The 54,482-nt window shown below is 63.4% G+C and carries 61 protein-coding genes and 1 tRNA gene (2 of these 62 cut by a window edge); 51 read left to right on the forward strand and 11 right to left on the reverse strand.

Annotation, left to right across the window (positions count from 1 at the left end; translation table 11 throughout):
- The 3 genes in view from icmH to tssJ are tightly spaced (at most 40 nt apart) and all read right to left on the reverse strand, a layout consistent with a single transcriptional unit that may run on beyond the window.
- A protein-coding gene (gene icmH / locus BXA07_RS07720) for a type IVB secretion system protein IcmH/DotU (RefSeq protein WP_076566997.1) crosses the window boundary here: on the reverse strand, positions 1–230 show its start. Its footprint begins 553 nt before the window's first position; 230 of the gene's 783 nt are visible here — the first part of the coding sequence; the start codon lies at positions 228–230; its stop codon lies beyond the left edge, outside the window.
- A complete protein-coding gene (gene tssK / locus BXA07_RS07725; RefSeq protein WP_076566998.1) occupies positions 227–1,609 on the reverse strand; it encodes a type VI secretion system baseplate subunit TssK in 1,383 nt (460 codons plus the stop codon). Before tssK ends, icmH begins: the two co-directional genes overlap by 4 nt.
- 40 nt (positions 1,610–1,649) lie before the next feature.
- Positions 1,650–2,243, reverse strand: a complete 594-nt coding sequence (gene tssJ / locus BXA07_RS07730; RefSeq protein ID WP_076567000.1) for a type VI secretion system lipoprotein TssJ — start codon at positions 2,241–2,243, stop codon at positions 1,650–1,652.
- Between the two features lie 279 nt (positions 2,244–2,522).
- Here tssJ and BXA07_RS07735 point away from each other — a divergent pair, with 279 nt between their 5' ends.
- The 12 genes from BXA07_RS07735 to BXA07_RS07790 all read left to right on the forward strand — a co-directional run bounded on the left by BXA07_RS07735 (position 2,523) and on the right by BXA07_RS07790 (position 15,294).
- A complete protein-coding gene (locus BXA07_RS07735) occupies positions 2,523–3,113 on the forward strand; it encodes a tetratricopeptide repeat protein (RefSeq protein WP_076567002.1) in 591 nt (196 codons plus the stop codon).
- Between the two features lie 37 nt (positions 3,114–3,150).
- A complete protein-coding gene (gene tssB, locus BXA07_RS07740) occupies positions 3,151–3,660 on the forward strand; it encodes a type VI secretion system contractile sheath small subunit (RefSeq protein ID WP_076567004.1) in 510 nt (169 codons plus the stop codon).
- A gap of 1 nt (position 3,661) precedes the next feature.
- Positions 3,662–5,149 carry a type VI secretion system contractile sheath large subunit gene (gene tssC / locus BXA07_RS07745; RefSeq protein WP_076567005.1) on the forward strand — a complete coding sequence of 496 codons (1,488 nt, stop codon included), beginning with the start codon at positions 3,662–3,664 and terminating at the stop codon, positions 5,147–5,149.
- 31 nt (positions 5,150–5,180) lie between these two features.
- Positions 5,181–5,672 carry an Hcp family type VI secretion system effector gene (locus BXA07_RS07750; protein ID WP_076567007.1) on the forward strand — a complete coding sequence of 164 codons (492 nt, stop codon included), beginning with the start codon at positions 5,181–5,183 and terminating at the stop codon, positions 5,670–5,672.
- Positions 5,673–5,738: 66 nt separating this feature from the next.
- On the forward strand, positions 5,739–6,215 hold the full coding sequence (gene tssE / locus BXA07_RS07755) for a type VI secretion system baseplate subunit TssE (protein WP_076567008.1): 477 nt from the start codon (positions 5,739–5,741) through the stop codon (positions 6,213–6,215).
- Entirely contained in the window at positions 6,212–8,854 is a 2,643-nt protein-coding gene (gene tssH / locus BXA07_RS07760; protein ID WP_076567010.1) for a type VI secretion system ATPase TssH, read from the forward strand. Before tssE ends, tssH begins: the two co-directional genes overlap by 4 nt.
- Positions 8,855–8,874: 20 nt before the next feature.
- Positions 8,875–9,903, forward strand: a complete 1,029-nt coding sequence (tssA, locus tag BXA07_RS07765) for a type VI secretion system protein TssA (protein ID WP_076567011.1) — start codon at positions 8,875–8,877, stop codon at positions 9,901–9,903.
- Positions 9,904–9,945: 42 nt separating this feature from the next.
- The gene (locus BXA07_RS07770) at positions 9,946–10,743 is read left to right on the forward strand and encodes a substrate-binding periplasmic protein (protein WP_244556215.1); all 798 of its coding nucleotides are present in this window, start codon (positions 9,946–9,948) and stop codon (positions 10,741–10,743) included.
- Between the two features lie 21 nt (positions 10,744–10,764).
- Complete coding sequence (locus BXA07_RS07775; RefSeq protein WP_076567013.1) at positions 10,765–11,277, forward strand: lipocalin family protein; 513 nt, start codon at positions 10,765–10,767, stop codon at positions 11,275–11,277.
- Between the two features lie 257 nt (positions 11,278–11,534).
- Positions 11,535–13,274: a methyl-accepting chemotaxis protein gene (locus BXA07_RS07780; RefSeq protein ID WP_076567014.1), complete on the forward strand. Its 1,740-nt coding sequence runs from the start codon at positions 11,535–11,537 to the stop codon at positions 13,272–13,274.
- Positions 13,275–13,345: 71 nt separating this feature from the next.
- On the forward strand, positions 13,346–14,029 hold the full coding sequence (locus BXA07_RS07785) for a tRNA-uridine aminocarboxypropyltransferase (RefSeq protein WP_076567016.1): 684 nt from the start codon (positions 13,346–13,348) through the stop codon (positions 14,027–14,029).
- A 128-nt stretch (positions 14,030–14,157) separates the two neighbouring features.
- Entirely contained in the window at positions 14,158–15,294 is a 1,137-nt protein-coding gene (locus tag BXA07_RS07790; RefSeq protein ID WP_076567174.1) for a PA0069 family radical SAM protein, read from the forward strand.
- A 187-nt stretch (positions 15,295–15,481) separates the two neighbouring features.
- On the opposite strand, the gene BXA07_RS07795 is transcribed toward BXA07_RS07790, so the two are convergent.
- Together BXA07_RS07795 and BXA07_RS07800 are read right to left on the reverse strand one after the other, a co-directional pair.
- Positions 15,482–16,066, reverse strand: a complete 585-nt coding sequence (locus BXA07_RS07795; RefSeq protein ID WP_139335481.1) for a gamma-glutamylcyclotransferase — start codon at positions 16,064–16,066, stop codon at positions 15,482–15,484.
- A 62-nt stretch (positions 16,067–16,128) separates the two neighbouring features.
- The gene (locus tag BXA07_RS07800) at positions 16,129–17,073 is read right to left on the reverse strand and encodes a LysR family transcriptional regulator (protein ID WP_076567020.1); all 945 of its coding nucleotides are present in this window, start codon (positions 17,071–17,073) and stop codon (positions 16,129–16,131) included.
- A gap of 118 nt (positions 17,074–17,191) precedes the next feature.
- Between BXA07_RS07800 and BXA07_RS07805 the strand changes: the two genes are divergently transcribed.
- The 15 genes from BXA07_RS07805 to BXA07_RS07875 all read left to right on the forward strand — a co-directional run bounded on the left by BXA07_RS07805 (position 17,192) and on the right by BXA07_RS07875 (position 28,749).
- A complete protein-coding gene (locus BXA07_RS07805) occupies positions 17,192–17,725 on the forward strand; it encodes a VOC family protein (protein WP_076567022.1) in 534 nt (177 codons plus the stop codon).
- Between the two features lie 48 nt (positions 17,726–17,773).
- On the forward strand, positions 17,774–18,796 hold the full coding sequence (locus tag BXA07_RS07810) for a fumarylacetoacetate hydrolase family protein (RefSeq protein WP_076567023.1): 1,023 nt from the start codon (positions 17,774–17,776) through the stop codon (positions 18,794–18,796).
- Positions 18,797–18,810: 14 nt separating this feature from the next.
- The gene (gene maiA, locus BXA07_RS07815; RefSeq protein WP_076567025.1) at positions 18,811–19,461 is read left to right on the forward strand and encodes a maleylacetoacetate isomerase; all 651 of its coding nucleotides are present in this window, start codon (positions 18,811–18,813) and stop codon (positions 19,459–19,461) included.
- Positions 19,462–19,601: 140 nt separating this feature from the next.
- Positions 19,602–20,381: a uracil-DNA glycosylase family protein gene (locus BXA07_RS07820; protein ID WP_076567026.1), complete on the forward strand. Its 780-nt coding sequence runs from the start codon at positions 19,602–19,604 to the stop codon at positions 20,379–20,381.
- 38 nt (positions 20,382–20,419) lie between these two features.
- Entirely contained in the window at positions 20,420–20,971 is a 552-nt protein-coding gene (locus BXA07_RS07825) for a riboflavin biosynthesis intermediates N-glycosidase (RefSeq protein WP_076567028.1), read from the forward strand.
- A gap of 189 nt (positions 20,972–21,160) precedes the next feature.
- Positions 21,161–21,637: a Fe-S cluster assembly transcriptional regulator IscR gene (iscR, locus tag BXA07_RS07830; protein WP_034779566.1), complete on the forward strand. Its 477-nt coding sequence runs from the start codon at positions 21,161–21,163 to the stop codon at positions 21,635–21,637.
- Positions 21,638–21,707: 70 nt separating this feature from the next.
- Positions 21,708–22,934 (forward strand): IscS subfamily cysteine desulfurase, encoded by a 1,227-nt coding sequence (locus tag BXA07_RS07835; protein WP_280175047.1) that lies wholly within the window; start codon positions 21,708–21,710, stop codon positions 22,932–22,934.
- Between the two features lie 53 nt (positions 22,935–22,987).
- Entirely contained in the window at positions 22,988–23,377 is a 390-nt protein-coding gene (gene iscU, locus BXA07_RS07840; RefSeq protein ID WP_076567031.1) for a Fe-S cluster assembly scaffold IscU, read from the forward strand.
- Between the two features lie 51 nt (positions 23,378–23,428).
- Positions 23,429–23,749, forward strand: coding sequence for an iron-sulfur cluster assembly protein IscA (iscA, locus tag BXA07_RS07845; RefSeq protein ID WP_071322760.1), 321 nt, complete (start codon positions 23,429–23,431; stop codon positions 23,747–23,749).
- Between the two features lie 64 nt (positions 23,750–23,813).
- Complete coding sequence (hscB, locus tag BXA07_RS07850) at positions 23,814–24,329, forward strand: Fe-S protein assembly co-chaperone HscB (protein WP_076567033.1); 516 nt, start codon at positions 23,814–23,816, stop codon at positions 24,327–24,329.
- A gap of 88 nt (positions 24,330–24,417) precedes the next feature.
- Entirely contained in the window at positions 24,418–26,298 is a 1,881-nt protein-coding gene (gene hscA / locus BXA07_RS07855) for a Fe-S protein assembly chaperone HscA (RefSeq protein ID WP_076567035.1), read from the forward strand.
- Between the two features lie 71 nt (positions 26,299–26,369).
- The gene (gene fdx / locus BXA07_RS07860) at positions 26,370–26,711 is read left to right on the forward strand and encodes an ISC system 2Fe-2S type ferredoxin (RefSeq protein ID WP_070311300.1); all 342 of its coding nucleotides are present in this window, start codon (positions 26,370–26,372) and stop codon (positions 26,709–26,711) included.
- A 1-nt stretch (position 26,712) separates the two neighbouring features.
- Positions 26,713–26,907, forward strand: a complete 195-nt coding sequence (iscX, locus tag BXA07_RS07865; protein WP_070288776.1) for a Fe-S cluster assembly protein IscX — start codon at positions 26,713–26,715, stop codon at positions 26,905–26,907.
- Positions 26,894–27,811: a class I SAM-dependent methyltransferase gene (locus tag BXA07_RS07870; RefSeq protein WP_076567037.1), complete on the forward strand. Its 918-nt coding sequence runs from the start codon at positions 26,894–26,896 to the stop codon at positions 27,809–27,811. The genes iscX and BXA07_RS07870 overlap by 14 nt, the downstream gene beginning before the upstream one ends.
- A gap of 179 nt (positions 27,812–27,990) precedes the next feature.
- Complete coding sequence (locus tag BXA07_RS07875; RefSeq protein WP_076567039.1) at positions 27,991–28,749, forward strand: rRNA pseudouridine synthase; 759 nt, start codon at positions 27,991–27,993, stop codon at positions 28,747–28,749.
- Here the strand turns inward: BXA07_RS07875 and BXA07_RS07880 are convergent.
- The 5 genes from BXA07_RS07880 to BXA07_RS07900 form a co-directional block, all read right to left on the reverse strand.
- The gene (locus BXA07_RS07880) at positions 28,746–29,174 is read right to left on the reverse strand and encodes a group III truncated hemoglobin (RefSeq protein WP_076567040.1); all 429 of its coding nucleotides are present in this window, start codon (positions 29,172–29,174) and stop codon (positions 28,746–28,748) included. The genes BXA07_RS07875 and BXA07_RS07880 overlap by 4 nt on opposite strands.
- Positions 29,175–29,240: 66 nt before the next feature.
- A complete protein-coding gene (locus BXA07_RS07885) occupies positions 29,241–29,777 on the reverse strand; it encodes an RDD family protein (RefSeq protein ID WP_076567042.1) in 537 nt (178 codons plus the stop codon).
- Positions 29,767–30,549, reverse strand: coding sequence for a DUF3106 domain-containing protein (locus BXA07_RS07890; protein WP_076567043.1), 783 nt, complete (start codon positions 30,547–30,549; stop codon positions 29,767–29,769). The genes BXA07_RS07885 and BXA07_RS07890 overlap by 11 nt, the downstream gene beginning before the upstream one ends.
- 2 nt (positions 30,550–30,551) lie before the next feature.
- Positions 30,552–30,956 carry a DUF3619 family protein gene (locus BXA07_RS07895; protein WP_076567045.1) on the reverse strand — a complete coding sequence of 135 codons (405 nt, stop codon included), beginning with the start codon at positions 30,954–30,956 and terminating at the stop codon, positions 30,552–30,554.
- Entirely contained in the window at positions 30,953–31,522 is a 570-nt protein-coding gene (locus BXA07_RS07900) for an RNA polymerase sigma factor (RefSeq protein WP_076567046.1), read from the reverse strand. The genes BXA07_RS07895 and BXA07_RS07900 overlap by 4 nt, the downstream gene beginning before the upstream one ends.
- A gap of 497 nt (positions 31,523–32,019) precedes the next feature.
- Between BXA07_RS07900 and BXA07_RS07905 the strand changes: the two genes are divergently transcribed.
- From BXA07_RS07905 to BXA07_RS07945, 9 genes are all read left to right on the forward strand, one after another.
- A complete protein-coding gene (locus BXA07_RS07905; protein WP_076567048.1) occupies positions 32,020–33,771 on the forward strand; it encodes an acetolactate synthase 3 catalytic subunit in 1,752 nt (583 codons plus the stop codon).
- 2 nt (positions 33,772–33,773) lie between these two features.
- Positions 33,774–34,265: an acetolactate synthase small subunit gene (ilvN, locus tag BXA07_RS07910; protein WP_010399754.1), complete on the forward strand. Its 492-nt coding sequence runs from the start codon at positions 33,774–33,776 to the stop codon at positions 34,263–34,265.
- 72 nt (positions 34,266–34,337) lie between these two features.
- Complete coding sequence (gene ilvC, locus BXA07_RS07915) at positions 34,338–35,354, forward strand: ketol-acid reductoisomerase (RefSeq protein WP_076567050.1); 1,017 nt, start codon at positions 34,338–34,340, stop codon at positions 35,352–35,354.
- A gap of 149 nt (positions 35,355–35,503) precedes the next feature.
- Positions 35,504–35,914: a hypothetical protein gene (locus BXA07_RS07920; RefSeq protein ID WP_076567051.1), complete on the forward strand. Its 411-nt coding sequence runs from the start codon at positions 35,504–35,506 to the stop codon at positions 35,912–35,914.
- A gap of 199 nt (positions 35,915–36,113) precedes the next feature.
- Positions 36,114–37,352: an MFS transporter gene (locus BXA07_RS07925; protein ID WP_083708087.1), complete on the forward strand. Its 1,239-nt coding sequence runs from the start codon at positions 36,114–36,116 to the stop codon at positions 37,350–37,352.
- A 207-nt stretch (positions 37,353–37,559) separates the two neighbouring features.
- Positions 37,560–38,315 carry an SIMPL domain-containing protein gene (locus BXA07_RS07930; RefSeq protein WP_076567053.1) on the forward strand — a complete coding sequence of 252 codons (756 nt, stop codon included), beginning with the start codon at positions 37,560–37,562 and terminating at the stop codon, positions 38,313–38,315.
- Between the two features lie 103 nt (positions 38,316–38,418).
- Positions 38,419–39,174, forward strand: a complete 756-nt coding sequence (locus tag BXA07_RS07935) for an SIMPL domain-containing protein (protein WP_076567054.1) — start codon at positions 38,419–38,421, stop codon at positions 39,172–39,174.
- 158 nt (positions 39,175–39,332) lie between these two features.
- Positions 39,333–40,184 (forward strand): CDP-diacylglycerol--serine O-phosphatidyltransferase, encoded by an 852-nt coding sequence (gene pssA / locus BXA07_RS07940; RefSeq protein WP_076567178.1) that lies wholly within the window; start codon positions 39,333–39,335, stop codon positions 40,182–40,184.
- A gap of 48 nt (positions 40,185–40,232) precedes the next feature.
- On the forward strand, positions 40,233–41,777 hold the full coding sequence (locus BXA07_RS07945) for a 2-isopropylmalate synthase (RefSeq protein ID WP_076567056.1): 1,545 nt from the start codon (positions 40,233–40,235) through the stop codon (positions 41,775–41,777).
- Between the two features lie 142 nt (positions 41,778–41,919).
- Here BXA07_RS07945 and bamE read toward each other — a convergent pair whose 3' ends face one another.
- The gene (gene bamE / locus BXA07_RS07950) at positions 41,920–42,417 is read right to left on the reverse strand and encodes an outer membrane protein assembly factor BamE domain-containing protein (RefSeq protein WP_076567057.1); all 498 of its coding nucleotides are present in this window, start codon (positions 42,415–42,417) and stop codon (positions 41,920–41,922) included.
- Positions 42,418–42,603: 186 nt separating this feature from the next.
- Here bamE and rpsO point away from each other — a divergent pair, with 186 nt between their 5' ends.
- From rpsO to BXA07_RS08025, 15 genes are all read left to right on the forward strand, one after another.
- Positions 42,604–42,873, forward strand: a complete 270-nt coding sequence (gene rpsO / locus BXA07_RS07955) for a 30S ribosomal protein S15 (protein ID WP_010399743.1) — start codon at positions 42,604–42,606, stop codon at positions 42,871–42,873.
- 233 nt (positions 42,874–43,106) lie between these two features.
- Positions 43,107–45,224, forward strand: coding sequence for a polyribonucleotide nucleotidyltransferase (gene pnp, locus BXA07_RS07960; RefSeq protein WP_076567059.1), 2,118 nt, complete (start codon positions 43,107–43,109; stop codon positions 45,222–45,224).
- Positions 45,225–45,440: 216 nt separating this feature from the next.
- Complete coding sequence (locus tag BXA07_RS07965; RefSeq protein WP_076567061.1) at positions 45,441–46,136, forward strand: hypothetical protein; 696 nt, start codon at positions 45,441–45,443, stop codon at positions 46,134–46,136.
- A gap of 9 nt (positions 46,137–46,145) precedes the next feature.
- The gene (locus BXA07_RS07970) at positions 46,146–46,442 is read left to right on the forward strand and encodes a hypothetical protein (RefSeq protein ID WP_076567063.1); all 297 of its coding nucleotides are present in this window, start codon (positions 46,146–46,148) and stop codon (positions 46,440–46,442) included.
- A gap of 143 nt (positions 46,443–46,585) precedes the next feature.
- Entirely contained in the window at positions 46,586–48,532 is a 1,947-nt protein-coding gene (locus BXA07_RS07975; RefSeq protein ID WP_076567064.1) for a methyl-accepting chemotaxis protein, read from the forward strand.
- Between the two features lie 151 nt (positions 48,533–48,683).
- A complete protein-coding gene (locus tag BXA07_RS07980) occupies positions 48,684–48,893 on the forward strand; it encodes a hypothetical protein (protein WP_076567066.1) in 210 nt (69 codons plus the stop codon).
- Positions 48,894–49,003: 110 nt separating this feature from the next.
- On the forward strand, positions 49,004–49,765 hold the full coding sequence (locus tag BXA07_RS07985; protein WP_076567067.1) for a GIN domain-containing protein: 762 nt from the start codon (positions 49,004–49,006) through the stop codon (positions 49,763–49,765).
- 69 nt (positions 49,766–49,834) lie between these two features.
- The gene (locus tag BXA07_RS07990; RefSeq protein ID WP_076567069.1) at positions 49,835–50,443 is read left to right on the forward strand and encodes a tetratricopeptide repeat protein; all 609 of its coding nucleotides are present in this window, start codon (positions 49,835–49,837) and stop codon (positions 50,441–50,443) included.
- A gap of 79 nt (positions 50,444–50,522) precedes the next feature.
- Positions 50,523–51,503 carry an NAD(P)H-quinone oxidoreductase gene (locus BXA07_RS07995; RefSeq protein WP_076567071.1) on the forward strand — a complete coding sequence of 327 codons (981 nt, stop codon included), beginning with the start codon at positions 50,523–50,525 and terminating at the stop codon, positions 51,501–51,503.
- 73 nt (positions 51,504–51,576) lie between these two features.
- Positions 51,577–52,326, forward strand: coding sequence for a triose-phosphate isomerase (gene tpiA / locus BXA07_RS08000; protein ID WP_076567073.1), 750 nt, complete (start codon positions 51,577–51,579; stop codon positions 52,324–52,326).
- A 28-nt stretch (positions 52,327–52,354) separates the two neighbouring features.
- Positions 52,355–52,762, forward strand: coding sequence for a preprotein translocase subunit SecG (gene secG / locus BXA07_RS08005; RefSeq protein ID WP_076567075.1), 408 nt, complete (start codon positions 52,355–52,357; stop codon positions 52,760–52,762).
- A 202-nt stretch (positions 52,763–52,964) separates the two neighbouring features.
- Positions 52,965–53,049: transfer RNA gene (locus BXA07_RS08010), tRNA-Leu, on the forward strand.
- Between the two features lie 177 nt (positions 53,050–53,226).
- Positions 53,227–53,586, forward strand: coding sequence for an NADH-quinone oxidoreductase subunit A (locus BXA07_RS08015; protein WP_010399734.1), 360 nt, complete (start codon positions 53,227–53,229; stop codon positions 53,584–53,586).
- Between the two features lie 3 nt (positions 53,587–53,589).
- Complete coding sequence (locus BXA07_RS08020) at positions 53,590–54,066, forward strand: NuoB/complex I 20 kDa subunit family protein (protein ID WP_010399733.1); 477 nt, start codon at positions 53,590–53,592, stop codon at positions 54,064–54,066.
- A 17-nt stretch (positions 54,067–54,083) separates the two neighbouring features.
- On the forward strand, positions 54,084–54,482 hold the 5' portion of the coding sequence (locus BXA07_RS08025; RefSeq protein ID WP_076567076.1) for an NADH-quinone oxidoreductase subunit C. 195 nt of this gene lie beyond the right edge of the window; only the first 399 of its 594 coding nucleotides appear in the window; the start codon lies at positions 54,084–54,086; its stop codon lies off the right edge, out of view.

The following is a 54,482-nucleotide window of genomic DNA, read 5'->3' on the forward strand; positions in this document are numbered from 1 at the left end:
GCGCGGATCTTTTTCGCTTCGCGTTCGAAGTCGCCGAGGAAGGCCGTGATGTGCTCCATGAAACTCTGCTCGTCGGCGGGCGCCGAGCCGTGCTTCAGCATGAACAGCATGTAAAAACCTTCGTGCATCAGGTCGAGCAGGGCGCCGTCGGCCTGGCGCGTGCCGGTTGGGGCGTGGCCGCGCGGCCCCTGCTGTGATGGCGCCGCGCGCCGTTCGATGAGCTGGCTCATGCCGTCACCGCGATCAGTTCGAGCTGCAGGTCGCGTATGCCGGCCGGCACGTAGACGGCAATCGATTGCGCCTTGAGCATCTGCTCATACAGCGCGCCGCGGTTGTCGATCGCAAAATAATAGGTGTCGGGCCGCACGGGGATGGCGGCGGGCACCTGCGGCGCATGCGACAGTTTTACGCCCGGCATGGCCGACAGCACGCATTTTTCCACGTCGTCGGGCGCGCCCACCTTGACGCGCACGGGCACCACGTCCACCAGTTCGAGGGCGGGCATGGCGGCGCGGATGGCCAGGTACAGGGTGGTGTGCCGGTCGATCTTGCCCGAGTCGAGCTTGCCCAGGTGGTAGGACGGCTTGTCTTCCAGCAGGGCGATGGAAAAATACTTCGACGAGATGACCGTGTCGAGCAGTTCGCGGATGATGGCGTCGATGGCGTCGAAGCAGGCGCCCGGCTGCGCGTGGTCGTAGACGGGCAGGCTGGCCAGCGTGTAGTGCCTGGAGTAGCTGAGCAGGCCGCCCGCGAGGCCCAGCAGCGCTTCGTACAGGCGTTCGGGATGCAGGGCCGGATGGCGCGCGTAGTGCATCAGCGCGGCGGCGGCCGTGCTCACCGTGTGCAGCAGCCAGAACGAGGATACGTCGCCGGAGCGGAATTCGATCACGTTGCGGCTCGGTTCGCGGTGGTGGCCGTGCAGCGCGCCCACCTTGGCCTGCAGCGCGTCGAGCAGGCGCTCCAGCAGGTCTTGCAGGCGCGGCGCGCCGGCGATCGCCAGGCTGGGCGCCATGAACGACGGCACCGGTTCAAAGCCGCCCGACACCGTGCGCCGCAGCGAGATCAGCGGCAGGCAGTCGTAGGAGCCGCGCGTCTCGCTGTCGGGAACCAGGCGCAGGGCTTTGCGCAAGTAGGCCACGTCGGCCACGGCAGACTCCGTAAACAGGTCGGGCGTGGCGCGCATGGCGTGCACGAAGCGGGTGTTCGGCGGTGCGCCGCCTGACGCGTTTTCCGGCTTGCCGGGGGCCGTGTAGTTCATGCCTTCGCCGTTGAGCACCGGCAGGGCCGCGTAATAGGTCACTTGCTGCAGGGCCGGCGGCAGTGCCTCCAGGTCGACGGGCGGGGGCAGGGCGTCGCTGCCCGGCGTGCCGTCGCCGGGAGCGTCGTAGACTTCGCCGTCGCGGAAGATGGCCGACAGCGCCTGCAGGCGCAAGGTGCCCGTCTTCAGCGCGGCGAGGTCCCATTCCATGTGCGCCACGCCCCACAGATATGGATGCAGCGCGCTGGCCGTGCGGTGCAGCCGCATTTCGTGATACTGATCCTGGCGCTGGAAATGCTGCGGCCGCAGGAACAGGCCTTCGCCCCACAAGATTTTCGCTGCCATGCCCATGTCGCTTCTCCTTTTCGGTATGCGGTAGTGGTCGATTGCCTTACTGGCAGCGCAGCGCCGACAGTGACGCCATGGCGCCGTCCGCGCCGCCCACGCTCAGGGCGCAGGCATGCATGCCGACGGTGATGCCGCTGCGCTCCACGTCGGCGGCGGCAAAGGTGGCGCGCCAGCGCTGCGCGGCCGGCGCGCGGAACAGCGCCACGACGCCGATGAAAGACGCTTCCTTGCTGACTTTTTCCTGCACTTCGTAGCGCTGGCCCGGCACCAGCAGCACTTCCTTCACTTCCATCAGGTCGGCGCCCAGTGCGGCCTGTTCCCGGCGCGCGTCGAGGAAGCTGTCGTAGGGCGCCTGCTCGAACGCGGCCCTCTGGCGCAGCTTGTAGATGCGCGCCACCAGCGCCAGCGGCCTGCCTTCGGCATCCGTGTTGAGCCGCTGCGCGGCATGCAGGCGGATGCTGACATTGCGCGGCGGCTTTTGCGCGTCCGGCAGTTCGGGCGGCGGCTTGGCCACGCCGGCCATCTGCAGCGCCGCGTTGGCGAGGGTGCCGATGGCGCCGCCCGCGCAGCCGGCCAGCGGCAACAGCAGCAGTAGCGCGGTGGCGCGGGCCAGGCGGCACGGGGCATCAGATGGCATGGGCGATCCTTGCAAAAATGGCGGCTGGAAATAAAAGTGTTGCAGCCATTTAAACGCATGCGCTGGCGGCCTGCTTGCGTTGGCGCAAAGTCCGTCCGTGATCGACGCAATTGCTGCGCCAGATCAGGATGAATGCGGTTGCATCGCGATGTTGCGCGGAACTTCTTCTTTGCTGATTAATCTCAATTTGGTAAAAATTCTGGCGGTCAATAATGGCCCTCACCAAGGCGCCGCCCATCGTTCCCAGCGGCAGCGTCCACCACGTGGAGGAATGCCCAGATGAAGCCTGCCATCACCTTGTCCCGTTTTACCTGTCTCGCCGGCGCCTTGCTGCTGGCCGCCTGCGCCACGACGGAAGCGCCGGCGCCGAGGAAGCCCGCTGCGCCGACCCTGGCGCAGGTCATGAGCGAGGCCGATGCGGCCGCGCGGGCTGGCCAGTACGAACGCGCCATGACCTTGCTCAAGGGGGGCGGCACCAGCTACCCGGCCGACAAGGCGCCGTGGCTGCAGATGGCGCAGATGAAGTTCGACCGCGGCCAGTACGGCGACGCCATCGGCGATGCGCTCGAAGCGCTGGAACGCGACCCCGACGACAAGGTCGCCAACAGCATCGTCGCCGTCAGCGGCCTGCGCCTGTCCGGCAAGGCGCTGGCCGACCTGTCGCGGCAAAACAATCTGAATGGTTCGCTGCGCTCGGAAGCGCAGGAGCTGGCCAAGCTGCTGCGCGCGAGCATCGGCGAAGACGTGCTGGTGCCGCCGGCCAAGCGCCCGCCGGCGGCCGGCAAGCGCGCCGCCGGTTCCGGCACGCCGGCGGCGAAGGGCGCGGCGGCGCAAGCCGGCGCGGCCGACCCGTTCAGCGGCTTGAAATAAGCCGCCATCCCCATTCCCCCTTTGCAAAGGAAGCGACATGGCCAAGTCCGACAGCGTGCAGAAACGCCTGAAGCAGGTACGCGCGCCGCGCGTGCAGATGACCTACGACGTCGAAATCGGCGACGCGATTGAAAACAAGGAGCTGCCCTTCGTGGTGGGCGTGCTGGGCGACTTTGGCGGCAATCCGGACAGCGACAAGAAGCGCCTGAAGGACCGCAAGTTCGTCGCCGTCGACAGCGCCAATTTCGACGAGGTGCTGGCCGGCGTGGAGCCGGTGGCCCGCTTCGCCGTGCCGAACCGTATCGGCGAGGAGGGCGGCAGCTTCGCCGTCGACCTGCATTTCCGCTCGATGGACGACTTCCGTCCGGAATCGGTGGTGCGCCAGGTCGAACCGCTGCGCAAGCTGCTCGAGGCGCGCACCAAGCTGGCCGACCTGCGCAACAAGCTGGCCGGCAATGACAAGCTGGAAGACCTTCTGACGGAAGTGCTGAACAACACCGACAGCCTGGCCACCCTGAAACCGCAGTTCCCGGCGCAGGAGGATTGAGATGAATGCCCAGGCAGAAGCCCTTGCAGTAGCCGCCCCCGGTGCACCGGCGGCCGATTTGCTGGACCAGATCGTCGAACGGAGCCGGGTGGCCAAGTCCGGCGCCGAGCACGCGCGCGCGCGCGACCTGATCTCGGAACTGGTGGCGCAGGTGCTCGACGGCACGGTGCTCATGTCCAGCAGCCTGTCGGCCACCCTGGACGCGCGCGTGGCGGAAATCGACCGCCTGATCTCCGCCCAGCTCAGCGAGATCATGCACACGGCGCCGTTCCAGCAGCTCGAGCAAAGCTGGACGGGGCTGCGCTACCTGGTCGGCAATTCCGATACGGGCACGCGCCTGCAGATCCGCATGTTCAACGCCACCAAGCGCGAGCTGGTGAAGGACTTCCAGGCCGCGCTGGAATTCGACCAGAGCAGCATGTTCAAGAAGGTCTATGAAGAGGAATTCGGCACCTTCGGCGGCGCGCCGTTCGCCGCGCTGCTGGGCGACTTCGCCATCTCGCGCCAGCCGGAAGACATGTATTTCGTCGAGCAGATGTCGCACATTGCCGCCGCCGCGCACGCGCCGTTCATCGCCTCGGCCGCACCGGAACTGTTTGGCCTGGAAAGCTACGGCGACCTGGGCAAGCCGCGTGACCTGGCCAAGGTCTTCGACACCATCGAGTATGCGAAATGGAAAGCCTTCCGCGAATCCGAGGATGCGCGCTACGTGGGGCTGACCTTGCCCCGCTTCCTGGGGCGGCTGCCCTTCAATCCCGCCGATGGCACCAGCGTCGAGGGTTTCAATTTTGTCGAGGAAGTCGACGGCAGCGACCATCACAAATACCTGTGGTGCAACGCCGCGTATGCGTTCGGCAGCAAGCTCACGCAGGCCTTTGCCGACTACGGCTGGTGCGCCGCCATCCGCGGCGTGGAAGGAGGCGGTCTGGTGGACGACCTGCCGACCCACACCTTCAAGACGGACGAGGGCGACGTGGCCCTGAAATGCCCGGCCGAAGTGGCGATCACGGACCGTCGCGAAAAGGAATTGTCGGACCTGGGCTTCATCTCGCTGGTGCACTGCAAGAACACGGCGTATGCGGCCTTCTTCGGCGCGCAGTCGGCGCAGAAGAGCCGCAAGTACAACAGCGACGCGGCCAACGCCAACGCGGTGCTGTCGTCGCAGCTGCAGTACATCTTTGCCGTCTCGCGCATCGCCCACTACATGAAGGCCATGATGCGCGACAAGATCGGCAGCTTTGCCGCCGCCTCCAACGTCGAAGATTTTCTGAACCGCTGGCTGATGCAGTACGTGCTGCTCGACGATAACGCCAGCCAGGAACAGAAGGCGCAGTTCCCCCTGCGCGAGGCGTCCGTGCAGGTGCATGAAGTGCCGGGCCGGCCCGGCGTATACCGCGCCGTGTCCTTCCTGCGGCCGCACTTCCAGCTCGACGAGCTGTCCGTTTCGCTCCGACTGGTCGCGGAGTTGCCGAAGTCGACCAATTCATGATCCACCCTTTTTTCAACCAGAGGAGCACACCATGGCAATCGATGTATATCTGCAGATAGACGGCATCAAGGGCGAGTCCACCGATGACAAGCACAAGGACTGGATCGAGTGCAAATCGGTCAGCTGGAGCGTCGAACAGCCGAAGTCCGCCACCGCCTCGACGGGCGGCGGGCACACGGCCGAACGCTGCGAGCACAAGGACATCGTCATCTCCAAGCTGGCCGACCTGGCCTCGCCGGTGCTGCTGCAGACCTGCTCGGCCGGCAAGACCGTTCCCAAGGCGCGCTTCGAGTTCATGCGCGCCGACGGCCAGGGCGAGCGCGTCAAGTACTTTGAAATCGAAATCGAAAATGTGCTGATCGGCGCCGTCACGCCGAACGTGGAAGAGGGCGACATCCTCGGCGAACACGTCGGCTTCAAGTTCTCGAAAGTGAAATGGAAATACACGCAGCAAAAAGTGACGGGCGGCGCCGGCGGCAACACCTCGGGCGGCTGGGACCTGGCCGCCAACCGCGTGGCTTGATCCATCGCGCGCGGCGCCTGGCGATGACCTTCGCCTGCGCGCCGCGCCGACTTTCCAGGAGAGCGTATGGACAGTTATGTACCCGGCCTGTTCGACCGCCTGATGGGCGATGGCGGCGCGGAGGGCGGTGGCGTGGCGGCGCGCCTGTCGCTGGAACAGCTGAAGGACGCGGTGGCGCGCGACCTGGAAGAACTGCTCAACACGCGCGTGGCCCTGCCGCCCGGCGCGCTGGACGCCTATCCGGAATGCGCCGCGTCCATCGTCAACTATGGCCTGATCGATTTTGCCGGCATGTGCTTGTCCAGCAGCGATGACCGCGCCCGCATCTGCGCCGCCCTGAAGGCCGCCATCGAACGCCACGAACCGCGCCTGCGCAATGTGCGCGCGCGCCTGGAGCGCGAGGCGGGCGCCATCAACCGCGTCGGTTTCGTCATCAGCGGCACCCTGGCCGTGCAGTCCGGCGGCGAGACGGTCAATTTCGACGCCGTGCTGCAGCCGTCGTCGCTGCGCTATTCGATCAACCGCAAGGGAGCCGCCGCATGAGCAATAACCTGAAAACCCTGATCGCCAAACTCAATGACACGGCGCGCACGGCCGCCAGCCGCGCCGCGACTATCTGCGTGGGGCTGGGACAGTACGAAGTCGACATCGAACACCTGTTCCTGGCCCTGCTGGAACAGGAGCGCAGCGATTTCGTCACCATCGCGCGGCGCAGCGAAATCAGCCTGACGGCGCTGGAGGCCGACCTGCGGCGCGAGATCGGCGGCTTCCGCACAGGCAGCGCGCGCACGCCCGTGTTTTCGCCGCACCTGCCGCTGCTGTTCGAACACGCCTGGCTGATCGCTTCGCTGGACACGGCGCAGCCGGGACCCATCCGCAGCCGCCATCTGTTGCTGGCGCTGCTGACGGAGCCGGAACTGTCGCAGCTGGCCTACCGCGGCTCGAAGCTGTTCGCCCGCTTCAGCGTCGAGCAGTTGAAGCATCATCCGGATAAACTCACGGCCGGCTCCGGCGAGGAGGAAAGCGCGGCAGCGCCGCAGCTTGCCGACACGCCAGCCGATCCGGTGGCAACACTGGCGACGAAGACGCCGGCGCTGGACCAGTTCACCACCGACCTGACGCAGCTGGCGCGCGATGGCAGGCTCGATCCCGTGATCGGCCGCGAAGCGGAAATCCGCCAGGCCGTCGACATCCTGCTGCGCCGCCGGCAGAATAATCCGATACTCACGGGCGAGGCGGGCGTGGGCAAGACGGCCGTGGTGGAAGGCCTGGCCTTGCGCATCGCCAGCGGCGACGTGCCGGCAGTCCTGCAGGGCGCGCACATCCACGCGCTCGACATGGGCTTGCTGCAGGCCGGCGCCAGCGTGAAGGGCGAATTCGAAAGCCGGCTGAAGAACGTCATCGACGAAGTGGCGAAAAGCCCGCATGCCGTCATCCTCTTCATCGACGAGGCGCACACCATGATAGGAGCGGGCGGCCAGGCGGGGCAGAACGACGCGGCCAACCTGCTCAAACCGGCGCTGGCGCGCGGCGCCCTGCGCACCATCGCCGCCACCACCTGGAGCGAGTACAAAAAATATTTTGAAAAGGATGCGGCGCTGGCGCGGCGCTTCCAGGTGGTCAAGGTGGAAGAACCCAGCGAAGACATCGCCTGCGCCATGCTGCGCGCCATGGCGCCGCTGATGGAGCGCCATTTCGGCATCCGCGTGCGCGACGCCGCCATCGTCGAGGCGGTGCGCCTGTCGCACCGCTACATCAGCGGGCGCCAGCTGCCCGACAAGGCCGTCAGCGTGCTCGATACGGCGTGCGCCAAGGTGGCGCTGGGGCAGAGCGCCACGCCGGCGCAGCTGGAAAACGCGCACCGGCGGCAGGAACGCCTCGGCGCGGAAATTGCCGCATTGGAGCGCGAGGCGGGCGATGGCGAGGCGTCCGGCAAGGCTGGCGCCGCGCGCCTGGCGCAGTTGCGGCGCGAGCATGACGAAGGACAGGCGGCAATAGCGGCGCTGGCGCAGCGCTGGGAGCGCGAAAGAGCGCTGGTGGCGCGGATCGGCGAGCTGCGCGCGCAGCTGCGCGGCGAGCGCCCGGGCGAGAGCGGCGCGGCGACACTGCTGGCGCTGAAGGACGAACTGGCGGCGCTGCAGGGAGAAGCGCCCTTGGCGCCGCTGGAAGTCGATGCGCAGGTGGTGGCCGGCATCGTCGCCGGCTGGACCGGCATCCCGCTGGGGAAAATGCTCAAGGACGAGATCCGCACGGTGCTGGCCCTGGACGGCGCGCTGCGCGAGCGGGTGCTGGGACAGGACCACGTCATCGAGGCCGTGGCGCAGCGCGTGCGCACGGCGCGCGCGGGCCTCGACGACCCGAACAAGCCGCAAGCCGTGTTCCTGTTCACGGGGCCGTCCGGCACGGGCAAGACGGAAACGGCGCTGGCGCTGGCCGATCTGCTGTATGGCGGCGAGCGCAAGCTCATTGCCATCAACATGAGCGAGTACCAGGAAGCGCACAGCGTGGCCGGCCTGAAAGGCTCGCCGCCCGGCTATGTCGGCTACGGCGAGGGCGGCGTGCTGACGGAAGCCGTGCGGCGCCAGCCCTACAGCGTGGTGCTGCTCGACGAGGCGGAAAAAGCCCATCCCGACGTGCTCGAATTGTTCTTCCAGGTCTTCGACAAGGGCGTGCTCGACGACGCGGAAGGGCGCGAAGTCGATTTTCGCAACACCATCATCATCGCCACCTCGAACCTGGGTTCGGGCGCCATGATGGCCGCCTGCCTGAACCGGCCGGCGCAGGACTTGCCTGCGCCGGCCGCGCTGGAAGAACTGGTGCGCCCGCAGCTGGCGGCGCATTTCAAGCCGGCCCTGCTGGGGCGCCTGAAGGTGCTGCCCTTCTATCCGCTGAACGACGCGGTGCTGGCCGAGATCATCGAATTGAAACTGGCGCGCATCGGCGCGCGCATCGCGCGCAACCACCAGGCGCAGTTCAGCCACGACGCCGCGCTGGTCGAGGCGGTGCTGGCGCGCTGCACCGAGGTCGATTCGGGCGCGCGCAACGTCGACCAGATCCTCAACGGCAGCGTGCTGCCGGCGATCGCCGAAGCGGTGCTGGCGCGCATGGCCGAGGGCGAGCCGGTGACGTCGATCCGCGTAGGCGCGGGCAAGCAGGGACAGTTCAAGTACACGATCCGATAATCCACCTTCCGGAGAGCGCCATGTTCAATCTGGAGCAGTTGCTGCATCCCGTCAGCGCCGTCAGCCCCTGCGGCGCCGACATCACTTTCAGCCAGGAGCTCGACGCCGTTGCGCGCGCGCGCCAGCACGACGACCCCAGCCTGGACCAGGGCGAATGGGTGACGGCGCTGAAGGAAGCCGACTGGCCCTTCGTGGCGACGCGCTGCGAACAGCTGATCGCCACGCACAGCAAGGACCTGCGCGTGGCCGTGTGGCTGGCCGAGGCGCACGCCAGGACGCGGCATTTCCGCGGCCTGGGCGACGGCTATGCGCTGCTGGCCGGCCTGTGCGAGCGCTATTGGGATGGCCTGTACCCGCCGGCCGAAGAGGGCGACCACGAACAGCGCATCGGCAACCTGTACTGGCTGCTGTCGCGTACCCCGCAGCTGGTGCGCGAAATACCGCTGACGGAAGGCAGCGGCGGCCAGTTTGCCCTGCAGGATTTTGACGCGGCGCGCCAGCGCGCGGCCGCCTGCCAGGCGCAGGGCGCGGCGGAACAGGGCTGGGGCGAAGCGCGCCAGGACGCGGCGCCGACCCTGGCGCAGATGGAGGCGGCGCGGCAGAAGAATCCGCGCGAGTTTGCCGATGGCTTGCTGGCCGACGCGCAGTACTGCATGCAGTCGCTGCTGGCGCTCGAACGCAGCGTCGACGCGCGCCTCGGTACGGATGGTCCCAGCTTTCGCGCCGCCCGCGACGCGCTGGAGGGCGCCATCCATTTCATCGCGCCGCTGGCGCCCGGCGCCGATCTTGCCGCCGCCCCGCCCGCCGCCGGCCAGGGCGGCGGCAGCGGCGGCGCCATCGTGCAGCGCCAGCAGGCGCTGGCCCAGCTGCGCCAGGTGGCCGATTTTTTCCGCCGCACGGAACCTCACAGCCCCGTCGCCTACCTGGCCGACAAGGCCGCCACCTGGGGCGAATTGCCGCTGCACCTGTGGCTGCGCGCCGTCGTCAAGGACCAGGGCACCCTGGCGCAGCTCGACGAGATGCTGGGCATGGACAGCGCGAACGGATGATCGTCCTTGCCGCTTCCATGCTACTCTGCCAGCATGTTCAAGATGGCCTGTTTATCCGCCGCGTTCTGCCTGTCCGCCGCCGCCAGCGCCGCGGCGCCGGCTGGCGCGCCGCAGCCGGTGGTGCTGTATGGCGACGACGACTATCCGCCGTACTCGTACGTCGAGCATGGACAGCTGAAAGGCATCTACACGGAGATCGTGCGGACAGCCGTGCAGGCCATGCCGCAGTACCAGGTGGAGCTGCGTCCCGTGCCGTGGAAGCGGGGCTTGCTGATGCTGCAGACGGGCCAGGCGTTTGGCCTGTATCCGCCGTATTCCTGGCGCAGCGAACGGCCGTACGTGCGCTATTCCGTGCCCCTGCTGATGGAGCAGCTGGTGGTGTTCTGCAACGCCGAGGTGATGGCGAAACGCGCGCTGCAGCAGTGGCCCGCCGACTACGGCGGCCTGCACATCGGCGTGAACGCGGGCTTCTTGCTGGGTGACGCCGGGCAGATGGCGGCCCTGCGCGCCGGGAAGGTCGTGCTCGACCCGGCCAAGGGCACGCGCACGAATCTGCTCAAGCTGATGCGCGGGCGCATCGATTGCTATGTCAGCGACCGCCTGTCGGCGCAGTGGGAGCTGCAGCGCATCCGGCGCGACGGCCAGGCGGGCGCGCCGATGCCGGCCATCCACGAAACCGCGCAGCTCGACAGCCAGCAGGGCCACCTGGGTTTTACGGCGCGCCAGCCGGATGCCTACCCGTACCGCGATGACTTTATCGAACAATTCAACGCCGCCATCGCACGCATGCAAAGTTCCGGCGAGATCCGCCGCATCGTCGACCAGGCATTGCTGCCCTGACTTTACCATTTGGAGAAAACCATGAAAAAACTGTTGTTCCTGTGTGTGCTCGTGCTGGCCGGCTGTGTCGGCCGGCCCGATAATATTGTGCCCGTCAGCAACTTCGATACGACGCGCTATCTTGGCAAGTGGTATGAAATCGCGCGCCTTGACCACTCGTTCGAAAGGGGCCTGAGCCATGTGACGGCCGATTACAGCGTGCGCCAGGACGGCGGACTGAAAGTGCTCAACCGGGGCTACAAGGATGCGGACGCTGCCTGGAAGGAAGCGGAAGGCAAGGCATATTTTGTCGACAAGAAAGACGTGGGCTATCTGAAAGTGTCGTTTTTCGGCCCTTTCTATGGCTCCTACATCGTTTTTGATCTGGACCAGCAAAACTACAGCTATTCCATGATCAGCGGCCCCGATAAATCGTACTTGTGGTTGCTGTCGCGCACGCCGACCATGGACCCCGCGCTGCAGCAGCGCCTGGTCGAGAAGGCCCGTGGGCTGGGTTTCGATACGTCAAAATTGATTTATGTGAAGCAAAACTGAGTCTTGTTGCATGCCGCCCGTTCGAGGCGGCATCACTCCTTCTGGTTGTTGCTTTTCTGCATGTTATTTCTTGCAATGCCACCCTGATTCACTCACAATCAGCACCAAAGTAGTGCGTGCGTGGCGCCCATGCGCCGGGCACAGCTGCGTCACAGGCCCACTCGCGTTTGTCTGGTGGCAAATGCTTGCTATAGTGAGTTGTAGCGGCGGCAAACTGGCGGCATGCGTGCATAGTTCTTTCAAATAGGAATCTCGCAATGAAAAACCTCAAGATCGGCGTGCGTCTCGGTGGCGGTTTTGCCGCGGTATTGCTCTTGCTGACTTCCCTGACCGTGGTGGGCATCGTGCAGATGCAAAGCGCCAGCCTGGAAACTGATCAGCTCGTCAACGTGAAGGTGCGCAATGAGCGCCTGATCGGCGAATGGACCAAGGTCATCGAGGTCAATGCGGCCCGCACGGCGGCCGCCTGGAAGGTCAGCGACCCGGAACACCAGAAACAATTCGAGAAAGAGATGGCGGTCTCGTCCGCGCGCGCCACGGAAATCCAGAACGATATCGGCAAGAGCGAACTGAGCGCGGAAGAGCAGGCGCTGTACCAGGAAGTGTTGAGCACGCGCAAGGCTTACACGGACGTGCGCAAGGACGTGTTCAAGGCCAAGAATGCGGGCGACCTGGAACTGGGCAAGCGCCTGTATGAGGGCGACATGGCCGTCAAGCGCGACATTTACCTGGCGGCGCTGAAAAAGCTGGCCGTGCGGGAAGCCAGGTTGCTCGATGAAACGGCCGCGCAAATCCGTGCGCGCTATGAAAACGGCCGCTTGCTGCTGATTTCGCTGGGCATGGCCGCCATGCTGCTGGGCATAGCCTGCGCCTACTGGATCACGCGCTCGATCACGCGCCCCATCACGCGGGCCGTGCAGGTGGCCGAAGCCGTCTCGGCCGGCGACCTGACCAGCCATATCGTCGTGGAGAGCCGCGACGAGACGGGGCAGCTGATGCATGCGCTGAAAAACATGAACGACAAGCTGGTGAGCATCGTCGGCCAGGTGCGTTCCGGCACCGAATCCATCAGCACGGCGTCGAGTGAAATTGCGGCCGGCAACCTGGACCTGTCGTCGCGCACGGAAGAGCAGGCCAGTTCGCTGGAAGAAACGGCGTCCTCCATGGAAGAGCTGACGTCCACCGTGAAACTGAACGCGGACAACGCGCGCAGCGCCAACCAGCTGGCTATCGACGCCTCGCAGATCGCCAGCAAGGGCGGCGCGGTGGTGTCGGAAGTGGTCAGCACCATGGGCTCGATCAATGATTCCTCGCGCAAGATCGTCGACATCATCAGCGTCATCGACGCCATCGCCTTCCAGACGAATATCCTGGCCCTGAATGCCGCCGTCGAGGCGGCGCGTGCGGGCGAGCAGGGCCGTGGCTTTGCCGTGGTGGCGTCCGAAGTACGCAACCTGGCGCAGCGTTCCAGCGCGGCGGCCAAGGAAATCAAGGGCTTGATCGACGATTCCGTGCAAAAAGTCGAGGCCGGGTCGCAACTGGTGGACAAGGCCGGCCGTACGATGGATGAAATCGTGGAAAGCATCGGCCATGTGACGCAGATCATGAACCAGATCACGGATGCCAGCGATCAGCAGCGCAGCGGCATCGAACAGGTCAACCAGGCCATCGGCCAGATGGACCAGGTGACGCAGCAAAATGCGGCCCTGGTGGAGCAGGCCGCCGCGGCGGCCGAATCCATGCAGGAGCAGGCAGCCAGGCTGGCCGGCGTGGTGGGCGTGTTCAAGCTCGACGCTACGCAGCAGTATGTTGCCAGCAGTGCCAGCCCCGTTGTGGCCCCGTCCGTGCCGGCGCCAGTCAAACCTGCCATCCGGCGAGCAGCGGCTTCAGCCGTGGCCGCGCCCGCGACGGGCAAGGCGGCGCCAGCGGAAGCCGTGCGCACCCGTACGCCGAAGGCGCCAGTGGCGTCCAGCGCCGACGAATGGGAAGAATTTTAAGCGCGGTTCCCCCCTGGGATGGCGTGGGCGCTACAATCGCGGCTTGCAGATAGCCGCGAACACGCTCCGCCATGACCACCCGCCGTCCTTCCAGCCTTGCCTTTAGTCCCCCCTCTGCATCGTCCTCCCTGGCTGAGCCGGCCAAACGCGTGCGCTGCCCGGCCTGCCTGCGCGCCGCAGCCAGCTGCATTTGCCGCTGGATCGCTCCCGTTGACCACGCCGTGCAAGTGCTGATCCTGCAGCATCCGCTGGAAGTGCACAATGCCAAGGGCAGCGCCCGCTTGCTGCACCTGAGCCTGCCCAACAGCCGCCTGCTGACAGGCGAACAATTTGCCCCCGCCGCGCTTGCCGAGTTGCTGGCCGGCAAGCACAACGTATTGCTGTATCCCGACACGCCCGGCGACCGCTCGCTGGGCATCGCGCCGCCGCCCGCGCTCGACCCGGCCACCTTGCAGGACCCGGCACAATTGCAGCTGGTGGTGCTCGACGGCACCTGGCGCAAGAGCCGCAAGATGCTCTACGTAAATCCCCTGCTGCAGCAGCTGCCGCGCTTGCCGTTGCGCGACATGCCAGCCTCGCACTACCTGATCCGCAAGGCACATGCGCCCGACCAGTTATCGACCCTGGAAGCGACGTGCTACGCCCTGATGCAGTTGGAGCAGGATGCATTGCGTTGCGTTCCCCTGATCACTGCCTTTGACGGCTTTGTCGCACAGCAGTTGAGTTATGTCATGCCGCACGGCGAAAAAGCTTGAAATAGCACCACGGCAGCCCTTGATCTTGCCTTGGGAGCGGCATAGTATACTGTATGTATATACAGTTGATGGGGCCGTTCATGAAAGCAATCATTCCAGAGCACGATGACAGCTTTGCCGGGCAGGCGATGCTGCCGCCGCAGTCCTTGAAAGCCCGCAAGGGGCGCGGGGCCGTGTCCAACCTGCAAGGCCGCCACGAGCTGCTGGCGCGGGCCGGCTTCGACGATGGCTGGGGCGTGGACAGCCTGGAGGCGGCCGGCGAGGCGGCGCCGGCCTGGAAGACGCAGGTCAGCGACGAGCAGGCGCGCAGCATCCTCACGCGCAACGCTTCGCCTGATTTGCCCTTCAATGTGTCGCTCAATCCGTATCGCGGCTGCGAACATGGCTGCATCTATTGCTTTGCCCGTCCCACGCACAGTTATCTGGGCCTGTCGCCGGGCCTGGACTTCGAAAGCCGCATCTACGCCAAGGTGAACGCCCCGGAACTGTTGCGGCGCGAACTGGCCAGGCCGTCGTATGTGGCCGAGCCCATCGCACTCGGTGTCAACACGGACGCGTATCAGCCCTGCGAACGGGAACGGCAGCTGACGCGGCGCGTGCTGGAAGTGCTGCACGAGTGCGATCACCCCGTGGCGCTGATCACGAAATCGTCGCTGATCGAGCGCGATATCGACTTGCTGGCGCCGATGGCGGCAAAACGCCTGGCTGCCGTGGCCGTCACTGTCACCACGCTCGACCCGGCCATCGCGCGCACGCTGGAGCCGCGCGCGGCCGCACCGGCGCGGCGATTGCGCACCATCCGCACCCTGACGGAGGCGGGCATACCCGTGGGCGTGAGCATCGCGCCCATCATCCCGTTCGTGACGGAACCGGAAATCGAGCAGCTGCTCGAAGCCGTGCGCGACGCGGGCGCCATCCACGCCCATTACGTCGTGCTGCGCCTGCCGTGGGAAGTGAGCCCATTGTTCCAGCAATGGCTGGAAGCGCATTTCCCTGAACGGGCCCAGCGCGTGATGAACCGGGTGCGGGAAATGCGCGGCGGCAAGGATTACGACAGCGCGTTCGGCGCGCGCATGCGGGGCGAAGGCGTGTGGGCTGACCTCATCCGCCAGCGCTTTGAAAAGGCCGTCCACCGGCTGGGGCTGCACGGCAAGGGCGGGCGCTTCAAGCAGCTCGACAGCACGCAATTTCGCCGGCCGCTGGTGGTGCCGCCGCTGGGAAGCAGGGCAAAAGGGGGAAATGCGGGGCAGCTGGATTTGTTTTGAATTAAACCGTCGTCACGGCTGGTGCTGCAGGGTTGCGCTCATGGGCAGCAATGCGGGCGAGGCTGGCCTGCGGCTGGGGGGCCGTCGCTCGCCGGAAGGGGCGGCGCGCTGGCGTCCGGGAGTCCTGAGACTGGGGCAGGGTTCAGGCTGTATCAGGCTATCTCAGGCGTCGCAAGGCGCTGCGGCGCTATCGTGCGGGATTATCCTGTTCCTGCATCTGCGCCAGATGTTGCTCGATGGCAAAGACGTGCGGGTCGCTCTTGCCCAGTTCGCGCAGGGCGCTGGCCAGGTGCAGCAGGTATTCGCTGTTCGGCCCGCTGGGGCCGTTTGAGCGGGCGATCTGGCGCGCGATGTCCAGTTCCGATGCGGCGCCGAGGAAGGCGGCATTTTCTTCGTTGGCGATGTACACCAGGCCTTCGGTCTTGCTGCCGTCCTCGAAGGTGATCTCGGTGGCCAGGCGCAGGTAGCCGTTCTTTTCGCGGTGGTCGAGGTGGGCGAACACTTCGGGCGTGATCAGGTAGGCCATGCCGTCGCACACGGCGCCCGCCTGCGGCACGAGGGTGGCGACCCGGCCCGGCGCCATCGGCGTGCCCCGGTGGTCGTGCGATCCCTGCCAGAAGCGCCGCGTCCAGCCTGCGATGCTGGCGGGGCGGCGTTCGAGGTAGGGAAAATCGGCCTTGTAGATCAGCGAACCGTAGCCGAACAGCCAGACCTGCGCATGGCCGTCGAATGTGTTCATGCGCTGGTTGATGGCGATGGTGGCGGCGTCGATGGGCGACAGGGCGTGCTGGTCAGGCTGGGTCATGGTACAGGCGGAAAGCGGTGGATGCGCCATTATAAGGGCCTGACCGCCGGCAGGGGGTCGCGGACGGCTCCCACGTTCCACTCGTGCGTCTCGACATACTTGAACAAGAAGGCGATAAAGCTTTCGGCCGCCGGCGACAGCGAACGGCCTGTCTTCGTGTAGACGAAAAAGCGCCGCGTCAGTTCCGGCTCGTGCAGGGCGCGCATCTGCAGTTGATACAGTTTGACCATCGGTTCCGCGTACGGCAGGCACACCGTGATGCCCAGGTTGGCGCTGACCATGGCCAGCGCCGTCGTCATGAAGGTCACTTCGTTGTAGGGGTTGAGCGACAGCTCGCGAAACGCGCCGTGCATGTCGCGCAGCAGGCGTTCCGTGAACTGGCCCTGCAGCGAGATGAACGGGTAGTCGCCCACGTCGGCCCAGGTGACCCGCTCTTTCTGTTGCAGCGGATGCTGCTCCGGGAAGACCAGCACGAAGGGCATTTCGAACAGCACTTGCGCGGCGATTTCCGCCGTCGGGTCGCGCTCGGGGCCGATGCCGAAATCGACTTCGCCGCTGAAGACGCGCGCCGACACGTTTTCCACCGGACAGTCGACCAGGCGCAGCTGCACGTCCGGGTGCGCCTGGCGGTAGGCGGCGATCACTTCCGGCAGCAGGGTGCACGCCATCATCTGCGGCGCGGCGATGCGCACCATGCCGGTCTTGAGCGCCTTGCGCTGGGCGATGCCGGCCATGGCGCCGTCGAGGTCTTCGATCATCTTCTCGAACAGCGGATACAGTTCGCGGCCGATTTCCGACAGCTGCGTCTTGCGCGTGCTGCGCTCGACCACGCGCACGCCCAGCACGCTTTCCAGTTCCTTGATCAAGCCGCTCAAGGCCGATTGCGTCACGTGCAGGTATTCGGCCGCCAGGGTAAAGCTGCCGGTCTTGGCAAGCGCGACGAAGGCGCGCATCTGGCGCAGGCTGGGACTCATGAGGTAATCCGATAAATCAATGGTTAAATATTGTTTGTATGATAGCTGGAAGTCGATTCTAATGGTGAAAAGCTGAAAAACATCGCGCCCAGGGCGCCATCCATCGGAGACAGACCGCATGAAAATCAAGCAGATCCACCACGTCGCCTACCGCTGCATCGACGCGAAGCAGACCGTCGAGTGGTACGTCAAGCATTTGAACATGAATTTCGTCCTCGCCATCGCCGAAGACCTGGTGCCGTCGACCAAGGCGCCGGACCCGTACATGCACGTCTTCCTCGACGCGGGCCAGGGTAATGTGCTGGCCTTCTTTGAACTGCCGACGCAGCCGCCGATGGACCGCGACCGCAATACCCCGGCCTGGGTGCAGCACCTGGCGCTGGAAGTGGGCAGCATGGAGGAACTGCTGGCCGCCAAGGAGCGCCTGGTGGCGGCCGGCATCGACGTGCTGGGCCCCGTGAACCACGCCATCTTCCAGTCGATCTATTTCTTCGATCCGAACGGCCACCGCCTGGAGCTGGCGGCCAACGTGGGCACGCCCGAGATGATGGCCAAACTGGACGCCGTCAAATGGGAAATGCTGGAAGAATGGTCGCAGACGCGCCGCGCACCGAAGCACGCCGCCTGGATGCACGCGCCGGCCGACGCCTGAGCGCCGTGGACTGACGCCACCTGAATACTACGCCACACAAGGAAAACCATGAAACTCGCAACCCTGAAAAACGGCAGCCGCGACGGCGCCCTGATCCTCGTCAGCCGCGACCTGCGCCAGTACCAGCGCGTGGCCGCCATCGCCCCCACCCTGCAGGCGGCGCTCGACAACTGGGACGCCGTGGCGCCGAAGCTGGAGCAGGCCTACGCGGCCCTGAACGCGGGCCAGGCGCCCGACGCGCAGCCGTTTGACGCCAAACTGTGCCACTCGCCGCTGCCGCGCGCCTACCAGTGGGCCGACGGTTCGGCCTACATCAACCACGTGGAACTGGTGCGCAAGGCGCGCAACGCGGAAGTGCCGGCTTCGTTCTACACGGACCCGCTGATGTACCAGGGCGGCTCGGACAGCTTTATCGGCCCGCGCGACCCTATCTTCGCCCTGTCGGAAGAGTGGGGCATCGACCTGGAGGCGGAAGTGGCCGTCGTCACGGGCGACGTGGCCATGGGTGCCAGCGTGGCCGATGCAGCCAAGGCGATTCGCCTGGTGATGCTGGTCAACGACGTCTCGCTGCGCAACCTGATCCCGGGCGAACTGGCCAAGGGCTTCGGCTTCTTCCAGTCGAAGGCGGCCAGCGCATTTTCGCCCGTCGCCGTCACGCCCGATGAACTGGGGGCCGACTGGGCCGACAGCAAGCTGCACCTGCCGCTGCTGGTGGACCTGAACGGCCAGCCCTTCGGCAAACCCAATGCGGGCGAAGACATGACCTTCAATTTTGCGCAGCTCGTCGCCCATGCGGCGAAGACGCGCGAACTGGGCGCCGGCAGCATCGTCGGCTCGGGCACCGTGTCGAACAAGCAGGGCAACCTGTTCGGTTCCAGCATCGAGCATGGCGGCGTGGGCTACTGCTGCCTGGCCGAAGTGCGCATGTATGAAACCATCGAGCACGGCGCGCCGAAGACGGCCTACCTGAAGTTTGGCGACACGGTGCGCATCGAGATGCGCGACGCGGCCGGCGCCAGCATTTTCGGCAGCATCGAGCAGGCGGTCGCGCTGTATGCTGGCCGCGCCTGAGGGGAGGGCGCCCCATGAAGCTGTACACCTATTTCCGCAGTTCGGCCGCCTACCGCGTGCGCATCGCCCTCAATTTGAAGGGCATCGATTACGACAGCATCGCCGTGCACCTGCTGCAGGACGGCGGCCAGCAGCTGCTGCCGGCCTACCGCGCCGTCAACCCGTCGGCGCTGGTGCCGGCCCTCGATGACGACGGCGCCATCCTGACGCAGTCGCTGGCCATCCTCGAATACCTCGACGAGACGCACGCGGCCGCGCCCCTGCTGCCGGCCGACGCGCTGGGACGCGCCCGCGTGCGCGCGCTGGCGCTGGCGATCGCCTGCGACGCCCATCCGCTGACGAATCTGCGTGTCCTGAAGTACCTGAAAGGGACGCTGGGCCTGTCCGAGGAAACCAAGCAGGAATGGTACCGCCACTGGATGGCCGAAGGACTGGCGGCCGTCGAGGCGCTGCTGGCCCAGGGCGATCCTGCCGGCACGGCCCTGTTCTGCCATGGCGACAGCCCCACGATGGCCGACTGCTGCCTCGTGCCGCAGGTGTTCAATGCGCAGCGCTTCGCCATCGACCTGGCGCCTTACCCGCGCGTGGCGCGCATCCATGCGCATTGCGCCGGCTTGCCCGCGTTTGCCGCCGCCCATCCGTCGCGCCAGCCTGACGCCGAGTAAGGTTGCGCCGCATCAAACGCAAGCCGCCCCGGCCAGCATGCAGGCCGGGGCTTTTTTATGCGGAATTGATTTTGGGCAGTCAATGCCTGCTTGCCGGTAGGCTACAATTTGCGTTTGCCCAAATATTTTACTGACGCGCCATGACCGCAACAATCGTTCCTGCCAGCATCACCGATGCCCTGTCCCTGGCGCATGCTTCCTGGCGGCCCATCCTGCTGCGCGGCCTGCACGCCGTGATGGCGGCCGATCCCGCCTACCTGCCGGCGCTGGCCGCCGACGATTACCTGCCCACGCAGGGCAGGCTGTTCGCCGCCTTTGCCTTGCCGCTGGCGCAGGTGCGCTACGTGCTGGTGGGCGAGGGGCCGTATCCGCGCGCCGACAGCGCCACGGGCGTGTGCTTCATGGATGGCGCCGTCGGGGGGCTGTGGTCGGCGACGGGCCTGTCGAAGCCCGTCAACCGCGCCACGTCCCTGCGCAACTTCATGAAGATGCTGCTGGTGGCCGATGGCCAGCTGCAGGCTGGCGATACTTCCGGCGCCGCCATGGCGCCCGTGGCGGCGGCCGCGCAGCTACCGGACAGCGGCGTGATCCAGACCCTGCCCGACTTGCAGCGCAAGATGACGGAACAGGGCTTTTTGCTGCTCAACGCGGCGCTGGTGTTCCGTTCCCACGTGCCGCCCGTGCAGGATGCGCGCGGCTGGCTGCCCTTCCTGCAGGTGGTGCTGGAAGCGCTGGCACGGCCGGGCGGCGCGGCCCTGCCGCAACTGGTGCTGTGGGGCAAGATTGCAGAGCTGATCAAGCGCTTGCCGGCGGCGGCATTGTTGCCGCAGGTCACGGCGGAACATCCGTATAATCTGTCCTTTATCGGCAACAGCGACATGCAGGCCTTGTTCGGCCCGATGCAGCTGTTGCGTGCCTGAGATTGAATTGGCGCCTGTCTGGCGGAAGTGCGGGGAATATGCAAATCAGTAACGTGGAAGAATTGAAGGCGTGGATCGCGGCCGGCGGCGTGCCCGACTATCTGTATTTCTGGGGCCACACGCCGGCGCAGCCGCAGGTGCCCGACAAAAGCTGCTTCAGCCAGTGGTTTCCGTCGCCGTTCAGCCTGGCGGGAGTGACGTATGCGACGGCCGAGCATTACATGATGGCGCAAAAGGCGGCCCTGTTTGGCGACACGGCCGTGCAGGCGCGCATCGTGGCGGCCGAACGGCCGTCGGAAGTGAAGAAGCTGGGGCGCGAAGTGGCCAATTTCGACGCCAAGGTCTGGGAAGCGGCGCGCGCGGGCATCGTCTTCGATGGCAACTTTGCCAAGTTCTCGCAAAAAGCCGCGCTGCGCAAGTTCCTGCTGGGCACGGGCGAGCGCGTCATCGTCGAAGCCAGTCCCGTCGACCGCATCTGGGGCGTGGGCCTGGCGTCGGACAATCCGCGCATCGGCGATCCATCGCGCTGGGACGGCTTGAACCTGCTGGGGTTTGAGTTAATGAAAGTACGCAGCGCTCTGCGTGCCTGAGCAGTACTGTTGTTTTCCTGATGCCGCCGCGCCTGGCGCGGCCGGCCATGCCCCTGCCAGCCCTGTGGTCATCGCGGGGCGCTCTGACAAACCCCGCCGAATTTGTTATACTTGACTAAATCATTCAACTACTCGGGGTTTGAGGAGTTGAAAAACCGCAATATTTTAAACCAGTTGACCAGAGGATGTATGCGTCTGACTACAAAAGGCCGTTTTGCCGTGACTGCGATGATCGATCTTGCCCTGCGCCAAGGCAAGGGACCGGTCACCTTGTCCGGCATCAGCCAGCGCCAGTCGATTTCCCTGTCCTACCTGGAACAGCTGTTCGGCAAGCTGCGCCGGCATGAGATCGTCGAGTCGATCCGCGGTCCGGGCGGCGGCTACAGCCTGGCGCGCCGTGCCGACAAGGTGACGGTGGCCGACATCATCATCGCCGTCGACGAGCCGCTCGATGCCACGCAGTGCGGCGGCAAGGAACATTGCCACGGCGCCGACGCGGCCACGGGGGCGCGCTGCATGACGCATGAATTGTGGTCCACGCTCAACGAAAAAATGGTCGATTATCTGGATTCTGTGTCCCTGCAGGACCTGGTCGACCAGCAGAGACAAAAGATTGCCGAACAAAGCGTGATGGTGATGCACCGTAACCACGCCGCCCTCGGTTGAACATAACAAAATACCAAGTTGCTGATTGCAGGAGTTATTGATGAACGCCCCAGAAAAAAACGTAGGCCAAGTGCACTTTGAAACCGCACCGCATTTCCCGATCTACATGGATTACTCGGCCACCACGCCGATCGATCCCCGCGTCGCCGACAAGATGATTCCCTACCTGCGCGAGCAGTTCGGCAATCCGGCATCGCGCAGCCACATGTATGGCTGGACGGCGGAAAAAGCCGTGGAAGAGGCGCGCGGCCACGTGGCGGCCCTGGTGAACGCCGATCCGCGCGAAATCATCTGGACTTCCGGTGCGACGGAAAGCAACAACCTGGCCATCAAGGGCGCGGCGCAGTTCTACAAGACCAAGGGCAAGCACATCATCACCGTCAAGACCGAGCATAAATCGGTGCTCGACACGGTGCGCGAACTGGAACGCATCGGCTTCGAAGCGACCTACCTGGAACCGCAGGACAACGGCCTGATCACCGTCGAGCAGCTGGCCGCGGCCGTGCGCCCGGACACCATCCTCGTGTCGGTGATGCTGGTGAACAACGAAATCGGCGTGATCCAGCCGATCGACGAGATCGGCGCGTTCTGCCGCTCGAAAGGCATCATCTTCCATTGCGACGCCGCACAGGCGACGGGCAAGGTCGTCATCGACCTGCAAAAGACCAAGGTCGACCTGATGACCTTCACCGCACATAAAACCTACGGCCCGAAAGGCGTGGGCGCCCTGTACGTCTGCCGCAAGCCGCGCGTGCGCCTGGAAGCGCAGATGCACGGCGGCGGCCATGAGCGCGGCCTGCGCTCGGGCACCCTGCCGACGCACCAGATCGTGGGCATGGGCGAGAGCTTCCGCATCGCCAAGGAAGAGATGGACAGCGAAATCGGCCGCATCCAGGCCTTGCGCGACCGCCTGGCCAAGGGCCTGCAAGAGATCGAAGAAGTCTACATCAACGGCGACATGGACCACCGCGTGCCGCACAACCTGAACGTCAGCTTCAACTACGTCGAAGGCGAGTCGCTGATCATGGCGATCAAGGATATCGCCGTGTCGTCCGGTTCGGCCTGCACCTCGGCCAGCCTGGAGCCATCGTACGTGCTGCGCGCCCTGGGCCGCAGCGACGAACTGGCGCACAGCTCGATCCGCTTCACCATCGGCCGCTTCTCGACCGAGGAAGACATCGACTTCGCCGTGAACCTGCTGAAATCGAAAGTACACAAATTGCGTGAGCTGTCGCCGCTGTGGGACATGTTCAAAGAGGGAATCGATATCAATTCGATTCAATGGGCCGCGCATTAACCAACACGTGGCCTCTGTGATGGGGCCGGCAAGAATATTAAAGGAGCATCAAAATGGCTTACTCGGACAAAGTACTCGATCACTACGAAAACCCGCGCAACGTGGGCGCTTTCGACAAGGGTGATGAAACCATCGGCACCGGCATGGTGGGCGCGCCCGCCTGCGGCGACGTGATGAAACTGCAGATCAAGGTCGGCGCCGATGGCCTGATCGAAGACGCGAAATTCAAGACCTATGGCTGCGGTTCGGCCATCGCGTCGAGCTCGCTGGTGACGGAATGGGTCAAGGGCAAGACCCTGGACCAGGCGCTGGCCATCAAGAACACGCAGATCGCCGAAGAACTGGCCCTGCCTCCAGTGAAGATCCACTGCTCGATCCTGGCGGAAGACGCCATCAAGGCAGCCGTTCTGGATTACCAGACCCGCCATCCAGTAGCAGCTTAAACGTTGGCAGCCCGCCCCGGCCGCAAGGCCGGGGCAGTAGCGGAGAAATACATGATCACACTGACCGAAAAAGCGGCGAAGCACATCAACCGTTATATCGAACGGCGCGGCAAGGGCGTGGGCCTGCGCTTCGGCGTGCGCACCACGGGCTGCTCGGGCCTGGCCTACAAGCTCGAATACGTCGATGAAGCGGCGGCCGAAGACAGCGTTTTTGAGTCGCACGGCGTGAAAGTCTTCGTCGATCCGAAAAGCCTGCCCTACATCGACGGCACGGAACTCGATTTCGCGCGCGAAGGCTTGAACGAAGGCTTCAAGTTCCACAATCCGAACGAAAAAGACGCCTGCGGCTGCGGCGAGAGCTTTAGAATTTAAAAGCTGGCAAGACCCCGGTCGGTGCGCTGTACTCATCGATTGAGGCGCAGCGACCACCGACACTATGCAAAACCACTTCGAACTCTTCCAGTTGCCGGCCCAGTTCACGCTCGACATGAGCGCGCTTGACGCGGCTTACCGCGACGTGCAGGGCAAGGTCCATCCCGACCGCTTCATCAACGCCAGCAGCGCCGAAAAGCGTGTCGCCATGCAATGGGCCACGCGCGCCAATGAAGCCTATCAAACCCTGAAAAGCCCGCAAAAGCGCGCGCAATACTTGTGCGAGATCAATGGCGTCGATTTGCAGACGGAGTCGAACACGGCCATGCCCGTCAGCTTCCTGATGCAGCAGATGGAATGGCGCGAGGAGCTGGGCGATGCGCGCGCGGGCAAGGACGCCGACGCGCTCGACGCCCTGGACCGCCAGCTGCGCGGCGAACGCAAGGCCTTGCTGGCCCAGGTAGCGGCCCAGCTCGACGCGGGCGACTATGCAAATGCCGCGCAAAGCGTGCGCGCCCTGATGTTCCTCGATAAATTCGGCGAGGAAGTGCGTTTTGCATACGAGGCGCTGGAAGCCTGACTGACCAAGCGCCAGTCCGGCGCGCGTCTTATAATGCGCGACAGGCATCAGCTGCATCACGCAAAAAATTAATCGAGGCACGAATACAATGGCACTTCTGCAAATTTCCGAACCAGGCATGTCGACCGCGCCGCACCAGCACCGCCTGGCCGTCGGCATCGACCTTGGCACCACCAATTCCCTGGTCGCGACCGTGCGCAACAGCATTCCCGAGGTGCTCAACGACGAGGAAGGGCACTCCCTGCTGCCGTCCGTCGTGCGCTACCTGCCGAACGGCCATGCGAACATCGGCTACAAGGCCCTGGCCGCACAGACCACCGACCCGAAGAACACCATCGTGTCCGTGAAACGCTTCATGGGCCGCGGCCTGGCCGACATCGCCTACGCCGAAAACCTGCCCTATGACTTCCAGGACACGCCTGGCATGGTGCAGCTGAAAACCGTGGCCGGCGTGAAAAGCCCCGTGGAAGTGTCGGCGCAAATCCTCGCCACCCTGCGCCAGCGCGCGGAAGATTCGCTGGGCGACGACCTGGTGGGCGCCGTGATTACCGTGCCGGCGTATTTCGACGATGCCCAGCGCCAGGCGACGAAAGATGCGGCGCAATTGGCCGGCATCAATGTCTTGCGCCTGCTGAGCGAGCCGACGGCCGCCGCCATCGCCTACGGCCTCGATAACGCTTCCGAAGGCGTGTACGCCGTGTACGACCTTGGCGGCGGCACTTTCGATATCTCCATCCTGAAGCTGAGCAAGGGTGTGTTTGAAGTGCTGTCCACGGGCGGCGATTCGGCCCTGGGCGGCGACGATTTCGACCGCCGCCTGTTCTGCTGGATCAGCGAGCAGGCCAAGCTGGCGCCGCTGTCGGACGAAGACACGGCCATCCTGATGGTGAAAGCGCGCGAAATCAAGGAATTGCTGTCGACCAAGCCGGAAACGACGATAGACGCCAAGCTGAACTCGGGCGAAGAAATCCACCTGCGCATCACGGCGGCCGACTTTGCCGCCATGACGCAGCACCTGGTGGGCAAGACCATGAACGCCATCAAGAAAGCCTTGCGCGACGCGAACGTGGATGCGGACGATGTCGACGGCGTGGTGATGGTGGGCGGCGCCACGCGCATGCCGCACGTGCAGCGCGCCGTGAGCGAATTCTTCCACACGACGCCGCACGCGAATATCGACCCCGATAAAGTCGTGGCGCTGGGCGCGGCCATCCAGGCGAACTTGCTCGCTGGCAACCGCGCCGCCGGCGACGACTGGCTGCTGCTGGACGTCATTCCGCTGTCCCTCGGTATCGAAACCATGGGCGGCCTGGTGGAAAAGATCATTCCCCGCAATTCGACGATACCGTGCGCGCGCGCCCAGGAATTCACGACCTTCAAGGATGGCCAGACGGCCCTGGCCGTGCATGTGCTGCAGGGCGAGCGCGAACTGGTCAGCGATTGCCGCTCGCTGGCGCGCTTTGAGCTGCGCGGCATTCCGCCGATGGTGGCGGGCGCCGCGCGCATCCGCATCACCTACCAGGTCGATGCGGACGGCTTGCTGTCCGTCTCGGCGCGCGAACTGCGCTCGGGCGTGGAAGCGTCGATCAGCGTCAAGCCCGCCTACGGCCTGGGCGACGACGACATCGCCCGCATGCTGCAGGATTCCTACACCTCGGCCGACACCGACATGGTGGCGCGCGCGCTGCGCGAAGAGCAGGTGGAAGCGGAACGCATCCTGCTGGCCACGCAGTCGGCGCTCGATGAAGACGGCGGCTTGCTGGACGCGGACGAGCGCGCGGCCGTGGACGGCTTGATGCAGAAGGTGCGCGACGCTATTGCCCAATCGCAAAGCGGCGCCATCGACCACCAGGCATTGAAGCTGGCGATCGAGCTGCTGGCCGACGGCACCGAGGAGTTCGCCTCGCGCCGCATGGACCGCAGCGTGCGCACGGCATTGACGGGCAAATCGCTCGACCAGGTCGTTTAAAGATAATTGACATGCGCGCCGCAGGCACTCGCCGCGGCCGCGACCCGAATGACAGACTGAAAGAAGAAACCATGCCACAAATCGTTATCCTGCCGCACGCCAAGCTTTGCCCGGACGGCGCCGTCATCGAAGCACCAAGCGGCAAGTCCATCTGCGACATCCTGCTGGAAAACGACATCGACATCGAGCATGCCTGCGAAAAATCGTGCGCCTGCACCACCTGCCACGTGCTGGTGCGCGAAGGCATCGAATCCTTGAACGAAGCGACGGAACTGGAAGAAGACATGCTGGACAAGGCCTGGGGCCTGGAAGCCGTGTCGCGCCTGTCGTGCCAGTCCATCGTGGCCGAGGCCGACCTCGTCGTCGAAATCCCGAAATACACGATCAACCAGGTCAGCGAAGGCAGTCACTAACATGAAATGGTCCGACATACACGCGATCGCCGAGGCTTTGTTCGACGCGCATCCGGACATCGATCCCCTGACCGTGCGGTTCACCGACCTGCATAACTGGGTGGTGGAACTGGACGGCTTCGACGATGACCACACGCGCGGCGGCGAAAAAGTGCTCGAAGCGATACAGATGGCGTGGATCGATGAAGCGCGCTAAGGGCGCGGCAGCCGCCGCCACCGCAGCCGTTGCGCCGAAAGACATCATCACGGCCGCCAGCAACATGCCCGAGATCAAGGATGGCCAGTCGGTCGCCTTGCTGCAGGAATTGCACATCCTGACGCGCGACGGCAAGATGAACCAGGACAGCCGCCGCAAGCTCAAGCAGGTGTATCACCTGACGCAGTTCATCGAGCCGCTGCTGCGCGAAGTGCAGCTGGACCACCCCGGCGTGTCGCTGGTCGACCACGGCGCCGGCAAGTCCTACCTCGGTTTCATCCTGTACGACCTGTTCTTCAAGAACGGCAACGACGGTTCGCACATCTACGGCATCGAAACACGCGAAGAGCTGGTGCAGCGCTCGCAAGAGCTGGCGAAGAAATTCAACTTCCCCGGCATGTCGTTTTTACCCCTGTCCGTGGCCGAGTCGACGGAATCGAACTTGCTGCCGCAGCAGATCGACATCGTCACGGCCTTGCATGCGTGCAACACGGCCACCGATGACGCCATCCACTTCGCGCTGAAGAAGAAAGCGAAATTCATGGTGCTGGTGCCATGTTGCCAGGCCGAAGTCGCTTCCGTATTGAAGAAGAACAAGGGCAAGAGCCTGGGCAAGAATGTCTTGACGGAATTGTGGCGCCACCCGCTGCACACGCGCGAGTTCGGCAGTCAGATCACCAACGTGCTGCGCTGTCTGCAACTGGAAGCGCACGGCTACCAGGTCAGCGTGACGGAACTGGTGGGCTGGGAGCATTCGATGAAGAATGAGCTGATCATCGCCAGCTACAAGAACTTGCCGCGCCAGCGTCCGACGGAGCGCCTGCAGGAAGTGCTGCAGACCCTGGGCCTGGAAGAGATGGGGCACCGTTTCTTTGCCGAGGAATTGGCCAAGGCACAAGCCTGATTGTTGGCTTACGCGGCTAGCCGCTAAGCCAACCTACAGAACCGCATATGGTCGGGTAGGTCGGGTAGGTCGGATTAGCGCAGCGTAATCCGACAGTCAGCAGCGCGCACCGCAAAAGAGGAGGAGCAGGTCGGTTACAATACCGGCTTTCTCCTCCTCTTGCTTTTTGCGCCTCCCCCATGACCACACCTATTGAAATGCCCACCGTCCGCCTGGCCAAGCGCCTGTCCGAAGACGTGCCCTGTTCACGCCGCGAGGCCGAGCTGTATATCGAGGGCGGCTGGGTCACGGTCGACGGCGTGCTGGTGGAGGAATCGGGCGCGCGCGTGGCCGACAACCAGGAAGTGGTGCTGCTGCCGAACGCCACCCTCGACGAGATGCCGCCCGTGACGATCTTGCTGCACAAGCCGGCCGGCATCCATGGCGGTATCGGCAGCGAAGGCAAGCCGGCCTTGAGCTGCTTGCGTCCCGAAGAGATTTTCACGCCGGAAAACGTGGCGCCCAGCTCCGTCACGCGCTTCCTCAAGCGCCACCTGATCGGCCTGACCGTCACCAATCCGCTGGAAACCATGGCCTCGGGCTTGCTCGTGTTCACGCAGGATTTCCGCGTGGCCCGCAAGCTTGTCGACGAAGCGAAAACGGTGGAGCAGGAATTCATCGTGGAAGTGTCGGGCGACATCATGGAAAACGGCCTGGCGCTGCTCAATCACGGCTTGCCCTTCAATGGCAAGCCTTTGCCGCCGATCAAGGTCAGCTGGCAGAATGAAACGCGCCTGCGTTTCGCGCTGAAAAACGTGCTGCCGGGCCAGATCGCCCATATGTGCAAGATGGTGGGACTGGACGTCGTCGCCATGAAGCGCCTGCGCATCGGCCGCATCCCGATGGGCGCCATGCCCGTGGGGCAATGGCGCTATCTGCAGGGTTACGAAAGATTCTAAAGCTGCGGCGCCACGATGGCGTGGCTTTCCGCGAAGCTTTTCCATAGCCGTTCGGCAATATTCAAGGCGATGGCATCGGCCTTTTCCTGCAAGGCCGGGTTGCCCATGCTTTCCGTGGTGGCAAAGAACAGGGTCAGCCAGCGGCGGAACATGCACGGCGTCAGGTGTTCCATGTTCGCGTGCTGCGCCAGCGGCTTGCCGTGGTAGCGCATGGTGCCGCGCAGCAAGCCGGACCAGAAATCGATCAATGTTGTCAGGTGGGCATCCCAATCCTTGACCTCGGCGGCAAAGATGGGGCCCAGCATGGCGTCGTCGCGCGCGGCCGCATAAAAGGTGTGGACAAGATGCTTGACTTCGTCTTCGCTGCAGACTTCCGCGCGGTATTTGGCGAAGCGTGTGTGGGGGAGGGGGGCGGTATTGTTCATGGCATGCCATGATCGCAGAGCCCCCGTGGCGCTTCAATGACGCAGGTCAAGACCTGCCGAGACAACTCAGGCGGCGACTTTCTTCGACTTCTTCGCCGGGGCTGGCAATTGCACGATCTGCGTGCCCAGCAGCTTGTCGTGCAGGAACTGGCCATTGCCCGTGAACAGGGCCGTGGCCGACCAGGCGAGGATGCCGATACCGATGGCGCCCAATGCCGTCCAGTGCTGCAAATCGAATACATACGCCACCAGCAGGGCCGGCAGCAGCCACATCCAGGCCAGGATGTAGCGGCAGGCGGCCACGCGCAGCGGCACGTGCGCGTGGCCCGGCAGCACCACTTTCAGGCGCCACGTCTTCATGGCCAGGGTCTGGCCTTCGCGGCTCCACTGATGGATGAAATACGCGCCCATGACGAGAAAGGCCAGGCACTGGCGCATGTGTTCCGTCAAGGGCGTGTGGGCGCCCTGCACGGCCAGTTCAAACAGCAGGAAGGGCAAGAACAGCACGGCCAGGGCCAGCAGCGACTCGTACACCATGGAAATCAGGCGGCGCTTGATTGTCGGGAGGGAAGTGTTGCTGGCAGCGTGCGTGCTATTTGGCATTGGTCGGCAGTGGGGCGGGCGTGGTGGGTGGCGTGACGGGCACGACGGCAGGCGGCGTGGCCGCGGCGGGATCGGATGCCGGCACTGTGGCCGCTGCGGGAGCGGGCGGCAGGACGGGCGCGGCAGCCGCAGGTGCCGGCGGCGTGGCGGGCAGCAGGATGGGGGCCGGCTTGCTCGTGTTCGAATTGATCGCCGGCACCTTGCCCAGCGGTTTTTTCGGCACGAGTTCCGTGGCCAGTTTTTTCTTTTGATCTTCCGGCAACTGCTGGTACTGCTCCCATTGGGCGGACTTTTGACCCGGATCAATCTTTTTCGTGCGCGCATAATTTTCGCGCACGAGGCGGCGCTGTTCCGGCGTCAGCTTGATCCATTCGCGCATGCGTTCATGCACGCGGGTTTGCTCGTCGGGCGTCATCGAGGCAAAGCGGTTGGCGATATCGAGCCATTTCTGCTTGCGCAAGGGTTCAAGCTTGTTCCATTCGGCGGCCAGCGGCTGCAGCGCTTCCTGCTGCGCGCGCGACAGCTTGTTCCAGGATGGGTTGTCGCTGGCCTTGGGCGGCGTGCCGCCCTTGCCGGCCGTGCGCGGCGAACCGGGCTTGACGGCCGGGGCCGGGGCGACGGGGGCAGGCGCAGGCGCTGCCGCCGCCGGCACGGGCGCGGCGGCGGGCGCGGGATGTTGCTGCGCGCCTACCCAGGCGGCGCCAGCCAGGGCGCAGGCGCCCAGGCCGATGCCGGCGGCGAGCCAGCCTTTGCGTACGCTCAAGCGTGCCATGCTTATTGCTCGCGTTTCGTCAGGTAGGCGTTGAAGCCATGGTCCATGTACGCAGACAGCGGCAATTCGTCCGACAGGACGGCGGCGTCGATTTCTGCCAGTTCGGCAATATGTTGTTCCTGCTCAAACTGATAGATGCCCACCATGCCGCCAACGAGCAGCAGCAGCGGGATGATCACGCTCATGCGGCCCAGCCACGACAGCGGCTCGGCGAAGAACTGGCTGGCCACGCCGGCGAACACGTTTTCACGCGCGGCCACGGCGACGGGGGCGTCGGCCTTCTTGCGCGACAGGGCCAGCTTGCGTGCCGCTGCCAGGCGGTCGGTGGCCGATGCGGGCAGGTCGTCGAGTTTTTCGTTCAGTGCATGGCGCACTTTGTAAGCGAAATTGAGATCGTCGGTGTTCATAATTTTATTCCCTTGGCTTTCAGCGATTCGGCGAGCGTGTGGGTAGCTCTAGAGCAATGTGTTTTCACGCTGCCTTCGGAGCAACCCATCGCTTCCGCTGTTTCAGCCACATCCATGTCCTGCCAATAACGCATGAGGAAGGCTTCGCGTTGACGTGACGGCAGTTTTTGTACTTCTTCATCAATCAAATCAAGGATTTGCGCGCGTTCGACCTGGTCGGCCGAGGATTCGGCGGCGCTGGAGCCCTGTTCCGATTCATAAGTGTCAAGTATATCAAAATCCTCATGCTCGTCGCCCGAGGGCTTCATGCCGGAAAACAGGCTGACCCAGGTGTTGCGCACTTTTTCGCGGCGGAAATAATCAAGTATGGTGTTCTGCAAGATGCGCTGGAAGAGCATCGGCAATTCGGCGGCCGGTTTGTCGCCGTATTTCTCTGCCAGTTTGATCATCGCGTCCTGCACGATGTCGAGTGCCGATTCATCCTTGCGGACCGCGTAGGCGGCCTGCTTGAAAGCGCGCCGCTCGACATTTTCTAGAAAGTCGGATAATTCTTTGTCTGTTGCCATGCGGTATGGGGGCGAGCTAACGGCTGCGTGTGCTGTGGGCGAAAGGGAGGCGGGTATGCTTTTTGCAACCATGAGCATGCTAGCAAAAAATGTGCGTTTCCGCAGGATTTTTGCATGTTGTGCGAGCAAAAATGCAGCGAAGCCGACATTTTCCTTGACCATAATGGTGCAACGCGATAACGTAGGGGACGCTTTGAACACCCCAAAGCCCTATGGTCAGGTCGCGACCGGCACACAAGGCCAGCAGCGGCAAGACGCGCTTTCATTTGTAGGCAGTTTGTTCTAACCCGCGCCACAAGCGCGAGCGGTTCGTACAGGCGCCACAGAAACTCCGGCCAAACGAGTTGCGTTAAGCGTTGTTTTGTAAGGTATCTATGGGTGCCCAAAGAAATTGCGTGACCGCATGAAAAGGGAAGCAGGAGCACTGTTGCGTTAGGCGTACCTCGTCAGGAAAGAACATCCGATCAATCTCCAATGGACCTTGAAAGGAATGTTTCATGAATACCGAAGCAAAGGGACCTGCAACAGGTTCCGCAACAGGACCGATCACGGGCGCAGAAATTGTCGTGCGCTGTCTGGCTGAAGAGGGCGTCGAGCACGTCTTTGGATATCCGGGCGGAGCCGTACTCTATATCTACGACGCCATCTTCCAGCAAAACAAATTCCAGCATATCCTGGTACGCCACGAGCAGGCCGCGATCCACGCCGCCGATGCCTATTCGCGCAGCTCGAACAAGGTCGGTGTCGCCATCGTCACGTCCGGTCCGGGCGTCACGAATGCCGTCACGGGCCTGTCGACCGCGTACATGGACTCGATTCCCATGGTGGTGATCTCCGGCCAGGTGCCGAGCCACGCCATCGGGCAGGATGCGTTCCAGGAATGCGACACGGTCGGCATCACGCGCCCCGTCGTCAAGCACAACTTCCTCGTCAAGGACGTCAAGGACCTGGCAGCGACGATCAAGAAAGCCTTCTTCATCGCCCGTACCGGCCGTCCGGGACCCGTGCTGGTCGATATCCCCAAGGATATCAGCATGCACAAATGCCATTTCGACTATCCGAAGGAAGTCGAGATGCGTTCCTACCGTCCCGTCGACAAAGGCCACTCGGGCCAGATCCGCAAGGCCGTGCAGCTGCTGCTGCAAGCCGAACGCCCGATGATCTACACGGGCGGCGGCGTCATCCTGGCGCATGCGGCTCCCGAGCTGAACAAGCTGGTCGACCGCCTGGGTTTCCCGTGCACCAACACCTTGATGGGCCTGGGCGGCTACCGCGCCTCGAGCGAGCAGTATGTCGGCATGCCCGGCATGCACGGCACCTATGAAGCGAACATGGCGATGCAGAATTGCGACGTGCTGATCGCCATCGGCGCCCGTTTCGATGACCGCGTGATCGGCAACCCCAAGCATTTCGCCTCGCATCCGCGCAAGATCATTCACGTGGACATCGATCCATCGTCGATTTCCAAGCGCGTCAAGGTCGATATCCCCATCGTCGGCAACGTCAAGGACGTGCTGATCGAGTTCCTCGCGCAACTGGACGCGGCCGAAGCCAAGCCGAACGTCAATGCCTTGAGCAACTGGTGGAAGCAGATCGCCGAATGGCGTGGCCGCGAATGCCTGAAATACCCGACGTCCGACCTGGTCATCAAGCCGCAAGCGGTGGTGGAAAAAGTGTTCCAGATCACCAAGGGCGATGCCTTCATCACGTCCGACGTGGGCCAGCATCAGATGTGGGCCGCACAATATTATGGTTTCGACAAGCCGCGCCGCTGGATCAATTCCGGCGGCCTGGGCACCATGGGTGTCGGCTTGCCGTACGCCATGGGCGTGCAGATGGCCAATCCGGACGCCACCGTTGCCTGCATCACGGGCGAAGGCTCGATCCAGATGTGCATCCAGGAGCTCGCCACGTGCAAGCAGTATCACCTGACGCCGAAGATCATCATGCTCAACAACCGTTTCCTCGGCATGGTGCGCCAGTGGCAGGAGATCGACTACGGTTCGCGCTATTCCGAGTCGTACATGGATTCGCTGCCCGACTTCGAGAAGCTGGCCGAAGCATACGGCCACGTGGGCATGAAAATTGAAAAACCGGGCGACGTCGACGGCGCCCTGAAAGAGGCGTTTGGCATGAAAGACAGGCTGGTATTCATGAACTTCATTACCGACCAGTCCGAAAACGTGTGGCCAATGGTGAAAGCCGGCAAGGGCCTGTCCGAAATGATGCTCGGTTCGGAGGATCTCTAATCATGCGCCATATTATTTCTGTCTTGCTGGAAAACGAAGCGGGCGCCCTGTCGCGCGTGGTGGGCCTGTTCTCGGCACGCGGCTACAACATTGAAACACTGACCGTGGCGCCGACGGAAGACTCGACCCTGTCGCGCATGACTATCGTCACCAGCGGCTCGGACGACATCATCGAGCAGATCACCAAGCACCTGAACCGCCTCATCGAGGTGGTGAAGGTGGTGGACCTGACCGAAGGCCAGCATATCGAACGCGAGTTGATGCTGATCAAGGTTCGTGCCGTGGGCAAGGAGCGCGAGGAAATGAAGCGCACCGCCGATATCTTCCGTGGCCGCATCATCGATGTCACCGAAAAGACGTACACGATCGAACTGACCGGCAACAAGGTCAAGCTCGACGCGTTCATCGATTCGATCGACCGCGCCGCCATCCTGGAAACCGTCCGCACGGGCGGTTCCGGCATCGGCCGCGGCGAACGCATCCTCAAAGTATAAAAGTATAAGAACAGCAGTACGCGGCCACGGCCGCACCCCCATACAACGCATCATCAAATGATAGGAAATACCATGAAAGTTTTTTACGACAAAGACGCTGACCTCTCCTTGATCAAGGGCAAAAACGTTGCCATCATCGGCTACGGCTCGCAAGGCCATGCGCACGCGCAAAACCTGAACGATTCGGGCGTCAACGTCACCGTCGGCCTGCGCAAGGGCGGCGCTTCGTGGACCAAGGTCGAGCAAGCCGGCCTGAAAGTAGCGGAAGTCAACGACGCCGTGAAAGCGGCCGACGTCATCATGATCTTGCTGCCGGATGAAAACATCGCCCAGGTCTACAACGAAAACATCGCGCCGTTCGCCAAGCAGGGCGCCGTGCTGGCCTTCGCCCACGGCTTCAACGTGCATTACGGCCAAGTCGTGCCACGCGCCGACCTGGACGTGATCATGGTTGCGCCGAAAGCGCCGGGCCACACCGTGCGCGCCACCTACACCCAGGGCGGCGGCGTGCCCCACCTGATCGCCGTGTACCAGGACAAATCGGGCATCGCCCGCGACGTCGCCCTGTCGTACGCGTCGGCCAACGGCGGCGGCCGTGCCGGCATCATCGAAACGAATTTCCGTGAAGAAACCGAAACGGACTTGTTCGGCGAACAAGCCGTGCTGTGCGGCGGCGCTGTAGAACTGATCAAGGCCGGCTTCGAAACCCTGACGGAAGCGGGCTATGCGCCTGAAATGGCGTATTTCGAGTGCTTGCACGAACTGAAGCTGATCGTCGACCTGATCTATGAAGGCGGCATCGCCAACATGAACTACTCGATCTCGAACAACGCCGAATACGGCGAATACGTGACCGGTCCTAAAGTCGTGACCTCGGCCACCAAGGATGCGATGCGTCAATGTCTGAAAGACATTCAGACGGGCGAATACGCGAAGAGCTTCATCCTGGAAAACAAGGCAGGCGCACCGACCCTGATCTCGCGCCGCCGCCTGACGTCCGAGCACCAGATCGAAGAAGTGGGCGCGAAACTGCGCGCCATGATGCCTTGGATCGCCAAGAACAAGATGGTGGACCAGTCGAAGAACTAAGCTGTTATCGTTCTTCACAGGAAGCCGGCGCAAGCCGGCTTTTTTTTGCGCGGGCGTTTGGCCGCCAACATCCGTTACAATCAGGCCCATTCAACCATACCGTCAGCCTCATGCTTGTTTTTTCTAAAGTTTTTGTCGGCAATCTTCATGTGCTCAAGCGTCCCGTCTCGGTTGCCATCAGCTGCTGGTTTCTGGTCATCGGCTCGCTGTCGGCGCTGGTGTCCGCCTACCTCGGCCGCAACGATCCCGCGATGCAGGCGTGGATGGCGGACGGCGTGATTCCCGCCGGGGTGCAATACGCGATCTTGATCTTCAGTCAGGGCATTACCGTGGTGGCAGCGCTGGCCATGCTGCAAAGGCAGCGTGGCGCGCGCACCGTGTATCTGGTGTGGGGCGTGATCGACATTGCATTCTGCCTGGCGACCGTGCCGCTGAAGATGCACGTCTTGCCTGGCGCGCTCCTGTTCGCCGCCATCTGCGCCTTGCTGTACAGTCCGAAATCGAATGCCTGGTTTTCGCCACGCAAGGCGGCCAACGATGCCTGCATGACGCCGGCTTGAGCGCGGCTGTTTGAGCATGGCTATTTTCGCGTGCACGCTTTTGCTGCGTTTGCTTTACAATTCCGCCCTTCCTTTGCAGTTTCCTCTGGACTGCATCTGTTTCGGTATCTGCCGACCGCAACGCGCATCACCGCTTTTGTAGCACGCCAGGCGCTGCTTATGTAGCCATTTCTCCGCCTGCGCAATCTGAAGGACCCCTATGACCGACCGTATTACCGCCACAGTGCCCATGCCGGGCACTGCCGACTCCTCCATTCCCGAACGGCTTCCCGTGCTGGCCTTGCTGGCCCTGGCCATGACGGCGTTCCTCGCCCTCCTGTCGGAAACCTTGCCGGCCGGCTTGCTGCCGCAGATTGCCCGCGACCTGGGCATATCCGAAGTCATGACGGGCCAGCTGGTGACCGTCTACGCCATCGGCTCGATCCTGACGGCGATTCCCCTGACGGCGCTCACCAGCAGCTGGCGCCGGCGCAATGTCCTGTTGCTGGCCATCATCGGCTTCCTGATCTTCAATACGGCGACGGCGCTGGCGCCCAACTACCTCGTCGCCCTGGTGGCGCGCTTCGTGACGGGCATGGCCGCCGGGCTGGCCTGGGGCCTGATGGCCGGCTACGCGCGCCGCATGGTGTCCGTGGAACAGCAGGGCAGGGCGATGGCCATCGCCATGATCGGCACGCCGCTGGCCCTGTCGCTGGGCGTGCCGCTGGGCACTTTGATGGGCGGCGTGCTGGGCTGGCGCAGCATCTTCGGCATCCTGTCCGGCCTGGCCGTGGTGCTGGTCGCGTGGGTGCTGCTGGCCGTGCCCGACTATCCGGGGCAAAAGCAGGGCGAGCGCCTGTCGATCCGCCAGGTGTTCATGACGCCGGGCGTGCGGCCGATTCTGGCGGTAATCGTCGCCTGGATGCTGGCGCATAATATTTTATATACGTATATCGCGCCTTTCCTGGCGCCGTCCGGCCTGCGTCCCCGCGTCGACCTCGTGCTGCTCGTGTATGGCGTGGGCTCGCTGGCCGGCATCTGGCTGGTCAGCCAGCTGATCGACCGCTGGCTGCGCCCGCTCGTGCTGGGCTGCATCGTCGCCTTTGCCCTCGTGATGGTGGCGCTGGGGCTGGCGATGGATTCCGCTATCGTCATCTATGTCAGCATGGCCATCTGGGGCATCACCTTTGGCGGCGCCGGCACCCTGCTGCAGACGGCGTCGGCGGACGCGGCCGGCGAGGGCATGGACGTGGCGCAGGCGATGGTGGCGACCATCTGGAACGTGGCCATCGCGGGCGGCGGCCTGGCCGGCGGCATGCTGCTCGACGGCTATGGCGTGGCGTCGTTCCCGTGGGCCATGCTGGCCTTGCTGCTGGTGGCCTTGAGCATCGCCTGGCGCGCGCACCGCCACAGTTTCAAGCCGGGCCGGCGCAGCGGCGGCGCGGTAATCGGTCATTAACAACACTGTTATTTATAGTGACGCTGTATTGAAATGTGAGCAGATGTGACTGGCAAGCGCATTTTGTGACGATTTGTTAATTTGCGCCACAGGAATGAGCGAGGCGTTAGAATCTACACAGTTTGACAAGTTTCTCAAGCGAAAGGGATGGCAAAAGCGTCCCTTGCGCGGGCTGTCAGCCACATTAACCACCTAGGAGTACCCCCCATGACCGTGATGAAATCCGTCCTTGTTGCCGCCGCAGCCACCGTTGCCCTGAGCGCCCAAGCGCAATCCCTGCCGACTTCCGGCACCCTGGTGGTCGTCCCCGCATTTGGCGAAGTCAAGCATGTCAACGACCAGGTGGTCGCCACCCTGGCCATCGAAGAGCAGGACAAGGACAAGGCCGCCGCCGCGTCGCGCGTGAACCAGAAGATGAACAAGGGCATCGCCATCGTCAAGCAGGCCGATCCATCGGCCGCGCTGAAATCGTATGGCTACTACACCTATCCCGTGTATCCGGAAGAGCGCCCATTGCCGGCCGGCGCCGTGGCCAAGCCGCGTTTGCCAACGGCCTGGCGCGTGGGCCAGTACTTGGAAGTGACGACGGCCAATCTGGCGTCCCTGCCGAAAACCGTGTCGGCGGCGCAAGGCGTGCTGACCCTGAACGGCTTGAATTTCGGCCTGAAGCCGGAAACCATCCGCCTGCTGGATGACCAGCGCATCGCCGCCACCTATAAAAACCTCAACGAGCGCGTGGCCGCCATCGCCAAGGCCATGGGCCGCAACGTGTCCGACGCCGTGCTCGATACGGTGGACTTCGAAGGTTCGGGTAATTACGCCACGGAAAGCCGTCCCGCCGCCGCGCCGATGATGATGCGCAGCGCCAAGATGGCCGAAGACAGCGTCGTCGCCGAACCGAGCTTCGAGCCGGGCGAAACGACGCTCGACATGCGCGTCGTCGGCAAGGTCAAGTTCAAGTAAGCGCATACGCGTGGAAATGTTTCCGCGTTAGCATGTTTTAAGATGATCATGGGGCTGCTGGCCCCATGGTCGTTTTTGCCCCATTATTTTTCAGGAGAACACCATGACCGTCATGAAATCGCTGCTGGCCGCTGCCGCCGCTACCATAGCCCTGGGCGCACACGCCCAGACCTTGCCCACCGCCGGCACCCTCGTGGTCGTGCCCGCGAATGGCGAAGTGGTGCATGCGAATGACCAGGTGACCGTCACCCTGGCCATCGAAGAGCAGGACAAGGACAAGGCCGCCGCCGCCTCGCGCGTGAACCAGAAGATGAACCAGGGCGTGGCCATCGTCAAGAAGGCCGACCCGCAAGCCGTGCTGAAGACCCAGGGCTACTACACGTATGCCGTGTACCCGGAAGCGGCGCCCTTGCCGCCAGGCAGCGTGGCCAAGGCCCGCGTGCCGACGGGCTGGCGCGTAGGCCAGTACCTGCAGGTGACGACGAGCAACCTGGCCGCCCTGCCGAAAACCGTTTCCGCGGCGCAAGGCGTGCTGACCCTGAACCGCCTGAACTTCGGCCTGGCGCCCGCCACCGTGCGCAAGCTCGACGACCAGCGCATCGCTGCCGCCTACAAGAACCTCAACGAACGCGTGGCCGCCATCGCCGGCGCCATGGGCCGCAACGTCAATGATGCCGTGATCGACACCATCGATTTCGAAGGTTCGGGCAATTATGCGCAGCGCGTCAACGTGACGGGCGCGCGCGCCATGAGCGCCGATGCAATGGCATATGGCGGCAGCCAGGTGGCCGAGCCGAGCTTCGAGCCGGGCGAGACCACCCTGAACATGGGTCTGGTTGCCAAAATCAAGTTCAAGTGATCATGTGAATGGCCATCAATCTTGCCAAGCTTGCTCCATCGCACTTTTCTTTGGCGGCGGCTCCTCTATAATGGCAAGATCGGCGCGCGCGTGGTGTAATGGCCGTGCGCGCGCCACCTGGCACCGAATCCCCCGCAGTACACAAGATATGGAACAACATGGCAAACTTCCCCCGTCGTAGAGGCAAGAACGGCACTCCCGCAGCATCCAAAGCTTCCCGCTTCAGCAAATTCGTGCGCCAGCCGGTGGCCGATGGCACGGGCAAGAAAACCTTGCGCCGCCGCGGTATTTATCTGTTGCCGAATGCTTTCACGACGGCGGCCCTGTTCTGCGGCTTCTATGCCATCGTCATGGCCATGAACCAGAAATTCGAGCACGCGGCCTGGGCCATCTTCATCGCCATGATCCTCGACGGCCTCGATGGCCGCATCGCGCGCCTGACGAATACGCAGAGCGAATTCGGCGCCCAGTACGACAGCCTGTCGGACATGGTGTCGTTCGGCGCCGCGCCGGCGCTGGTCATCTACGAATGGTCGCTGCGCGGCATGGGCAAACTCGGCTGGCTGGCCGCCTTCGTGTATTGCGCCGGCGCCGCCCTGCGCCTGGCCCGTTTCAACACGAATATCGCCGTGGTCGACAAGCGCTTCTTCCAGGGCTTGCCCAGCCCGGCGGCCGCCGCCATGGTGGCCGGCTTCATCCTGCTGATGAATGACCTGGAATTTGCCGGCAACCAGCTGGCCTGGGTCTCGTGGACGATCGCCCTGTTCGCCGGCCTGACGATGGTCACCAACGTGCCGTTCTACAGCTTCAAGGATGTCAATTTCCGCAAATCCGTGCCCTTCATCGTCGTGTTCCTACTGGCACTGTTCTTTGCGCTCATTTCCATCGATCCGCCGAAAGTGTTGTTCCCCATCTTCGTTGCCTATGGCTTGTCCGGCTACGCCGTGTTTTTCTGGCGCGTGGCCAAGGGAAAGCCTGTTAGCATAGTCCAGACGGACCCGGAGCACTGACAGCGGCCTGGGTCGGTAGCCACTTCTTTCCATCAGCGAGGAGCAGCCATGAGCACCAGCAACCGACTCATCATCTTTGACACCACCTTGCGCGACGGCGAGCAATCGCCGGGCGCTTCCATGACGCGCGAGGAAAAGCTGCGCATCGCCAGGCAGCTCGAGCGCATGAAGGTCGATGTCATCGAGGCGGGCTTCGCCGCCGCCTCGCAGGGCGATTTCGAGTCGATACGGGCGATTGCCGGCGCTGTGCGCGAGTCGACGATCTGCTCGCTGTCGCGCGCCAACGACCGCGACATCGCCCGCGCCGCCGAAGCGCTGGCGCCCGCCGAGCGCAAGCGCATCCACACCTTCATCGCCACATCGCCGCTGCACATGCAGATGAAGCTGCGCATGACGCCCGAGCAAGTGCTATTGCAGGCGCAAAACGCCGTGCGCTTTGCGCGCCAGTTTACGGACGATATCGAATTCAGTCCCGAAGACGGCAGCCGTTCCGACGAAGACTTTCTTTGCCGCGTGCTCGAAGCCGTGATCGCCGAGGGCGCCACCACGATCAACTTCCCCGACACGGTAGGCTACGCCGTGCCTGAAATCTTTGGCAATACCATCCGCCGCTTGCGCGAACGCATACCGAACGCCGATAAAGCCATCTGGTCTGTCCATTGTCATAACGACCTGGGCCTGGCCGTGGCCAATTCGCTGGCCGGCGTCATGATCGGCGGCGCGCGGCAGATCGAATGCACGGTCAACGGCCTGGGCGAGCGGGCCGGCAACACGGCGCTGGAAGAGGTGGTGATGGCGCTGCGCACGCGGGCCGCCTATTACAATCTGACGGTGGGCATCGATACGACGCAAATCGTTGCCGCCTCGAAAATGGTGTCGCAGATCACGGGCTTTGCCGTGCAGCCGAACAAGGCCGTCGTGGGCGCCAACGCCTTTGCGCACGCGTCCGGCATCCACCAGGACGGCATTTTGAAGGCGCGCGAGACGTATGAAATCATGCGCGCCGAAGACGTGGGCTGGACGGCAAACAAGATCGTGTTGGGCAAACTGTCGGGGCGCAACGCCTTCAAGCAGCGCCTGCAGGAGCTGGGCATCGCCCTGGACTCGGAGGCGGAAGTCAACGCGGCCTTCATCCGCTTCAAGGAGCTGGCGGACAGGAAATCCGAGATTTTCGACGAGGACATCATGGCCCTTGTCAGCGAGGAGCAGCAGGCGCAGGAGAGTGAGCACTACCGTTTCATTTCCCTGGCACAGCAGTCGACGACGGGCGCCGTGCCCCATGCGCGCGTGGAATTTCTCGTTGGCGGCGAAAAGCGCAGCTGCGAGGGCAAGGGCGACGGCCCTGTCGACGCGACCGTCAACGCCATCGAAAGCGCGGCCGCCAGTGGCGCCGAACTGGTCTTGTTCTCCGTCAATGCCATCAGCACGGGCACGCAGTCGCAGGGCGAAGTGACGATGCGCCTGTCGCGCGACGGGCGCATCGTCAACGGCGTGGGCGCCGACCCCGACATCATCGTCGCCTCGGCCAAGGCGTATCTGTCGGCGCTCAATAAATTGCACGCGAAAGACGAGCGCATCGACCCGCAGCCTTAGTGAAGGACGCCTGATTAAACCTACTGCGCGTCGATATAGGTGGCCTGCGATGCTCACCGTACTAGAGTACGGTTGCGCTTCTTAGCCACCTCTCTCTTCCGCTCGCTACGGTTTTATCAGGCGTCGTTACGCCGGTAATGTTTTACCAGAAAAAGCGCCGCTCTTCCTTGGCCGGATCGGGGCCGTTCATCATCATGCGCACGATGCCGTCGTGGTCGAAGTGCACGTGCATCATGGAATCCCACACGCCCGATTCCTTGTAGCGGTAGGACCAGACGGTCAGTTTCGGGATGGCCAGGTAGGAAGTTTCCGTCGGGCGGCCCAGCGTCTGCAGCACGTCCTGCTGCGTCGAGACGCCCACCTTGATGCGGGCAAAGCCCGGCGTGTCGAGCACTTGCTCAAACGAAATCAACTTGTCGTCGGGGCCGAAGCGGGCCATGTAGGTATATTGGCCATACGGCCCCTTGGCGTATTCGAGTTCCGGCCCCGTGGGCAGCTGGTAGACGGCCGTGGGGCGGCCCAGGCGCGCTTCCACGGCGGCGCGCGGCTCGCCCGGTTGCGGCGGCGGGGCGTTCCAGTTGGCGCAGCCGGCCAGCAGGGCCAGCCATAGCGGTGTTGCTAATTTGAGCATGTTTTTCATGTTTGTCCTCCTGAAAAGCGGGAAAATCCTATCATGCGCCGAGAAAAGCCCGCGCGACAGGATACAGGCGGGCATTTTTCCGATATACTTGCGCGTCTGGTTTGTAGCTATGGGCCAGTATTTTAATAATCGTAGTTCACGGTGGATAGGGTTCAGACTCTGTGCACCGCATGTGAAAGGTTTATCATGACAGTAGAAAACATCAACAAAGCCGCTATCATCGCGGACAACGCACGTGGTCAAAACGACACCGGCTCCCCTGAAGTGCAAGTTGCACTGCTGACAGCTCGCATCAACGAACTGAACGGCCACTTCAAAGCCCACTCGAAAGACCACCACTCCCGCCGCGGCCTGATCATGATGGTCAACCGTCGTAAGAGCCTGTTGTCCTACCTGAAGGCTAAAGACGCTACCCGTTATCGCGACCTGATCGCTAAACTTGGTCTGCGCAAGTAATTTTTGCCGTACAAGGTTTATACAGAAATGCCTGCGCCAGTTCGCTGACGCGGGCATTTTGTCATTTGAATTCCGGATTTATGTCCGCAAGTGAAGTATTCTCTTACAGATATCATGTTTTAGAAGCAATGTAGCAAAGGTGGAAACAAGTAAAGGCAGCATTTTTACGCCGCCTGTGGTGAGGTGAACGACAGCCCCTGAAAATCTGTCGGCAATTAGAAAAGGGATACCCCATGTTTAACAAAGTTACGAAAACCTTCCAGTACGGTCAACATCAAGTGACCCTGGAAACCGGCGAAATCGCACGTCAGGCATCCGGCGCAGTGCTGGTGTCGATCGAGGATACCGTCGTTCTGGCAACGGTGGTGGCACGCAAAGATGCCAAGCCAGGCCAGGATTTCTTCCCTTTGACGGTTGATTATGTCGAGAAAACCTATGCTGCCGGTAAAATCCCGGGCGGTTTTTTCAAGCGCGAAGGCCGTCCTTCCGAAAAAGAAACACTGACATCGCGTCTGATCGACCGTCCTATCCGTCCGCTGTTCCCGGAAGGCTACCTGAATGAAGTGCAAGTCATCATTCACGTGCTGTCGGTCAACCCTGAAATCGATCCGGACATCGCCGCCATGATCGGCGCTTCGGCCGCCCTGTGCGTCTCGGGCGTGCCTTTCAACGGCCCGATCGGCGCCGCGCGCGTCGGTTACGCCAATGGCCAGTACATCCTGAACCCGACCGTCCAGCAACTGAAAACGTCGCAAATGGACCTGGTGGTCGCCGGTACCGAAACGGCCGTGCTGATGGTCGAATCGGAAGCGCAGCAGCTGTCCGAAGAAATCATGCTGGGCGCCGTGGTCTTCGGCCACGACCAGATGAAAGTCGTCATCGACGCGATTCACGACCTGGTGCGTGACGGCGGCAAGCCGGAAGTGGAATGGGCGCCTGCGCCGAAGAACGAAGCACTGATCGCCCGCGTCGCGCATTTCGCCAACGCCAAGATCAATGATGCATATCAAACCAAGGACAAGCAAGAGCGTACGGCCAAGCTGAAGGCGGCAACGTCGGAAGTGATCGCCGACCTGACGGCGGAAGCGGCAGCTGCCGGCGGCGCGTCCATCGACAGCGCGGAAGTGAACAACATCCTGTTCGACATCGAAGCGAAGATCGTGCGCACGCAGATCCTGGACGGCGAGCCACGCATCGACGGCCGCGACACGCGCACCGTGCGTCCGATCTCGATCCGCACCAGCGTGCTGCCACGCACCCACGGTTCGGCCCTGTTCACGCGCGGCGAAACGCAGGCGCTGGTCGTCGCCACCCTGGGCACCGCCCGCGACAGCCAGAAGATCGATGCGCTGATGGGCGAGTTCACCGATTCGTTCATGCTGCATTACAACATGCCTCCGTTCGCCACGGGCGAAACGGGCCGCGTCGGTACGCCGAAGCGCCGCGAAATCGGCCACGGCCGCCTGGCCAAGCGCGCGCTGATCGCCGCCCTGCCAGCAGCCGAAGAGTTCAGCTACTCGGTGCGCCTGGTATCGGAAATCACGGAATCGAACGGTTCCTCGTCGATGGCCTCCGTGTGCGGCGGCTGCCTGGCACTGATGGACGCCGGCGTGCCGATGAAAGAGCACGTGGCCGGTATCGCCATGGGTCTGATCAAGGAAGGCGGCAAGTTTGCCGTGCTGTCCGACATCCTGGGCGACGAAGATCACCTGGGCGACATGGACTTCAAGGTAGCCGGTACCCGCAACGGTATCACGGCGCTGCAGATGGACATCAAGATCATGGGCATCACCAAGGAAATCATGCAAGTGGCACTGGCGCAAGCCAAGGAAGGCCGCGAGCACATCCTGGGCGAAATGCAAAAAGCCATGCCGCACGTCAAAACCGAACTGTCCGATTTCGCACCGCGTCTGATCACCATCAAGATCAACCCGGAAAAAATCCGTGACGTGATCGGCAAGGGCGGCGCCGTGATCCGCGCGCTGACCGAAGAGACGGGCACCCAGATCGACATCAGCGACGAAGGCGTGGTCACCATCGCTTCCGTCGACGCCGCTGCCGGCCAGGAAGCCAAGCGCCGCATCGAGGAACTGACGGCTTCCGTCGAAGTGGGCAAGACCTACGAAGGCACCGTGCTGAAACTGCTGGACTTCGGCGCCATCGTGCAAGTCATGCCAGGCAAGGACGGCTTGCTGCACATCAGCCAGATCGCCAACGAGCGCGTCAACGCCGTGGCCGACTACCTGAAAGAAGGCCAGCTGGTCCGCGTCAAGGTTCTGGAAACGGACGACCGCGGCCGCCTGAAGCTGTCGATGAAAGCTGCCGAAGGCAACGAAGCGCCAGCCGCTTAATTTCCTTCGGGTTCGCCTGAATGCGGCCTCGGCCGCATTCTCAACAACCGCCGGCGCGCAAGCCCTGGCGGTTTTTTTATGCGCGTCGTTTGCGCTGTATCGAAGGTGGGTGCCGACGCGTGTACCGGCCTTGATCCAGCGCGTATCGGCCGCTGCCACCTCTTGTAGATTCGGAGTGAGATTTTCCCCCGAACGGGTCTTCCAAGGAGATGCAGCATGCGCACATTCTGCGGGCTGGCCGCCGCCTTCCTGTTTGCCGTCGCGCCCGGTGTCCGGGCACAGCTGGACAACGCACCCACGCCGGTGCCATTGCCCATACCCATCGCCGCCGCGTCTGGGGCCATGCCGCCGCAAGACCTCGACGCCTTGCGCGCCGTGCATGCGCGCGAAATCAATGACCTCAGCACGTTCAGGACGGCGGGCTTGCCGCGTGATGCTATCGACTCCTATCTCGATAGTGCGGCAGGGCGGCAATTCCTGCGCGAACTGCGCGGGGCCGATCCGGCCGCGCCGGCCGACACCATCTATGCGCGGGCCGTCGAACAGCTGGCGTCCGGCAGCACCGTGCCGTACCTGCAGCCCATGGCTGCCGCGCTGGTAAAAATCGTGCCGCATGGCCAGAACGTGTCGCCATATTCGCCGTACTTCACCACCAGCGCGCAGTTGCAGCTGGCCTCGGGCCGGTGCGCCAGCCTGGCCGACTGTTTCGGCCTGCCCCTGAAGAGCGAGGCGCCGCTGTATGATGTGTATCAGATCATGCCCAAGGGCACCGTCAACGTGTTCGTCAGCCAGGTGGCGCCCACGCAGGAGCTGGGCGGGCTCGTGCGCCGCAAGGGCGGGGCGCAACAGTATTTGTTGCCAAATCGTAACTTGTGGTGGGCGCCCGTGCTGATCGGCACGATCAAGAACTGAGGAGACAGGATGGATCAGCAGCGCTTGCAAGCCAGTGCCGCAGAACTGGGGCAATTGCTGGCGCGCCTGGCGCCCGGCGATACGGAGGTGGCCGACCTGCGCGGCGCGGTCGAGCCGCTGCTGGCGCTGGCGGGCAGCGGCGCCCTGGCCGCGCCCCTGCCGTGGGGCGATATCCCGGGCGGGCGCTATTTTATGGAAGGCGGCTTGCGCCGGTATCCCGGACTGGAGCAGGCGTTTGCCCGCTTTCGCATCGAGGCGACGGGCGGCGAATCGCCCGCCTTGCGCAAGCTGCGGGGCGAGATATAGTGAATATATCGTCAACATGAAGTTAATATAAGGTATCAATTGTTGTTTATGGGTAATTGAGAGTCAGTATTGCTTGACGACAAAATCTTATTCCCTGACCATGGCGCATCCCTCCCGATTTTCTCTTTTTTATTGGATGCACCATGTTGTCCTCCCTTAAGGCGCGGCTGATCGCCATCGCCGTTTCCATCGTCGTGCTGGCCATGCTGGCCGTCGCCATCGCCAATTTCTTTACCACGCGCTCCAGCACCCTGGCCGCGCTCGACACGCAGATGCTGCAGCTGTCGCACAGCCATGCCACGGCCATCGCCGAATGGCTGCGTTCCAAGCAGGCCGTCGTCGCTTCGCTCAAGCAGGGCGCTGCGGCGGCCGATCCGCTGCCGGCCCTGAAGGCGGCCGAGCAGGCGGGCACCTTCGACATGGCGTATATCGGTTTTGCCGACAAGCACGCCGTCTTTTCGCAGGAGCGCAAGCGCGCAGCCGACTACGATCCCACGGCGCGCCCGTGGTACAAGCTGGCGTCCGAGGTGGGCGGCCCCATCATCACGGCGCCGTATATCGGCGCCAGCACGGGCAAGCTGGTGGTGACGTTCGCCGAGCCGCTGGGCGGCAAGGGCAGCGTGACGGGCGTGATGGCGGCCGACGTGATGATGGACGCGGTCGTGCAAAACGTCGCCTCGATCAAGCCGACGGCGGCCAGCTACGGCTTTCTCGTCGATGGCGGCGGCAAGATCATCGCCCATCCGGACGCCAAGCTGACCCTCAAGCCCCTGGCCGAACTCGATCCGGGGCTGAGCGCGCAGGCGCTGGCCGATATCGAAAAGAGCGGTGATGGCGCGGCCATCCGCCTGGACGGGCGCGACGGCATCTTGCATGTGAGTAAGGTTCCAGGCAGCGACTGGCTGCTGGCCACCGTGCTGGACCGCGCGGAAGCCACGCAAGCCTTGAGTTCCATGCTGCGCGCCTCGGCCCTGACGGCCTTGCTGGTGCTGGCCCTGGCCGCCACGGTACTGAGCGTGCTGGTGGCGCGCGCCTTGCGCCGCCTGGGCCTGGTGCGCGACGCCATGGAAGCGATCGCCACGGGGGACGGCGACCTGACCAGCCGCCTCGACGCGGATGGCACGGACGAGCTGGCGCAGATCGCCAAGGCCTTCAATTTGTTCGTCGAAAAGATCGCCACCGTGCTCGTGCAGATCCGCAGCATCAGCACCCTGGTGCGCAGCGAATCGGCCGATATTGCCGCCGGCAATGCTGACCTGTCCTCGCGCACGGAAGCGCAGGCGGGCGCGCTGGAAGAAACGGCCAGTTCGATGGATGAGCTGACCTCGACGGTGAAACAGAATGCGGAAAACGCGCATGCGGCCAATGAACTGGCCGTGTCCGCCTCGGAAGTGGCGGCCAAGGGCGGGCGCGTGGTGCAGCAGGTGGTGGGCACCATGGCCGGCATCCAGGAAAGCTCGCGCAAGATCGTCGACATCATCGGCGTGATCGACGGCATCGCCTTCCAGACGAATATCCTGGCCCTGAACGCGGCCGTCGAGGCGGCGCGCGCGGGCGAGCAGGGCAGGGGCTTTGCCGTGGTGGCGTCCGAAGTGCGCAACCTGGCGCAGCGCTCGGCCGGCGCGGCGAAGGAAATCAAGGAATTGATCGGCGATTCGGTGGAGAAAGTCGATGCGGGCGGCCGTCTCGTCGATGAAGCGGGCCAGACCATGGACCAGGTGGTCGCTTCGGTGCAGCAATTGACCACCATCATGAGCGAGATCACGGTGGCCAGCCGCGAACAGAGCGCCGGCATCGGCGAGATCAATACGGCCGTCACGCACATGGATACCATGACGCAGCAGAATGCCGCCCTCGTCGAGCAGGCGGCGGCCGCCGCGGAAAGCCTGCAGGAGCAGGCCGTGGACCTGGCGCAAGCCGTCGGCATGTTCCGCCTCGGCGATGCCGGCCCTGCCGCCGCGCCCGCGCCCGTGACGCGCCTGAAGGCCAAGCCGCCCGTATCGACCCCGCGCGCGCCGGCCCGCGTGCTGGCGCCGGCCAAGCCCGTCAAGGCGGCCAAGTCCGGCGCCGACGAGTGGGAAGAGTTTTAAGCGCGCAGCAGTCCATTGACGTTCATCCGCGTTTTTGTCAGGCCAGCCTGCCAAAAATGCAGTTCGTCGCAATCGGCGTGTCCGGCGGGGGCGGTATGGCTATAGTGACACCATACCGCAAGCCTACTGCCAGACACCCGAGGAGAAACACATGAACGTCGCTAAAAACATGGAAATCATTGCCGTTGCCGCCGCCATCGTGTTCGGCGCCGGCTGCTACGCCATCGCCCCGGCCGCTCCGGCCCTGCAAGTGGCCAGTTCCACGGCCACCGTGGCCGCGTCCGCGAACAAAGCCGCCATGCAAGTGGTGGTCGTCAAGGCCAAGCGCCTGAGCGCCGCAGAAAAAGCCCGTTTTGCTTAATTGATTGTCAGCAATTTTCGGCGCTGCTACAGTGGCAGCCAGCAGCGATGCGCCGGTGCTCCCCTGAGGGCGCCGCGACACATAAAAACAAGATACCGAGGATGCAATACATGAAGAAGATACTGCAGTTTGCCCTGCTGTTGCTGGCGACGCTGGGCCTGGTGCGCGGCGCGGCCGCCGAGACCCGCTTGCTGGAAATGCGCAACGTCGATGCCCGCGTGGTGAGGGTCAAGCTCGACGGCGTAATGGAGGTGCGCATCCGCCAGGGCAGCGTGCCATCGCTGAGCATCACGGCCGACAAGCGCTACATCGCCGACGTCAGCACGGCGCAAAGCGGTGATACCCTGCACATCGAAACGGAAGTACGTGGCTTCAAGATCAATCCCGCTTCGATTCGTGCCGAACTGGTCTTGCCGAACCTGCGCGAACTCAGTTCCGAAGGCTTCGGCAGCACGGACATCACGGGTTTCAAGGGCGAGGAGCTGACCCTGTCGCTGGAAGGGGCGGGCAGCATCAAGCTGGTGGGTGACTACCGCAAGCTCAATGCCAGCCTGGGCGGCGTGGGCAGCATGCAGCTCTGGATCGGCAACAATGAAAAGGCGGAACTGGATTTGCAGGGCGCCGGCTCGGTGGTGCTGGGCGGGCGCGGGCGCTTGCTGAAAGCGAGCCTGGGCGGCCTGGGCAGCCTGAATGCGCAGCAATTCGAAGCGGACACCGTCAACCTGGAATTGAGCGGCCTGGGCAATGCCACGGTGAATGTCCATACGAACGCCAAGCTGAACCTGAGTGGACTCGGTTCGGTGGTGGTGTACGGCAAGCCGGCCAACCGCGACGTCAGCGTCGATGGCCTGGGCAAGGTTAGCTGGAAGTAAGCAAGCGCCGCCAGGCCTGGCTGTCTTCAGGCTGGAGAAGAAAAAGCAGTGAGACTACCTCCCATTCCGATGAAAAAACTGATCCTTACATTACTCATGCTGTTGGCGATACAGCTGCCCGCGCGGGCCGGCTTCGTCGAAGGTGCCAGCGCCTACAATAACAAGAATTATGCGCTGGCCTACAAGGAAATATTGCCCCTTGCTAAGACTGGCAATGCCGATGCCCAGCATTTGCTGGGCTTGATGTATTACATGGGGCGCGGCTTGCCGCAGGATTACAAGCAGGCCATGTTCTGGCACCGCAAGGCGGCCGAGCAGGGCAAGGCGGACGCCCAGTACGTGGTGGGCGCCATGTATTACACGGGCAACGCCGTGCTGCAAGACCACAAGCAGGCTGTCAGCTGGTTCCGCAAGGCGGCCGAGCAGAATCATGCCGAGGCACAACAGGTGCTGGGCCTGATGTACCGCTACCACATGGGCGGCGTGCAGCAGGATAACGTCATCGCCTACATGCTGTGGAACCTGGCGGCGGCGAATGGCAATGCGAACGCGGCCGACCAGCGCGCCGCCGTCGTGCGCAAGATGACGCATGAGCAGGTCGAGGAAGGGCAGGCACTGTCCGCGAAATGGAAGCCCGGCACGCCCTTGCCGCGCCAGTCGAAGACGGGCGCGGGCTGACGGGGCAGGGGCGCGTGACGGCCTGCAAGGGGCGGCGGCTTGGCGTACAATCGCCGTTTTCCCTTGAAAGAGTCCCGCCATGCGTGCAGTTGCCATCAGCCAGCCAGGTCCCGCCGACGTTTTGCAGATCGCCGAGCGTCCCGTTCCCGCCTTCAAGGCGGGCGAACTGCTGATCAAGGTGCACGCGGCCGGCATCAACCGCCCCGACGTGCTGCAGCGCCTGGGCAAATACGCGCCGCCGGCCGGCGCGTCGGACCTGCCGGGCCTGGAAGTGGCGGGCGAAGTCGTCGATGGTGATTTCACCGGCACGGCGTTCAGGAAGGGCGACCTGGTCTGCGCGCTGGTGCAGGGCGGCGGCTATGCCGAATACTGTGCCGCCCCAAGCGGCCAGTGCCTGCCCCTGCCGAAAGGCTTGACGGCGCTGGAAGGCGCGTCGCTGCCCGAGAACTTCTTTACCGTCTGGAGCAATGTCTTCGACCGCTGCGCGCTGGCCGATGGTGAAACCTTGCTGGTGCAGGGCGGCACGTCCGGCATCGGCGTGGCGGCGATTCAACTGGCGGCCGCGCTCGGTCACCGCGTGTTCGCCACGGCGGGCAGCGACGAGAAGGCGCGCGCCTGCGAGGCGCTGGGCGCCGAACGCGGTATCAATTACCGCACGGAAGATTTCGTGGCCGTCGTCAAGGAGTTGACCGATGGCAAGGGTGTCGACGTCATCCTCGACATGGTGGGCGGCGACTACCTGCCGCGCGAGATTGCCTGCCTGGCCGACGATGGCCGCATCGGCCTGATCGCCGTGCAGGGCGGCACCAGGGCGGAACTGGACCTGGGCGCCTTGCTGCGCCGCCGCCTGACGGTAACCGGTTCCACCTTGCGCCCCCGTTCCGTGGCCTTCAAGGCGGCCATCGCGCACCATCTGCGCACGACCGTCTGGCCGCTGATCGAGGCAGGCAAGATCAAGCCCGTGATCTATCAAACTTTCCCCCTGGAAAAGGCCAACGAGGCCCATGCCCTGATGGAAGCGAGCACGCACGTGGGCAAGATCATGTTGCAAGTTGCCTGAAACGGCGCACTGCCTGTTTGACCGGCATCGGTGCCGGAGTTAGAATGACGGGTTATTAAGAATTTAGGCTACTATGCGTCGCAAACTCGTCGTCGGAAATTGGAAAATGAACGGCAGTCGCACCTCGAACGCGGTGTTATTGTCTGAAATAGTTGCTGGCCTGACCGCCTCTGGCGCTGCCAGCGCCGTCTGTGTGCCCGCGCCGTATCTGGCGCAGTGCCAGGCGCAATTGGCAGGCTCGGCCCTTGGCTGGGGCGCGCAGGATGTGTCCGCGCACGCCAGCGGTGCGTACACGGGCGAAATCTCGACCGCCATGCTGCAGGATTTCGGCTGCAGCTACGTGGTGATCGGGCATTCCGAACGCCGCGCCTACCACGGCGAGACCGATGCGCAGGTGGCGGCCAAGACGGTTGCCGCGCTGGCGGCAGGCATCACGCCTATCGTGTGCATCGGCGAAACGCTGGCGCAGCGCGAAGCGGGCCAGACCGACGCGGTCGTGGCGCAGCAGCTGGGCGCCGTGCTGGCGGCGGTTTCCGCCGACGACGTGGCGAAACTGGTGCTGGCCTATGAGCCGGTCTGGGCCATCGGCACGGGCAAGACGGCCACGCCGCAAATGGCGCAGGACGTGCATCAGGTATTGCGCGCCCAGCTGGCGGCAAAGAATGCGGTAGCGGCCGCCGGCGTGCAGATCCTGTACGGCGGCAGCATGAAGCCGGAGAACGCAAAAGAATTGATGGCGATGCCGGATATCGATGGCGGTCTGATCGGTGGAGCGGCATTGAAGGCGGCGGATTTCCTGGCGATTATTCACGCAGCCGATTGAATTACTTTAAACTAAGAATGGAATTGCAATGAACATGATGTTCAATCTGGTAGTGGTAGTACAGGTTATTTCGGCATTGTCGATTATCGCGCTGGTGTTGCTGCAGCACGGCAAGGGCGCCGACATGGGCGCCGCGTTTGGTTCGGGCGCCTCGGGCAGCCTGTTCGGTGCGACGGGTTCGTCGAACTTCATGTCGAAATCGACGGGCGTGGCCGCCGCGATCTTCTTCGGCGCCACGCTGGCCCTGTCGCTGATGGCCAATCAGCGCGCCACCACGGTGGGCGGCGGCGTGATGGATAAAGTCGTCAAGCCAGTGCCGGTCACCGGCGCGGGCGCGATCCCGACGACGGTGCCGGCACCGGCAGCGCCGGCAGCCAGCGCTCCGGCCGCTGCGGCACCGGTTGCCAGCACCCCGGCCGGCGCGATTCCGAAGTAATTTAATATTTACTGAGTAGTAACTCGATGCCTCATCGAGAGTAATTCTCATTACGAGCAGATTATTGCTCAATGTTTCAGCAGTGCGGCAGGAAAAAACCGTGACGCACTGCAAGCTGTAAAAATTTATCGTTTTTATCTGTGTTTTGATGCATTTGTGCATTAACTTTAGCGCCAAAGCAGAGTAGAATACGGGCCTTACCGCCGACGTGGTGAAATTGGTAGACACGCTATCTTGAGGGGGTAGTGGCGAAAGCTGTACGAGTTCGAGTCTCGTCGTCGGCACCAGAAATCAGAAGCCAGCAACGGCGCACGAGCCATGGCTCGTACAAAGTTGCTGGCTTTTTTTACGAGGATGTGTCGTTCGATCCTGGTCTTAGCTTTGATTGGGGTCGTGCGTTAGATACGCTGCAAATGATCGCAGCGTCCTCATTTAACCGATCGTTCAATATAAGCTTATCAATCGTGAACCTCGAAAATTACTTCCCCGTCCTGCTGTTCATTATTATCGGCCTCGGTGTCGGTATCGCTCCCCAGCTCCTGGGGCGCCTGTTAGGCCCTAACAAGCCTGACGCAGCAAAACTCTCCCCGTACGAATGTGGCTTTGAAGCATTCGAAGACGCGCGCATGAAATTCGATGTGCGCTACTATCTGGTCGCAATCCTGTTTATTTTGTTCGATCTGGAAACGGCATTCTTTTTCCCATGGGGCGTTGCAATGCGCGACCTGGGCTGGGCCGGTTTCGTCACGATGATGGTGTTCATCGCTGAATTCGTGGTCGGATTTTGGTACATTTGGAAGAAAGGTGCCCTTGACTGGGAATAAGCCATGGCTATTGAAGGCGTATTAAGCGAAGGTTTCATCACCACCTCGGCCGACAAGCTGATCAACTGGGCGCGCACCGGGTCTATGTTCCCGATGACGTTCGGTCTGGCCTGCTGTGCGGTCGAAATGATGCATGTGGGCGCAGCCCGCTACGATATGGACCGTTTCGGCGTCGTGTTCCGTCCGTCGCCGCGTCAGTCCGACGTCATGATCGTTGCCGGCACCCTGTGCAACAAGATGGCGCCGGCCCTGCGCAAGGTCTACGACCAGATGGCAGAGCCACGCTGGGTCATCTCGATGGGTTCCTGCGCCAATGGCGGCGGGTACTACCATTATTCCTACTCCGTGGTGCGCGGTTGCGACCGCATCGTGCCCGTCGACGTGTATGTGCCTGGCTGTCCTCCGACCGCTGAAGCCTTGCTGTACGGCATCATGCAGTTGCAGAACAAGATCAAGCGTACCAGCACGATCGCACGCTAACCGGGCCGCTTCAGATTATGACAACACATTTAGAAGTTTTGCAAAACGCCCTCGGCACTGCCCTGGGCGATCGCGTTAGCACGACCGTTGCGCTGGGCGAAGTCACCTTGCAGGTCAAGGCCGCGGACTACCTGGCCGTGATGCAGACCCTGCGCGACGACCCGACCCTGCATTTCGAGCAATTGATCGATCTGTGCGGCGTCGACTACTCGACCTACGGCGATGGCGGCTGGGATGGCCTGCGTTACGCGGCCGTTTCGCATTTGCTGTCGGTCAAGCACAACTGGCGCGTGCGCGTGCGCGTGTTCGCACCGGACGACGACATGCCGCTGCTGCCCTCCGTGGTCGGCATCTGGCGCGCCGTCAACTGGTACGAGCGCGAAGCATTCGACCTGCTGGGCATCCTCTTCGAAGGC

Source organism: Janthinobacterium sp. TND4EL3, assembly GCF_900156175.1.
GTDB lineage: Bacteria > Pseudomonadota > Gammaproteobacteria > Burkholderiales > Burkholderiaceae_D > Janthinobacterium.

What these genes read in the sequence shown, in the direction of transcription:
- fdx (WP_070311300.1), top strand. Translation starts at nt 26,370, where the DNA reads ATGCCACAAATCGTTATCCTGCCGCACGCCAAGCTTTGCCCGGACGGC.
- tssB (WP_076567004.1), top strand. Translation starts at nt 3,151, where the DNA reads ATGGCCAAGTCCGACAGCGTGCAGAAACGCCTGAAGCAGGTACGCGCG.
- pssA (WP_076567178.1), top strand. Translation starts at nt 39,333, where the DNA reads ATGGCAAACTTCCCCCGTCGTAGAGGCAAGAACGGCACTCCCGCAGCA.
- BXA07_RS07965 (WP_076567061.1), top strand. Translation starts at nt 45,441, where the DNA reads ATGCGCACATTCTGCGGGCTGGCCGCCGCCTTCCTGTTTGCCGTCGCG.
- iscX (WP_070288776.1), top strand. Translation starts at nt 26,713, where the DNA reads ATGAAATGGTCCGACATACACGCGATCGCCGAGGCTTTGTTCGACGCG.
- ilvC (WP_076567050.1), top strand. Translation starts at nt 34,338, where the DNA reads ATGAAAGTTTTTTACGACAAAGACGCTGACCTCTCCTTGATCAAGGGC.
- iscU (WP_076567031.1), top strand. Translation starts at nt 22,988, where the DNA reads ATGGCTTACTCGGACAAAGTACTCGATCACTACGAAAACCCGCGCAAC.
- BXA07_RS07820 (WP_076567026.1), top strand. Translation starts at nt 19,602, where the DNA reads ATGACCGCAACAATCGTTCCTGCCAGCATCACCGATGCCCTGTCCCTG.
- BXA07_RS07875 (WP_076567039.1), top strand. Translation starts at nt 27,991, where the DNA reads ATGACCACACCTATTGAAATGCCCACCGTCCGCCTGGCCAAGCGCCTG.
- BXA07_RS07780 (WP_076567014.1), top strand. Translation starts at nt 11,535, where the DNA reads ATGAAAAACCTCAAGATCGGCGTGCGTCTCGGTGGCGGTTTTGCCGCG.
- BXA07_RS07930 (WP_076567053.1), top strand. Translation starts at nt 37,560, where the DNA reads ATGACCGTGATGAAATCCGTCCTTGTTGCCGCCGCAGCCACCGTTGCC.
- rpsO (WP_010399743.1), top strand. Translation starts at nt 42,604, where the DNA reads ATGACAGTAGAAAACATCAACAAAGCCGCTATCATCGCGGACAACGCA.
- BXA07_RS07750 (WP_076567007.1), top strand. Translation starts at nt 5,181, where the DNA reads ATGGCAATCGATGTATATCTGCAGATAGACGGCATCAAGGGCGAGTCC.
- BXA07_RS07775 (WP_076567013.1), top strand. Translation starts at nt 10,765, where the DNA reads ATGAAAAAACTGTTGTTCCTGTGTGTGCTCGTGCTGGCCGGCTGTGTC.
- tssC (WP_076567005.1), top strand. Translation starts at nt 3,662, where the DNA reads ATGAATGCCCAGGCAGAAGCCCTTGCAGTAGCCGCCCCCGGTGCACCG.
- ilvN (WP_010399754.1), top strand. Translation starts at nt 33,774, where the DNA reads ATGCGCCATATTATTTCTGTCTTGCTGGAAAACGAAGCGGGCGCCCTG.
- BXA07_RS07975 (WP_076567064.1), top strand. Translation starts at nt 46,586, where the DNA reads ATGTTGTCCTCCCTTAAGGCGCGGCTGATCGCCATCGCCGTTTCCATC.
- BXA07_RS07985 (WP_076567067.1), top strand. Translation starts at nt 49,004, where the DNA reads ATGAAGAAGATACTGCAGTTTGCCCTGCTGTTGCTGGCGACGCTGGGC.
- BXA07_RS08020 (WP_010399733.1), top strand. Translation starts at nt 53,590, where the DNA reads ATGGCTATTGAAGGCGTATTAAGCGAAGGTTTCATCACCACCTCGGCC.
- BXA07_RS07735 (WP_076567002.1), top strand. Translation starts at nt 2,523, where the DNA reads ATGAAGCCTGCCATCACCTTGTCCCGTTTTACCTGTCTCGCCGGCGCC.
- tssE (WP_076567008.1), top strand. Translation starts at nt 5,739, where the DNA reads ATGGACAGTTATGTACCCGGCCTGTTCGACCGCCTGATGGGCGATGGC.
- bamE (WP_076567057.1), bottom strand. Translation starts at nt 42,417, where the DNA reads ATGAAAAACATGCTCAAATTAGCAACACCGCTATGGCTGGCCCTGCTG.
- BXA07_RS07825 (WP_076567028.1), top strand. Translation starts at nt 20,420, where the DNA reads ATGCAAATCAGTAACGTGGAAGAATTGAAGGCGTGGATCGCGGCCGGC.
- BXA07_RS07970 (WP_076567063.1), top strand. Translation starts at nt 46,146, where the DNA reads ATGGATCAGCAGCGCTTGCAAGCCAGTGCCGCAGAACTGGGGCAATTG.
- BXA07_RS07790 (WP_076567174.1), top strand. Translation starts at nt 14,158, where the DNA reads ATGCTGCCGCCGCAGTCCTTGAAAGCCCGCAAGGGGCGCGGGGCCGTG.
- BXA07_RS07925 (WP_083708087.1), top strand. Translation starts at nt 36,114, where the DNA reads ATGACCGACCGTATTACCGCCACAGTGCCCATGCCGGGCACTGCCGAC.
- BXA07_RS07785 (WP_076567016.1), top strand. Translation starts at nt 13,346, where the DNA reads ATGACCACCCGCCGTCCTTCCAGCCTTGCCTTTAGTCCCCCCTCTGCA.
- BXA07_RS07770 (WP_244556215.1), top strand. Translation starts at nt 9,946, where the DNA reads ATGGCCTGTTTATCCGCCGCGTTCTGCCTGTCCGCCGCCGCCAGCGCC.
- BXA07_RS07905 (WP_076567048.1), top strand. Translation starts at nt 32,020, where the DNA reads ATGAATACCGAAGCAAAGGGACCTGCAACAGGTTCCGCAACAGGACCG.
- BXA07_RS07945 (WP_076567056.1), top strand. Translation starts at nt 40,233, where the DNA reads ATGAGCACCAGCAACCGACTCATCATCTTTGACACCACCTTGCGCGAC.
- tssK (WP_076566998.1), bottom strand. Translation starts at nt 1,609, where the DNA reads ATGGGCATGGCAGCGAAAATCTTGTGGGGCGAAGGCCTGTTCCTGCGG.
- BXA07_RS07885 (WP_076567042.1), bottom strand. Translation starts at nt 29,777, where the DNA reads ATGCCAAATAGCACGCACGCTGCCAGCAACACTTCCCTCCCGACAATC.
- iscR (WP_034779566.1), top strand. Translation starts at nt 21,161, where the DNA reads ATGCGTCTGACTACAAAAGGCCGTTTTGCCGTGACTGCGATGATCGAT.
- hscB (WP_076567033.1), top strand. Translation starts at nt 23,814, where the DNA reads ATGCAAAACCACTTCGAACTCTTCCAGTTGCCGGCCCAGTTCACGCTC.
- tssH (WP_076567010.1), top strand. Translation starts at nt 6,212, where the DNA reads ATGAGCAATAACCTGAAAACCCTGATCGCCAAACTCAATGACACGGCG.
- BXA07_RS07890 (WP_076567043.1), bottom strand. Translation starts at nt 30,549, where the DNA reads ATGGCACGCTTGAGCGTACGCAAAGGCTGGCTCGCCGCCGGCATCGGC.
- BXA07_RS07805 (WP_076567022.1), top strand. Translation starts at nt 17,192, where the DNA reads ATGAAAATCAAGCAGATCCACCACGTCGCCTACCGCTGCATCGACGCG.
- iscA (WP_071322760.1), top strand. Translation starts at nt 23,429, where the DNA reads ATGATCACACTGACCGAAAAAGCGGCGAAGCACATCAACCGTTATATC.
- BXA07_RS07880 (WP_076567040.1), bottom strand. Translation starts at nt 29,174, where the DNA reads ATGAACAATACCGCCCCCCTCCCCCACACACGCTTCGCCAAATACCGC.
- BXA07_RS07895 (WP_076567045.1), bottom strand. Translation starts at nt 30,956, where the DNA reads ATGAACACCGACGATCTCAATTTCGCTTACAAAGTGCGCCATGCACTG.
- BXA07_RS07810 (WP_076567023.1), top strand. Translation starts at nt 17,774, where the DNA reads ATGAAACTCGCAACCCTGAAAAACGGCAGCCGCGACGGCGCCCTGATC.
- tssA (WP_076567011.1), top strand. Translation starts at nt 8,875, where the DNA reads ATGTTCAATCTGGAGCAGTTGCTGCATCCCGTCAGCGCCGTCAGCCCC.
- BXA07_RS07980 (WP_076567066.1), top strand. Translation starts at nt 48,684, where the DNA reads ATGAACGTCGCTAAAAACATGGAAATCATTGCCGTTGCCGCCGCCATC.
- hscA (WP_076567035.1), top strand. Translation starts at nt 24,418, where the DNA reads ATGGCACTTCTGCAAATTTCCGAACCAGGCATGTCGACCGCGCCGCAC.
- BXA07_RS07995 (WP_076567071.1), top strand. Translation starts at nt 50,523, where the DNA reads ATGCGTGCAGTTGCCATCAGCCAGCCAGGTCCCGCCGACGTTTTGCAG.
- BXA07_RS07990 (WP_076567069.1), top strand. Translation starts at nt 49,835, where the DNA reads ATGAAAAAACTGATCCTTACATTACTCATGCTGTTGGCGATACAGCTG.
- BXA07_RS07800 (WP_076567020.1), bottom strand. Translation starts at nt 17,073, where the DNA reads ATGAGTCCCAGCCTGCGCCAGATGCGCGCCTTCGTCGCGCTTGCCAAG.
- BXA07_RS07870 (WP_076567037.1), top strand. Translation starts at nt 26,894, where the DNA reads ATGAAGCGCGCTAAGGGCGCGGCAGCCGCCGCCACCGCAGCCGTTGCG.
- secG (WP_076567075.1), top strand. Translation starts at nt 52,355, where the DNA reads ATGAACATGATGTTCAATCTGGTAGTGGTAGTACAGGTTATTTCGGCA.
- tpiA (WP_076567073.1), top strand. Translation starts at nt 51,577, where the DNA reads ATGCGTCGCAAACTCGTCGTCGGAAATTGGAAAATGAACGGCAGTCGC.
- pnp (WP_076567059.1), top strand. Translation starts at nt 43,107, where the DNA reads ATGTTTAACAAAGTTACGAAAACCTTCCAGTACGGTCAACATCAAGTG.
- tssJ (WP_076567000.1), bottom strand. Translation starts at nt 2,243, where the DNA reads ATGCCATCTGATGCCCCGTGCCGCCTGGCCCGCGCCACCGCGCTACTG.
- BXA07_RS07900 (WP_076567046.1), bottom strand. Translation starts at nt 31,522, where the DNA reads ATGGCAACAGACAAAGAATTATCCGACTTTCTAGAAAATGTCGAGCGG.
- BXA07_RS07935 (WP_076567054.1), top strand. Translation starts at nt 38,419, where the DNA reads ATGACCGTCATGAAATCGCTGCTGGCCGCTGCCGCCGCTACCATAGCC.
- maiA (WP_076567025.1), top strand. Translation starts at nt 18,811, where the DNA reads ATGAAGCTGTACACCTATTTCCGCAGTTCGGCCGCCTACCGCGTGCGC.